Source organism: Ensifer sp. Root558, from assembly GCF_001427045.1.
Lineage (GTDB): Bacteria > Pseudomonadota > Alphaproteobacteria > Rhizobiales > Rhizobiaceae > Ensifer > Ensifer adhaerens.
Window position 1 is genome coordinate 172,784 of sequence record NZ_LMGC01000038.1, and the last position, 40,999, is coordinate 213,782.

The following is a 40,999-nucleotide window of genomic DNA, read 5'->3' on the forward strand; positions in this document are numbered from 1 at the left end:
CTTGCTGCCTGGCTTCAAAGCTCAGCGAAAGGCAAACAATTCGCTATCTGGGTCGCGGTAGCCCAAAATCTCTGACGACACGATCTCCGCAGCGATCTGGCTGTAGGTAATGCCATTGCCCCCATAACCCATCACAGCATAGACATTCTCCAGCCCCGGAACGTTTCCGATAAGCGGCAATCCGTCAGAGGTAATGCCAAAAGGCGCGGCCCAAAGATAATCCGGTTCGCCGATTGGTATTTCCAGGAGCGCCGACAGCTTTGCGCGCAAGATCTGGGATTTGGCTCTAAGCTTGATAGGGTCCGCAAATGCGGTGGCGCTTTCTTCGTCCTCCCCTCCAACAATCACGCGACCATCCTTGGTCGAGCGAAAATAGAGGTATGGATCGGATGCCTCCCAAAGAACATAGTTCTTAAGCCAGTCAGGCCGTGGATGGTGCGGCTTAGTCGCAAGAGCCCAGGTGGATACCATCCGATGGCCTTGGTGGGCCACGACGTCGAGAAACTCGTAGCCCGTGCAAAACACAACGTGCTTGGCCAGTATGATTTCGCCTGTCGAGGTCGCAGCGGCGTTCCATCCTTCAACGCTGCGTACGTCGGTAATCTCCGTGTCGCCTATGAGCGAAACACCGTCCCTCTGGGCTTTGCGCCACAAGCCGGCTGTCAATTGCGCCGGATTTGCGGCTGCAGAAATATCGGACTCGATTGCCGCAGTCCGATTGAGACCGAACTCTTCGCGCAAGCAAGCAGACTTGAGAAACCTTGCTGAAATGCCAGCGGCCTGCCGCGCGTCGATTTCCAAGCGAAGCGCGCGGGCACCATAGGCATTGCCGGACAGATAAAGAGACTTCTTTTGTTCAAAGCCACAGTCGATTCCAAGACTGTCGATGAGCGTGATCAGTGCTTCCACTGCTCTTGCGGAGCGTTGCCATGCGCGCCGCGCCTTGTCCTGCCCAATCATCGTGGTGAGCTGGTGGAGCGGCACATCGATCTCGTGCTGGATCATCGCAGTGCTCGCCAAAGTGCTGCCTTGTACCGGCCAGCGTCGGTCGACGACGAGAATTTTCATGTCTCGCTTGGCAAGGGACAACGCCATCAGCGCCCCTCCGATGCCGGCGCCGACGATCAACACATCGACTTTGTCAACGGAGATGCGACTTTGCGCGACAACCTTGATATGACGCGTGTTGGACCACAGTGGCCGATTGGACCGCAATTTGCGCTTTCGCGTGATTTTCTCCAACTCTTTGCATCTCCATGTTCCGGTAGAGGTTGGATAGCCGGACGAACGCTCATTCTTCCGCTTTACTCTCGCTATCCATCGGGATCGCGATCCCTTGAATGCCTCAGCCGTCGCAACGCACGCCCGGGAGAGGCCGGTGCCGCCGAAGAATGTTCGTGCCGCAGTTGACTTGCGGGCTGCTCATCGCCCCGACACGGGCCGCACGCTGTTGCTCGCTTCGAGGCGCGCATCTTGGGATGGATAAAGGCAGTGCCTTCGAGGGCCGTTGTAGGGCTGGTAGGTGTTGTCATCGGCTCGATACGACTGATAGCGGACGGTACACGAGACGGTACCCGGTTCGGCCGTCGCGTAGCCCACGAACCGCCGATCGATTTGCGCCGTCCGGTCTTTGTGGATCGGGTACATGACCGCGTAAGGCGACTGGCACGTTCGTATTTGTCCACCGTATGAACGGTACGCGTTGGTTTCGGGGTTATAGGACCGGTAGCGGCTTGAGCACCAATCGCGGTGGGCTGTCGAGAGGCCGGTATGGGAGGTCACCAAGGTTGGAGCGGTGAGTGCCAGACGCCCCGATGTTCGCTTCGCCGAAACCGGGTTCGTGACGTAAGTGGAATAGACGGGCGGCAAACGCTGGTAGTTCTGCTGGCTCCGGTCGATCCGGACCGGTGTTGCGGTCCAAAGATCTGGAGCCGAAGCCGACTTCAGCAGAGGAGGTTCGGTGGGCTTGGCCAGCACGAGTGAGGCGACGGACGCAGCCGCGGCGCTGGCGCAAACGGACAATGCGATGCCAAATGCCAGCGATCCGATCGCTTTCATGGTTTTGCTCCTCTGCCCGTCACTGGGAATGCCTTTTGGTATCAGCGCGAAATCGAAAGCGATTGAATTTCCAACGAAAACGCCTTGCCGCGACGACCCTCGTCGCCGACAGTTAAATGCCGAGGTTGATTTTTTGTTCCCCTTACGGGCTTTGGTCGGGCGGAAATTCAGACCAAGGGCGTAGCTTGACCAGAACGAGGGTTATCGAGCACTTCGAAACTCCTGAAAAGAGCGCGGACTTGCAGATTGCCCGGTGGTCCCGTCAGCTGAGCGCAGTTGGCTGTCCATCGGCGAAATGCAGCAAGCCTGGCGCGCCAGACCCAGTTGTCATTGGCGGATCAAGCTTTCGACCCGCCGCGCCAGCACGTCAGCTGTGAAGGGTTTGGTGACCACTTCCATGCCATGGTCGAGGTGCCCGTGGTTGAGTACTGCGTTCTCCGCATACCCTGTGACGAAGAGTACGTTAAGACCGGGACGCTGGACGCGCACCGCATCCGCAAGCTGCCGTCCGTTCATGCCGTTCGGCAGCCCGACGTCGGTAACCAGAAGATCGATTGTGGGGCGTGCATCAAGCATTTTAAGGGCGGAAGGGCCGTCGCTCGCCTCCAGCACTTCGTAGCCCAGCTCTTCGAGAATTTCGACCGCGACCATCCTGACCAGGGGTTCGTCGTCCACGACTAGGATGGTGTGAACTCCGGTCGCTGCAGGCGCGGGCCCCGCGTCGGCTGGTATGTCGGAGCTATGATCTTCGGCCGCGTGGCGGGGCAAATAAATGCAGATCATCGTGCCCTTGCCCACTTCGGAGTATATGCGCACGGCACCACCGGATTGGCCGGCAAAACCGTAGACCATGGAAAGGCCAAGCCCCGTCCCCTGTCCGATCGGCTTCGTCGTGAAAAACGGATCAAAGGCGCGGGCGACCACATCCGGCGACATGCCCGTACCGGTGTCGCTGACGCACAAGGAGACATATTGCCCCGGCGGCAATCCACGTTGGGCCGCAGCGCGTTCGTCGAGCCACCGATTGCCGGTCTCGATCGTCAAGCGTCCACCATCCGGCATCGCGTCGCGAGCGTTGATGCAAAGATTGAGCAGAGCGTTCTCGAGCTGGCCAACATCGACGAAGGCCGTCCACAGCCCTCCTGCTCCGACAGTCTCGACCGCCACCCCAGGACCGACGCTTCGGCTGATCAGATCTTGCATACCCGCGACGATGCGATTGATGTCCGACGGCTTCGGATCGAGCGTCTGCCTGCGGGAAAAGGCAAGGAGGCGCTGAGTTAGGCCCGCGGCCCGCTTCACCGCCCCTTGTGCTCCCGTCATATAACGGTCGATCTCACCCACACGGCCCTGGGCGAGCCGAGTTTTCATCAGATCAAGGCTGCCGCTGATGCCGGCGAGGATGTTGTTGAAGTCGTGCGCCAGGCCCCCGGTTAGTTGCCCGACAGCCTCCATCTTCTGCGCCTGCCGCAGGGCGTCTTCCGCCTGGACAAGGGCTGCGGTGCGTTCCTCTACCCGTTGCTCTAGCGTTTCGTTGAGCGTGCGGAGGGCCGCAAGGGCATGGTCACGTTCGGCTTCGACCGCGCGCCGCTCCTCGATATCGATCAGGACACCCGGAAATTTAAGCGCAACACCGTCACTGCTGCATTCCACGCGACCGTTCGCCTCGAGCCAGCGATACCTCCCGTCCTCGCGACGCGTCCTGTATTGGTGGGCATAGGCTCCGCCTTTTGCCAGGGCCTCTCTGACCGAGGCCGTCACTCGTTCCTGATCGTCGGGATGAACGGCGCCGACGATATCGGCAAGGCTGAGGCCTGAGCGCCCTTGCTGCGGATCGAACCCAAACGCGGCCGCAAAAGCTTCGTCGACCGTAAAGCGATCGGTAGGCACGTCCCACAGCCACGTGCCGATGATCGCCCCTGCGGCCATCGCCATTTGCACACGCTGTATGTTATCGCGCGCGTGGCTTTCGCTCTCGCGTAGCGCCGCTTCGGCCTTCTTCCTCTCGGTTACGTCGCGAAATAGGACCGCCACCTGGCGCAGGCCTGCCGGCTCGATGCGGGTGGCCGAAACTTCGATATGCCTGGCGACTGATTTGAACTCCTGCTCGAAGCGCACTGGTTTGCCGGTGCGCAACACGCTGCCATAGACGTCCAACCAGACATCCGCGTTGCCGGGTTCAATCTCCCGAAGCCGTTTGCCGACGATGTCCGAGATGCCTGTATGCCGGCCATAGCCGGAATTTGCTTCAAGGTGTACGTAATCGCTGAGCGGACCATGTGGTCCGTCGATGAAGCCAATAATGCAGAAACCATCGTCGATCGCCTCGAAAAGGGCTCGATAGCGTGCCTCTCGCGCGTCGTCGTCGCTGGCGTTATGGACCTTCAGCGCGGCGCCTCCCTGCGACAGGGCCCTCAGCCTCAGGATCTCGTCCTCGAGTTGCTCGCGAGACAGCGACTTGATGTCAGACATCGATTTCGGTCTTTCCCTTCGTCGTTCCTGTCACTGCCCTTTGCGCGTCTCTGGACAGGGTCTCGTCCCACAGCAGTGAAAGCGCTCCGACGATGGCATTTCTGCTGTAGGGTTTGCGCACGATCGGCACGCCGATAAGGTCCGGCGGCAGTTCTGCTCCCTCGCCATAGCCTGTAGCAAAAACGAATGGAGTGCCTCTGCGCATGAGTTCGCCGGCGATCCCGAACGAATTGGTCTGCCCGAGATTGATATCGAGAATCGCCAGTTCCGGAGCAGTCCTCTCGATATGTGCCATGGCCTGCTGCACGGAGCTCGCCGTCGAAACCTCCGAGAACCCTTCGTCCGACAGCATCGCTTCGAGATCAAGCGCTATGAGCATCTGATCCTCAACGATCAGAACCCTGGGGTTTGCACGGCCAAGGCCGCTTTGTTCGGGAGCGGCGGTACCGACCGTATATGTTTCCATTGTCGGACCTAACGCGGTGAGTTTGACGTGTGGGGAGGGGATGCTGAACTCTGCCTCAAGCCCCGATGGTTCGAAGCGGACGGAGCTGCGCCCATGAAGATCGTAGGGGACGCTGCGCTCGATGAGGGCACTACCGAATCCCCTGCGTAACGGCAGAGTGACGAGTGGACCGTTTCGCTCGCGCCAGGAGACGTCGCAATCGGAGCCGGTCATCGTCCAGCGCACCTCTACTTCGCCAGCCGTCACCGAAAGCGCGCCGTATTTGGCGGCGTTGGTCGCGAGCTCGTGAAACACCAGCGCCATTACCGAAAAAGCACGGCTGTCGAGCCAGACGGCAGGACCTTCGAGCGTTATTGTCGACAGATTTGTCCGGTAAGGCTGGAGTTCGGCCTCCAGGAGATCCGCCAGGATCCCGCCCCCATCGCCGCGCACGACCTGGTCATGCGCGATTGCGAGCGCCTCGATGCGACCCTGCAGCGTCGAAACATATTCTTCGAGCGAATTCTTGTGCCGTTGAGGGCTCGTCACCAGAGATTTGATGACGGCGAGGATGTTCTTGACGCGGTGGCTAAGCTCCTGGTTCAGCATCCGCTGCCGAACCTCGGACTTGCGCCGCTCGCCCGCCATCAGCTCGTTGTGTCGCAGCACCACCTCGACGATCGCGACCCGGACGATCTCGGCGATTTCCCGCTCGGCCTCCGACCAGGGCTGCGCCTGCGCCTGGACTGTCTCCTTCCAGATCGCAAAGCTCTTGCGTGGTGTCAGGCGGTCGCCGAGTGGACCTGCCTCATAGGTCTTTTCAGGATTGCCGGCCCAGTTGAGGGTCTGGACCAGTTCTTTGCGAAAAAACACCAGGCAATCCGAGCCGGTTTGCGAAAGGGGAATGGCGAGAACGCCCGAAAGCCGCTCGCTGTAGGCCGATGCCTCCGGGAACTTCTGTGACAGGGCATGTGTCGCCCAGACGCGCCCTTCGCTGACAGTGCGGATGAAGTCCAGAAGAGCGGCTCTTTCTTCGTCCGGCGGAGCGGTGCCGATCCCCGCCCATTTGCCATCGACCATGACGCCGATGCCGTCGTTTGCCAGCAACTGCGAGAATTCACGCAGGCTTTGGCGCAACAGCTCACCCACATCCTCGTGATGGGAGGACAAAATGAGAAAACGGTCGAGCGCTTCGCGTGTGCCGGCGACGGCCGCAACCCGGCGACGTTCCTTCAGAGATTTCAGGTGCAGCGAGAAAAATTCGCCGAACACTTCAAGCGCAACGCGTTGAGCCATCGGCAGGGCGCGCGGCGAATAATGGTGGCAGGCGATCAACCCCCAGAGCTGGCCGTCCAGAACAACCGAAATCGACATCGACGCGGCGACGCCCATGTTGCGCAAGTATTCGCAATGGATGGGCGAAACGCTGCGCAAGTGCGCGAAACTGAGGTCCAATGGTTCGCCGGATCCGTCCAGAACCGGCTCGACCGGGACGCGCGCACCGCTCGCGTCCGAAATGACGCGAATGGTGTTCTTGAGATAAAGTGCGCGGGCCTGCTGGGGGATATCGCTTGCTGGAAAATACTGGCCCAGAAAACTCTCAAGATCGGCGCGTTTCGCTTCGCTGACGACCTTGCCTGATCCGTCCTGCTCAAAGCGGTAGATCATCACGCGGTCATAGCCGATGGTACCGGCAACGATCCGGCACGCGCGCTGCACGAGACGGTCGACGTCGGTGATGTCCTTGATACGGCCAATCATCTCGCGCGCGATATGCAAGGGCTGACCGATCGACGGCGCCGGCTCGAACTCAATGATGACGGCCGACTTGTGAAGGTGGACGGCAATGTCGAACACGCGGTCGCCAAAAGCGACATCGAGCAAAAGGGCCGGTCGTGAGGCCGCTCCCGCGGCCGCAAGCGCATTGCGCAGATCATGCAACAACTTTGGGCCGAGCACGTCGACAAGAGGCCGCCCAAGGAGGCTGCCCTCCCAGGCGAGCATCTTCGCAGCGTTTGCCGATATGCGTTCGATCGTCGTGAACCCGACATTGCACGCCAGAAGACAACCGTGCGGTTGGATGCTCCCGGGGATATGAATGGGCTCCCTGTCGCAAGTCTCGAGGGTGACGGGTTCAACTGGCGACAAGATATGTACTTTCAAAGCAAGTTTGGGCGAGAGCAAACACGGCGTTCGCCGTGACGGCAGACCGAACGACGTCAAAATCGCGGGTTCGTTCGAGGAGCGACAGGAAGGACGGCCATCGGGTCGTGTCGTTCGCCATCGAAGCAAGGTGCTTCGCGCCGAAGGTTTCATCGAAACCAAGCTTCAACGCCCTCTGACGCAAGACCCGCGCACCGAGAGACGACCCTTCCACCACGTAGAGGGCACCGAGCAGCGCGCTTGGGTCGGAAAGATCGAAATCAGGCCGAATGCGGCGCGCCGGTGCCAAGCCGAGATCGCACGCGTCCTGAGCAAGCAGCTCTGCAACCCCTGATGGTCGCCAATTCCAGCCTTCAGGCCAAGAGACGTTCCTCAGCGCTTCGTCCATTATCGCACGAAACGGCAACACGCGCGCTACGTACCGGCGATAGTCCTCGATAGTGCTGAGCTCGCCGACCGCGGCGTCTACCCGCTGATGTGCATCCCGCGTCCTATTCCTCAATTCAACGCGTTCACTTCCGCGCATGCATTTTCCGCCTAATCATAAAATACGACCCGTTCTGTGGCACGTGGCCGAGGCAGGCCCCAGACTAAAATCGCTTCAAGAACTAGGGCATGGCCACGATTGCGACAAGGCAATCGCGTTCTGTTTTTGGAGATGAGAGTGAAGGGCACGGCGCTCGAACATCCAAGGCTGAAAAACGGCTTTCAGCGAAACGGCCGCGCAGGCATGGGAAAATTCCTATGATCGAGCGGTTCTATTGATGCACCCCGCAAGCGATCCAGGATCTCTCCGGATCGTGTGTAAGATGGCTCCCTCCTTGAGGACCGTCTTTTTTCAGCCACGTCTTTTCGAGTGCGCTGCACCGTCGCAGAGAGCAGGTGGGCACAGTTATCGTCGCCTCAAGAACGCGCTCCAGATATAACCTGCAACACCCGCGGTGATCAGAACCGGCGTGAGATGACGTCTGATACCGCTTTCTACCGTTTCTAAAACAACGGTCGCCTCGAGCGCCGCCAGTCTGGAAGTCCCGTCCGCTATGGCGATGAGGCGCTCGCGAAGCCGGGCCACGTCGGCCCGCAACACATCAAGCTGCTCTCTTTGCGTCGCCAGGCGTGGTGTCTTGAGAACCTTTGGCAGCGGGTCGTCACTCAACGACAAAATATCGCGTTCGCGCGGCTCGTCACTCATTGTTTGGTCCTCCTACGCCCGGTTTTTCTCAACGAGGAAAGGCCGCCCGTTGTTCCCTCGTTTTACCTTCCTCAGCGTTGACAATGTGCTTTTGAAAGCGGCGCCGGGTCCACGATGGCTTGCTGGCTGCGGAATTTTCACTATCCTTGAGGAATGAGGATACTAGGAATTTCAGGAAGTACGCGTCGGCTTTCCACCAATTCGGCCTTGTTGAGGGCTTTCCAATCCCTCGCTCCAGCCGATATCACCATTGAAGTCTTTGATAACATTGGTGAGCTGCCGATCTTTTCTCCCGATCTGGAGGGCGCAAACGCCCCAGAAAGCGTCATCCGCTTCGTCGAGAAAATTTCGGCAAGTGATGGGCTAATCATCTCCAGCCCCGAGTATGTTCGCACCATTCCCGGAGGCCTCAAGAACGCCATCGACTGGCTTGTCTCGGGGGAGGCCGTAATCGCAAAACCGATAGCCCTCATCCACGCTTCGCACCGAGGCGACGACATGCTCGCAGCGCTGCGCACCGTCCTTTTGACATTAAGCTCAAATTTCTCCGAGACGATTTTCTTCCGGCTTCCCGTTATGAAGGAGACGCCAGACGCAATCATGGAAAAGCTCATGGACCCCGCTCATCGTCCGGCGGGGGAGAAATTCCTCAAGGATTTTGCATCGTTTTGCCGAAGCCAGAACGGGGACGTCCCTGACGTGATCGCTATTTGACCAGCGGCGAGACGGACCACAACCCAGAGCGCTGTGGCTCCGTATTTCGAAAGTCGCATAAAGGCTATTGTTCCTGCGAAATATCCTGCCCCAAACACTTCCCCGGCGCAGCTGAACGTGGCAAAACGCGCCCTTCCCGCCTCCCATACCAGTAGCGGCCACTTCCCGATCAAGCACCAATTCAGATGAGCCGATTTCTCAGCCCACAGGTTAATGCCTGTCAAGCTACTCATCTGCACTCAAGGGATTTCATCGCGATATCCTCATTAGCCACAGGGTTTAGCCCGGATGGGCAAATAGAGTTCCGGCAAGCGGTGTGATAGCGAGCACCAGTCGTCTTCGGACGGGGAGGAGACGGCCAGAGGCCTGGCGCTCCAATCATAGCGACAGGCCTCGCCTGGGGATCCTTTGGCTAGTTTCCACGAGGACGCAAACGTTTTACGTCCTCGACAGGAAAAGAGACGACCATTCCCAAGCGGCATGATCCCGACAGGGGAGCAAAATGGGCTATGATTGGAACGGCACGCGGGTACGTTGGATGAAGGCTTTGCGACTTGGGACCGTGGTCGCGTTGGCGGCTGTGTTGATATCGGTAGCAACTCAGGTTGTATCCAACGCGCTCTAACCTGCAGACCGAGGCCTTCCGTGCATATGCGTTGTATCGCGGTGACTGTAATGTGGGCGCGTGAAGATCGTTGACCCTGCTCAGCGCTTAGACAACCCAGAGTACCGCTTTGCGCCTTCTAGTTCGGATCCCGCATGAAATGGAGTGTGTGGACGGCTCTCGAGGGGCGGTTTCTGTCGAAGTGGGCATCATCAACGCCCCGCTTTGCAAGCGAGCGGCCCCTTCGAACAGGGGGAATAGTTGTAAACAATCGTGCTCCTCTCCAATCCCTTCAGAGGCCTTCTCCTCATCGAGTGGGATATTGCTGGAACTCCGTCCCGCTCTACCTCTTTCTCCATCTCGGGCGGAGGAACAATAATGCACCCAGCGTCGCGACATCGAGCGGCAGAACCGACAGAGGCCAAGGGGGCGGCAACTGGAAAGCAATGGATAAGGAAGGCCGACGCCGACCAGACCAGAGCAAGCTTTCCCGAACTGTTCTTCGATCTCGTTTTTGTGTTCGCTTTGGTCCAGCTCGCAAAGACACTTGCTAGCGACTTCGGCCCCACAGCCCTTGTCGAGGCGGCGCTGCTCATTCTTGCGATCTGGTGGATCTGGATTCACTCGACCTGGGTTACAAACCTTCTCGATACCGAGCAAGATCCAGTACGGCTGATGCTCTTTCTCCTGATGTTTGGGGGTATCCTGCTGGCTATCGCCTTGCCGGACGCGTTTGGAGACCATGGATTTGCATTTGCGGTGATCTACTGCGCCATTCAGATAGGGCGTTCCTTTTTCATGCTCTACGCCTATCATCGCGTCGATGCGGCCTCTTTCCTGACGTTCCTGCGGATTACCCTCTGGCTAGTCCTTGCAAGCGCCTTCTGGCTTGTGGGTTCTCAAATGGAGACGACTCCGCGAATTGCATTTTGGAGTACCGCTCTTCTCGTCGAATATCTGGCTCCGGCCCTGCGGTACTATCTTCCTGGCCTGGGGAAATCAGCGCCCGAGACGTTGGACGTTTCTGGCAAGCATATGGCAGAACGTTGTGCGCTGTTCGTAATCATCTGCCTCGGTGAAACGATCCTGACGACCGGCCGCAACGCCGCAGAGCACATGGCGGACGACATGACCTTCGCTGTCTTCTGCAGCGCGTTTTTAAGCACCGGTTTCATGTGGTGGATCTACTTCCATCACGGCCAGGAAAAAGCCGCCAACAAAGCGGAGGCTACGTCGAAACCCGAGACATTGGCGCTCAATCTCTTCACATACGGCCACCTGCCAATTGTTTCTGGCGTCATCCTGACGGCAGTAGGAGAGGACTTCAGCCTGTCCCATGCCAAAGATGAAACCACGATGCAAACCGCTCTGGCGATACTCGGAGGCCCGGCGCTTTTTTTGGCTGGCAACATCTGGATAAAGTTGGCCGCGGCGCACCAGTTCCCGATTTCGCACATTGTCGGGTTCGCGATCCTTGCCCTTGCTGGAGTGCTTTCTGCGCTTGCCGCCAATTATCATCTCCAGTTTCTGGCGACAGCGACCCTCTTTGGCGTTGCCATTTGGGAGTATCTGGCATTGCGTCGTGCTTCGGCTTCGACGGCATAACCGTAGCGCGAAGACGGCCGGCATAGCCGATAATCGAGACTAGGAAGGCGCGCCGGCGTCAGCAACATTAGGGCGCGGATCATCTGTCGCTTCAAGATATATGTGCACGATATTGAAATTAAATGCGCTTTCGCCCTTGCGGCAACCTTCGGGTATCCAGCATATTCGCTCGCCGGTTCCCCGAAAGGGAACAACCGGCGATGGTACCAGTTATCTCCCGGTCACGAGCGGCTGCGCTTGTTGGTGATCGGTCGATGCCCTTCGAAAGCAGTCAGCTCATCCTGCGGAGGATTTGCTATGGACACGCTGGTACGGCATCGGCGGATCATGGTTGCCGGCATTGAGGTCTTCTATCGGGAAGCTGGACGACAAGATGCTCCGGTTATCTTGCTCCCGCACGGATATCCGTGTTCATCCTACGAGTTTCGCAATCTAATGCCACGGCTTTCCGACCGCTGGCACCTGATCGCTCCGGATTTCCCCGGTGCGGGCTACAGCGGGACGCCGGAGGATTTCGACTACAGCTTCGACGGCTACGCAGCCTTTCTGAGCAGCTTCATCGACGCGCTTAAGATCGATCGCTTCGTTCTTTATCTGCACGATTTCGGATCGCCGATCGGAATTCGCATGGCCATTCTACGGCCGGCATCCGTCGTCGGGCTCATCATTCAGAACGGCGACATCCCCTATGAAGATGCCTTGGGCCCCAAATATGCAGACATTGAAAAGGCCTGGGCGCTTCCGTTGCCGGAAATGAAACGCACGTTGGCCGAGGCGGTGACCGAGGAGATTTTCCGGGAAGAGTTCCTGAACGACTTGAAGCCTGATCTCGCAGAGGCCATTCCTCCCGACCTATGGAAACTGCATTGGTCGCTCATGACACCAAAGCGGAAGGAAATCGCCGTCAACCTGATCGCAGGTTTGAAGGAGAACCGGTCATGGTTTCCGCAACACCGCAGATATCTGGCGGACCATAAGCCCCCTGCCCTCATCGTCTGGGGACCCAACGACCACTACATGCCGGAGAAATCTGCCCGAGCATATCTCCGCGACTTGCCGGACGCCGAACTTCATTTCATCGATGGCGGGCATTGGCTCCTGGAGACCCACCTGGATCAGGTAGCGCTGCTTATCCGTGATTTTCTCGCGCGGATTCACAATCGGCGGTAACCTGCCGGCCAGCTTCGACAATCGCGCTTTTACGGCGCCGTGCGTTCCAACAAACGCTCAAAGGATGAGAGGCTGCGCGACTGCCCAGACGTCGGCTGGAACAAGCTGTCCACCTGGCAGTTAAACGGCTTGGAGCCACATCGACCTACAATGGACGTTTAAGGTTAGTGATGCAGCTGCATCGACGTATGCCCGACGCGCTGCGTCCGGCATCCTGGACACCCTCGCGATCCAGTATCACCGGCTTGTTCCAAAGCCGGTCAACCTCCAAATCCATCATCCCGAATGCCTCCTTGGTGGTCACCGGCGCATCAGACTGCTCTGGGACCGACGACCGCGAACAGGTTGAAGAAATGAAGCTTGGCTATTCCGATCTAGTCCGATCGCCGGCGCGTAGTTCGGCACGGCTGACAATGGTCCTCAGCTCCTCGCTAAGAGCATTTTGGGAGGCGAACGCCATTCCCGGCACGACACCTGGATCTTCCTCGTGGCCTTGGATGACAAGGTCATCGCGAAGGTGTTCCATCAATTTGTGCCAGTAATCCGGATCGCCTGCCGCGATCGTCATAAGCGCGGTCAGGATCTTGCGGTGGGCCATCAGTTGCATTTCAAGCGCTTCCATCGGGAACCTCGCTTTCCGTTCGAGCAGCCTTCAAGATCTTCGTGCAGGCACATCCACGACACGAAACAAAAACAAGCGCAGGGGGCGTTGGTTCCCGGCCGGCGCTGCCTTAAAGCCCAAGGGAACTTAATTGTCGGCCACGCATTGACTAACATTGAAATCCGGCAACCCCGAAAGGCAGCTACAATGCCTTCTATTCCAGTTCTCGACGATCAGACGCGGCCGCTTGAGACGCAGGTGGTCGATTTGATCCCGGCCTTGCGCGCATTTGCGCGAACCTTTGTCAGTTCAAGCTTCGAGGCTGACGATCTCCTGCAGGAAACGCTGTTTCGCGCGTTGCGCGGTATCGATGGTTTTCAACCTGGAACAAATCTCAAATCCTGGCTTTTCACAATCATGCACAACGCGTTTCGCACGCAGTACAAGCTGCGTAAGCGCGAGGCGCCGGGTGCCGTCAACTGCGCCGACCTTCCAATTCCCATTCCGGCCCCGCAGGATTGGTGCGTGTTGAATGGCGAGTTGCGTACCGCCCTCGAGGGGCTAGCACCCGACCACAGGGAAGTACTGGTACTCGTTGCCGGATACGGCCTCAGCTACAAGGAGGCAGCTGATATGTGCGATTGTGCGATCGGCACCATCAAGAGCAGGCTCAGCCGTGCGCGCGACGAACTTGCCTATCGCATGAATGGTGTTCCCCTCGAGTGATCGAGCCTTGCGCCCCGCTGACGACCATCTTTCAGAACCGGAGAACAAGATAGATCAAAGCGGCCGCTGCCATTCCCAAAAGCAAAGCGAGTCGTTTTGCAACGCGATCGGCGGCTTCGCGGCGGATCTCGCCAGCCTCACCCCGAGCTGATGACGCGGCGATCTTTCGGTCGGCGGACTCACTTTCCGCCCGATGACCGTCGTACGCTGCCGCAGCGTCGAGCAGAACCAGTCTTCGCCTATACTGCGTCCCATCCTTGCCTTGCCTTTCCACTTGGGAGAGATTGTCCAAAAGGTCGGCGCGTTTTACGACAGCTGCAAGCGCGTTTGACGCAGCGCGGATCGTTAAGGCATCCTTAGTTTCCCCGGTGCGGTGCGTCAGGCTTTCAACGGCGGCCACCACCTCCGGGGAAAAGCCAGAATCAAGCAGTCGCTCCGATGTCCAGCCAGGCGCCTTTTCGACAACGTCATGAAGAAACGCAACACTCTTGGCTTTGTCGCCGTCAACGGCCTCGGCCACCCGTTGGCAGTGGCGGATATAGGGTTCTCCAGCCTTGTCTAATTGGCCCGCGTGCGCGTGAAGGGCGACTTCTCTCGCCCACACACGCTCCTCGGATGCAGAGAGAACGGGAGGGCGCCACGAGGGGCGCTGTTCGCGGACGCCGGCCATCGCTACTGAGTCCGGTTATGTAGCCCATCGGGGCTCGTCACGCTCCGCAAGCCTATCCCGGCAAGGGAAGGGTCCCGTCGCGCTGCGTCAGCCAGCGAAACGATGCCGACAAGCCGCTTGTTGCGGTCAACGAACGGCAGGTGCCGGTTCTGCGCGTCGCCCATGTTGGGCGCAACATGGGACACCTCCTGGTCATCGAAGCAGTATTTGACGCCGGCCGTCATGATCTCGGCCACGCGCGCACGATCGTCACGCCCGTCACCCACACAACGCTCTGCGAAAGCCCGATAGGTTATCATCCCAACCAACCGATCGTTGTCGCCAACGGGAAGAAGGCCGATACCGCTCTCGGCCCCTTCCAGTGCGATGGTGGTATCCTCGGGGCTCGCAACGCACACATCCTTGGTCATAATGTCAGCTACTCGCATGGGTCTACTCCGCTCGATGACGGTCATTGATAGGCCGTCCGGCCCTCTGGTTCCGTCTGTTCCGCCGCTCGGTCGTGCGAGCGCTCTCTCGTCGGTACATCACCCTCCGGCCGTCCCTCGTTCGCCCAGATTTCATAGGCACGCCGGCGAATGAGTTCTTCAGGCTTTGACCCACGGCCAACCGGTCAACCGCGTATTTGTTCCAGGTGGGGACTATCGGACCGTTACCGGAACAATCAGAGCCGCGACGTTTCGCTGTGCAACCCGTTGGGCAGTTAAGAAAGAGAGCGGAGGTTTTGATGACTGTTGCTATTGCTAGTCATAAGATTGGAATTGCATCCGGACGCTGCGAGGTCAATCTGCGCCAGCGGCAGGTCGATCTACGCGACAATTACAAATATTCGCTCCCGGAAACGCCATCGCCAAGGTAAGCGGGGGGCCGGAGTCGAGGAAACGGGCCGCGAGACTTCGTTCGCCGAGGCATCCAGATCCAGGACGCTGTCAGCGACCGCCTCACCGATGCCACCTAGATCGACGCCTCTGAGATCGGCAGCGTGTCCGGCGTAACTTTGGTTCAGAACGATCGGCGCATCACCCGGCACGTCCGCGAGGTGTCGGGACGGCCGGGAGGCGCTCATTGCTATGTAGAACGCAATGCTCAGCAGGTACTGCGGTATATCTGCCCATAGATCAGCCCCTGATGGATTGCCCCCATTCTTCTTTCAGCGTCCTCGAGCGAATAGGCCTCGAGCGTCAACGCCCAAAGTCGGTCGTCCATCCAGTACTCCACTCCGTAAAGATACATCGGCCGGCCAAGGCTATCATGTGAGGCACAGTCCGGGTCAGGAGCATCTCGTGTGGCACGTGCGGATTGGAGATCGATAATCACTGGTAAAATCCTCTTTCGACCCGCCTAAAACGATCTGCCGGGGCGACCTGCGCGGCGTTTATCAAGATCAAACCGGCCGGGGGTCTGATGGTTCCGACATTTCCCACGTGCCGGCTCTCATATCGCCTAATTGACCGAGCCACTCCTAAGGGTCGCAAGCTCAAGTTGGACCCAGAAGCGTTGCCAAGCAGCTGAAGAGAGGCGTCGTTTGTTTGGTCGAGCTTTAAACGCCGTCCTTCGAGACGGTCACCTAGTATCCAAGATCGATTGCGCCGAGCATCGTCGCCATTACGAAAACGTCCGGCTCGCCTCCTGTAACAACAACCGTTCCGACACTTCCAAGCCCGAGTGTTCTTTCCAACCTCCCCGTGATCCCGGGCGAATAGGTGCACTTGTCGAGAATGCGAGCGGGCGGAATCAGGATTTGCAGGTTGGGGCGCATATCAAATCGCTTCAGTCGTTCTCGAGGATCATCGGGATGGCTAAATCTGGAAAGGAGACATCGAACAAATCTTCCAGCATTTATGACGAGAAGCTCTACGCCCCCGCAAAATCCCGGCCAGTTCTAAACTGGAACGGGATCGGGAAACGGGTGGCTCAAAAAGGCAGAGCCTTGCGCTCCGAACCGCCACCGCACGTCGGCAGCCCTCGTGACCCCAATACGAGGGCCTCGGCAGACATCCGTTTCGCCCTCCCCAACAGTGAGATAAAAAGGGGCCGCAAAGAGCGATCGTCCGTCAAGATGGCGGGTCACTCCGAGAGCTTGGCAAAGGCGTCCCGGCCCCGCGCACAAGACGGTTTCCCTGGCTGTCCCGCGCCTGATCCGCATCGTTCCAAGGCCCGTTTGCGGCTCGATCGCTCGGAGCAATACCGCGCTTGCGTCCTCGCAGACGAAGTTGAGGCACCAATGCAAACCGTAAGACCGGTAGACGTAAGCGGTGCCGGCGGGGCCGAACATCGCGTTGTTCCGGGCAGTTTTTCCAACGTAACTATGAGAGGCGGGATCCTCCCGCCCGTAAGCTTCCGTTTCCACGATCTTGCCGCCGATCCCATTTACTTCCAGAATGACGCCAATCAAAGCCTCCGCGACGGAAACGGCATCGCGCCCAAAAAATGCTGGAGTGATCCTTTCCAGTTGGTTGGGGTCGTGTCGCATGTTTACTCGCTAATCTTTTGGACTGCTTCAAGGCGTGGCATTGTCGAAGGCGGCGTTCGGCTGGTGCCAGAACCGTCTCGATACTCGAATACGTAGGCCGTGGGGCCCTCATTGCCGGCCACAGCGGCAGGAGCGACTGCACCCATTGCTTCGGGCATCGGATTCATTCAGCGCCGTAGCGAAAGAGGCGGTTTGGACAGCAGCGCCTTGGCATGGGCGATAAGCGGCTTCGTCATCCAGGCCCATTCGATTTGGCCACGTCGGGTGATGGAATCACCGCCTCTTTTCCCGTGTGTACCTCACGCACAGGAAACTTCGATGCTAATGATCTGCACGAAGATCAACCTGCATTGCCTAGGAGTCCTAGGAAACAAGCGCCTGCTCTTTCGATCGCTCTTCCCAATGCGCCGACACCGCTTCGATACTCAGGTCCTTTCCCAGTCAGGTCGTAGGAAGAACACTACTCCGCGTCCTCCGACGGCCGCCCGGCTTCCCCGCGCGGCGCGGTGGATGGAGCAACAATGGTGCCAGTTTGATCATCCCCGGTTTGACTGTTGGGAGGCAGACGCTCATGTTCCGCAATCTCCCTACTTGCTTGCTCCCAATGCCGGCGCTCCTGGCCCTCGGGGCGCCCCTCACGCTCCCAAATCTCGTAAGCGCGTCGCCGGATGAGTTCGTCTTTATCGTTCATGTTCAAGTACCTCCCTGCAGCCGTTGATCACTGAACCGAATACCGTCGCGTTTGTTCCAGCGCAGGCACAAGGTTGCTAGGAATTCATCGGGCACCGCCTCAGACGAGGCGCCCGGGCATCCTTATCCAATATGTAATCGGGGGGCTGAAGGGGGTTTCGATGACCTTGACAGAGCCAGAGTTCCTAGGCCGTAATTTTTCGAGAATGCGGTATACTGGCTGAGCGAGTTCGGCTTCGATGGCTGCGGCTCGATGCCGTCCAGGCTTGGGGCGTGGACGTAGCCGGGGAGATCATACTCGATGGCGACTGGACGAAGCGCGCGCCCGTATCCTCCCACCACGGCGCAGTGCCCCCAACGTCAGTAACATCCCCGGGTGAGGCAATAGGCGGGGTCAAATCTTCATTTCGCTTGACACCTCTCGTCGTTGGAGACGAGGAGCGCAGGCGTGATGTGATCCCTTATCGACTGCCGCACAGGCCGACCAGGTTTTCATTCAGTTGGAACGACGATTTTCCTTACGCCATCCATAAGATCGCAACCGGCGAAACCGGCGGTCACTACCGGCCCGATGCTGAGGCGCCGTCGCGCAAACTGACCGCCCTATGGCATTTTTCGCGCATTTCCGGGTCCTGGTTACGATACACCCGTCTCTTCTGAGGATCCGCGGTCGGAGATGGCGGAGCACGAACGTGCCCGCCTCATCGACGATCTCGTGCTTATGCCGAGGGCGGTTAAGGACAGCCGGCTGGAAAACCAGCATCCATATCCCGCGCTAAAGAAGGGAATCTGGTGGCTCGAAATGCACTTCTTGGAGGCAATATTTTTCTGCTCATCTTGTTTTTCGTCGCAGGCACTCTCGTGCAGCGGGCGATGGGACAGGACACGATTACCCGAATGAAGCTCTGCTCGCTCAAACCTCCGCAGCACCATATCGCTCCCAGCATACAGCGGACCGGCCGCTCGTTTCTGCCGCCATTGGGAACCTTTGGCGACGGCAGCGATTGGATATTCGTTGTCCCGGCCTGGCGGGTCGAAGGGATGATGACCTTCGAGCCGAGGACGGCATTGACGGAAATGGCAATGGAGAAACGCGATGGCCGAGCAGCTTGATGAACGAGGCGAACCCGAGAGAACGACCCACGGCGCTAACCGGACGAGGTTCTCGGCGCGGGAAACCCGTCAGGCGGGAATGGGTGTCCGTGTTTTCCTGGTGCTTGCCGCAAGTCTTTTCCTGGCGCTGCTCGCATGGGGATTTGTAGAATGGAGCCAGCCCGACGCCAGTCAAACAGGATCGGTAGAGCCCTCACACCAGGCTCCGATGGAAAAGCCGCGGAGCACTGAACAACTTCCGAGCACCGAGAGCCCGCAAGGCACGGTTCCGACAGACCGCACCCCCACCCGGCAGTCAGGCTCGGGCGCGCCAAGGGAGAATTAACCCCAAACGATGCCAACAGGTAAATGGGACGAGGCCGCGCGGTTCCGCTCATAGTTGGATAGCCTTGAAGTGTCTGCGCCCCGGCCCGGGAGGGGGCCGGGCGAATCTTGCGGTTGCGGCGGAGGACGCGGACGTTGTGCCGGATAAGGTCATCGCGTCGTTGGATGCGGTCAAAGTCCTTCGAAGCTATGACGCGGTATTCGCCGTCAAGCTCGATCGAACGCGCAACTTCTCGGAACCAAGCACAGTGCACCTTGTTCTCCTCATGAAACGAGGAGCAAGGACATGAATCCTCACCGCCGCGGTCCGGGCGAGCGATTGCCGCCTGTACCACCGCCGAACGAGGGGCCGCGCCCGATCAGGGAGCCCGACTCCGAAGATATGCCGGATGAGAAGAGAACGCCAAATCCGGACGAGGTCCGGGAACCGCCCATTCACACCCATCACGGCTTTCGCACCGCGTCAAATGTCTTAATTCAGTCCATACGGGCTCTCGTCATGGATGGCCGCCAATAAATCGTGCAACCAGGCATCGAGGCCCTGAGACCTGCGCCTTGTCCCGGCTAGCGCGATAGCGCGCTCAAGCGTACGCTCAACGAGCAGGTCGGCGGCCTCGGGAGGCGCTCCGGCCATCAGGAGCCGCGCCCTGTAGCGCAGCCCCGGTATAAGTTCACAGATCGATTGATCGGTTAGTCCGACATATAGCGGCGCCAAGTTTGACAGATTTTGGAGGTGTTGCTCAAAGACAGCATTTACGAGATCCGACGCGCCTGCACACTTGCTTAACCGTGCGGCCGACCGGAACCGTTCGGGCACGCTCATGTCGTCGTAACCACTAAAAAAGACCACGGGTACCGATCTGAGCGCGAGTTCGTCCGCCACGGGAAAGATCAGCTCGCCATTGAGGTTGATATCCAGAACAGCAACTTGAACGTCGAAAGCCTGAGCAAGGCTCTTCAACGTTTCTTTTACTGTGGGCGTCGGGCCAATTATTGTCGCACCGGCCTTTTCGAGCCAAAGTGCGATATCATTTGCGACAAAAAATTCGTCCTCAGCAACTAACACCCGCAATTGCTGCAGGTCCGGCATCACAAGCCATCCTTTTGCATTCTGACCACCTCAGTGTTTCCGGCGCGAGGGCGTGCTGATCGATTTCGTCGCCTGCCGCTTGTCCAGGGCTCGTTGCAGCCTAATGGCAAGGATCAGCAATCGATCCGGTACGTCATCAACTGGCACCTCATCGCTCTCGACCGGTCGGGACGCCACACCGCCTACCAGCAACTCCTCGTTTTCATCCTCGGCTTTTTTTCCCGGTGCCATCGTCTCAAACCTTGGTTATCCGAATGCCGCTCTTTCGGTCGTCCTCGCCGCCTATGGCGGCGCTTAAGAAGGATACGCTGTCGACAGCGAGAAGCCAAGCTTCCAAGCCCCAGGACATCCTGCCCTGGCAAATGAGTCACGAAAAGTCAGCGAGCGTACCGGGCATCCGATGAATCCGAACGCCGCTCGCCGCTGTGGTCAGGGGCGCTCGAACGAATGCGGCTGTGCGACCTTATCAGGTGGGTTGCCGAGGGGCACGGTCACCGTCTTTGTCGTTGAGCGGACCCGTAAGTTGTTCTGAACGTGGGGAACTCCGGAGAACAATTCGGCACAATCTTCAGCCCGGTGTTTGGCCTGCCTGCTCGTTACTTCCCACGCAAGCGTCACCTCGCCGCTAGCAACCGCTACGTCGGAAGACATCGAGTCCCGACGGTCGCCGTAGCGGCATCCAATTGCTTCCTCGCGTTCATCCTCCTTGTCTAGCAGCTCTTCCGAGAGCTCCCACCTTCAAGACGCTGAAGCAGGTGCTCATGACGCCAGGACTTTAAAGCCGCTGCTGTGACCTCTCGCGTCGAAGAGACATCGTCACCGACCTTTGGCGTCAGGCGGTATGCAGCCGCTCCGGGAGCGCATTGGAACCAAATGCTCTAAAACGGGTTTGAGGGAACAACTAGGAGAGCTGATCATGAAGAGAACCGTCATGGCGAGCTTGCTGGCGAGCCTGTCTTTCGGCGGCGGCGCAGTTGCGCAAACTGCAACAGTCATCGTACCGGGCGAAGCTCAAACCTACCTACTTGAGCAGAGCAGCCCTTCGGACGTGTATCAAGGCGACATCGCTGTAGCCACCCGTCTGCCTGATACCGTCGAAATCCAAACGTTTCCTGATCAGCCGGACAATGGATATGTCGTTCAAACGACCAAGGGGTGATGATCAATCAGCCCCCGCTCGGCAGGTACGGGAGCAAACCGACGAAAACGACTTTATCGCTGTGTAAGGAGACCGCAAAATGCTTGGAACCGTACTTCTAGTCATTCTCATCCTGCTGCTCATCGGCGCTTTTCCGGCCTGGCCCCATTCATCCGGCTGGGGTTACGGTCCGTCTGGCGTTCTGGGTGTGGTGGTGGTCGTTCTTGTGATCCTCCTTCTGATGGGACGGATCTGATTGAGCCGGCGGGAAAGTCCGCAGGTAGGCGATGGCGCCGACCTCATCTACGTCTCCGACACTGAACCGGGTTACACCCGGTTTCGTTCCTCAAGCGGCTTTGTCTATCGGCGTCCGAACGGTGAACAGCTAAAAGATTCCCGCGTTCTTGCCCGTATCCAAGCGCTTGGCTTGCCCCCAGCGTACGAGAACGTCTGGATCTGCATGCAGGCAAACGGTCATCTGCAGGCGACAGGTTATGATGCGCGTGGTCGAAAGCAATATCGATATCACCAAGCATGGCAGGAGATGCGAAGCAACGCCAAATACAGCCAGCTTCCAGCTTTTGCTAAAACGCTCCCCCGCCTGCGACGCCGGATCCGCAAGCATATGGAGGGGCCTGTGGACGACCCTTTCACCGTACTTGCTGCTCTTGCGGCGCTGCTCGACCACGCGCCCCTTCGCATCGGAAACTCGACATACGTGAAGGAGAACGGGAGCTATGGCGCCGCAACGCTTCTCAAGCGCCACCTCAAGATTACCGACGATAGCATCGAGCTCAACTTCAAGGGCAAGGGCGGGAAACGTATCCGAAGACGGCTGAGAAATCCGCGACTGCAACGCTTACTTGAGGGAATCGCCGAACTCCCGGGCCGCCAGCTCTTCGTATCCGTGGGGCAAGATGGAAAACCCGAGCCAATCGAGTCGGGGCGCTTTAACCGCTATCTCGCAGAGATCAGCGGGGCGCCAATTTCGGCCAAAACGTTCAGAACTTGGGCTGGGAGCGTTGCCGCATATTCTGCCGCTCGCCAAGCATTCGCTCAGGGTCGACGCCCGACGATCAAAGAAATGTGCAACGCGGCGGCAGAGGCGCTGCACAACACGCCGGCCGTTTGCCGTAAGAGCTACGTGCATCCGGCAGTCCTCGCTCTTGCGCAAGCCGAGCAGAAAATCCCGCGGGTAAGGCCAAACGCAAAAGCCGTACCCGGACTTCGCGCCGACGAAATGCAGTTCCTGCGCTTTCTTAATTGGCTCGCCCGGCACGCACAGGGTTAGGGCTGTCCATTGTGCCTAAGTCTGCGGATAATAGCAGCATCCTCAGATTTCCAAAGCTCGCCGCAGAGTGTGGTCGATCAGCTTCTGCACCAGAAAGCCCATTTTGCGGTACCCTCTGTTCGCGATACCGGTGAGTGCATCTTCTTGGCTCGCAATATCGCAAGCCGCGGCAGTACCTCCCCCTCTTCTGCTGCACCTTCGGACCGCCGTCAGCCAACGCCGGTTTGTCGGCTAGGCTACCCCAGTCGCGACCTTCGAGGCCAGTGAGGATGCTCTCGATCAATTTCGCTCAACGACGACAATATCCGGACTGCGTGCGTGCTAACGTCGACGACGACGAGGCGACGAAACTTCGCTGCCAACCGCCCTTTCGGTAGATGGTTCCTAATTCGGGGAAGCCGCGGCGCAAATCGCTGGAACGAAACTGTGGTTTGTATGTTCGGCTGGCCGAGGAGTGCACGGAGATGCGCATGGACACGTCGGCGCGAGATGTCAGCCGCACAACACACCGGATTCCGATGCAGACGGCGTCGTCTGGCCGGAGAAACCGTTTGGCTCGGTCAAAGCTGATGACTGAGTGAGCTCGGCTTTAGATCGACGGCATCACAGTCGGCCAACGAATGCTCAGCGCTTGTAACCGGAAAACGCAAGAAGCGTGTCCGCCTACAATCTCATCGGGCAAGGTTCACCCAATGCACGGACCGCGCCGACGGAAGGTAGATGGGATCTCGGCTCGCCGGCACCTCTTCGATAAAGGAGGTTGAAAAATGCCCATGCTATTACGTTTTCTCATCTGGCATTTGTCGTCTGGATTTGCACTGGGAGCCCTCACCGCACTGGTAATCGCCGTTAGCTTCCCGCACGCGCTCGGTCATGATCGTGCGATCGAGCCCGTTGCTCTTTTCCTTCAGATATATGCCTTCGGGGCGTCGTTTGCTCTCGGCAGCCTCGGCACCGCGCTCATGGGAAAGATCGATTGATTTCGTGGCGCCGAGCCGAGTATCGTCGCGTTTAGCGACGCCCAGTCCTGGTTCGAGTATTTTCCGAACCGGCGATTGTAGTTTCGACGCTGATGCTTGTGTTGCAGTGGATATTCTTGCGCCATCGCGGCTCGCCCAAAACAAAGAAGGTCGACGCGGCAAACCATCAGATCACAAAAGACTAGCTGTTACGCGGGTGGGGGCGAAGGGCGCATCGGCCCTCCGCCTAGTATATCGTAAGTTAAGCTGCAGCCTTAATATTTGCAGCGGACAAAGCCAACTTGCTCAAAGCCTTGTCAGTCGCACCCTCTTCCTGAAGGGTCTGATCGAGCAAGGCGACGGCGGCGTCCAACCCAAGCTGCTTGGCCCAGGTCTTCAGGGTACCATATCTCGCAATCTCATAGTGTTCGACCGCCTGGGCCGCAGATATCAGCCCGGCGTCAAGGGCCGGACTTCCTTTGAACTCCTCGATGATTTCTTCGCCTTCGGCAATCAGGCCTTGAATAGCTTCACAGGTTTTACCCTGTGCGCGCTTGCCGATGATCTCGAAGACCTGTTGCAAACGCTCCACGTGGCCTTCCGTTTCATCGCGATGCTTTTCGAAAGCGGCCTTGCTATCAGGGGATTGCGCAGCCCGCGCCATTTTAGGCAGTGCCTTTAGTATCTGCCGTTCGGCGTAGTAAATGTCCTTCAACGTTTCGTGAAACAGCATGTCTAAAGTCTTCTCCGGCATGGCAACCTCCTTCGCCTTGGTGGGGAGCGGTTCTAACACCGTCCGGCTTCAAAGGTTCCGCAGTGGAACAAAATGCACGAGTCGCTCTTTGAGGGGTTTACGCAAACCTCAAAGCCGGGTGATCCGCCAAACAAAGGATACGTCGGCGATCACGGGGACCAAGTCGAAGGAGAAGTCGTCGCGGCAGTTCGCATGGCTCTTCGCGCGATAGAGGAGCGCATAACACTCTGCGAAAAATGGCTGACGATGCGCGCGGCAGTGACCGTACTGCCGCCGCGAGAGCCAGTAAATCGGCGGGCGGAAGAGAGAGCAGGGATGCCGCGGCTTTGCGGCATGGATTGGACCAGGAGTTTGCACCGATCCGGCGTGATCACAACTTAAAGGCGCCTGGAACAATACTCACGGCTGCGGGTTCAATGCCCAGATGATTCGTTTCGGCCGTCGGGGAGAAACATATGCTAAAGTGGGCTATTATATTTTTTGTAATCTCGGTCGTAGCAGGCTTGCTTGGCTTCTCGGGTGTTTCTGCAGCAAGTGCTGGTATAGCGAAGATCCTCTTTTACGTCGCTCTGGCGATATTCGTGCTGTTTCTCGTCCTTGCCTTCATGGCAGGAAGCATTGCCTTCTAGCGCGAAGGTTCTGCGCCGAGGACGGCGCAGACCTTGCCCTGAGACCTGAAGATTGCGAATTTGGCTGTTACTCGGCGCGATCCGGCTATTTTTCGTCAAAGCCCACGGAGTATCATGGCCCGGCGCCTGACGATGGCCTATCCTTGGACCCGTCACGCAGTTGTTTTGCGCTTGCAACGCCGCTGCTTTTCCGTCCGCCTGCGAAGGAGCGCATTTGCCCTTCGCTTCATTTTTTTGTCTTCAACGCATCGGACGGACGCTCCGGTTCTCGGTTGTTTTCGCCCACAGCGTCGCGATCGGAATCTGGTCCGTCTTTCGCTGGGAGATACCCCCGAGGTCTGCTCTCGTCAGGGCCTTCCCGACGAGGAGACTGGTCGGTGGTGCCCGGCGCACCGTTTTTCGGTTTGTCAATGCTCATATGCAACTCCTCTCCTCCCACCCAACCAGAAAGCGGCGCACAGGTTCCGTGCCACGGCCTCCCGTGGGACAAATCAGGTTTCACGACGAGAAGCGCGGTCTCCCCGCCTCAACAGAAACTGCGCCCGCTTGCCGGACACTTTCGAAAAAACCGCTGCGCTGAAGTGAAGGACCGATTCCCGCAGGGAAGCCTCTGTAACTCGTCCAGCATCCTCAGTTGATAATCTGAACGACACTACGAGTGCCAGTGTCCAGCACCGCGCGGTTGCCGACTACGACGTAGCGATACTTGATGTCTGGCCTCCGATGTTGAACTCACGTTCCGGCGTCGCCGCTTAGCTATTGGCCCTACGGCGAGTAGGCTGCCGGCCTTAAGATCCTCCTGATCACCAGTCGCGACCAAATCGCTTGCAAGGACCCTGCTTTTCGTCGGCCATCAGATCATCAGCATTTGACAAGTCCCATCCTTACTCCAATTCAGGAAGATGAGCTTGAGTGAAGTCGTGCGCGGCAAGGCGCATCGGGCAACAGCACGGGTTAAACGGTTCTTCGGCGAGAAACGGCGGCGCCCAAGCAGCCCCGTATCCTCGATGCGTAGCTTCTGGGGGCTGTTGCTCGCTTACTGGCTCTCTAATCGCTGGAGAGACGCTTGGGGCCTGACCATTCTCATCCTGCTGCTTACCGGATTGTCGGCTCAGGCAAGCGTATGGTTCGCGCTGACCTCAGGCGAATTGGTCAATCGGATCGCGAATTTCCACCACCCTACGGTACCGACAACGCCTGCGTCGCTTCTAAAGACCGCAGCGACGCTTGCTGCGATCGCGATCACAAGGGACGCGGGGTTTACTGCGGTCCGTCACTTCCTTTCGACCAGCCTACACCGAAAATGGCGCCAGTGGTTGGATGAACGCTTCAATCAGGCACTTCTCGATTCCAGTCACACCCACTTCCACTTGCAACAAAATGGCTTTGGTGGAGCGGGTGAAGGGAACACGTCATCGCCGGACAACATCGATCAGCGGGTGCAGGAAGCAATAAAGGGCATGACCGGCGGTGCAATCGGTCTGGGCATCGGCATCGCCGGGGTGGTGCTATCGCTCGCGTTCGTTGGCGGTAAGCTGATCGAAACGTCGAGCCCGATCCGAGGGCTTGACGTTCTTGGGGGCTACGGCAGCGCCTTCCTGACGCTGCTGGCGATTGCGATCTACGTGCCCCTCAACACATTCATTGCGGCCAAGCTGGGAGGTATCCTTCAGGGGCTGTCTATCCGCATTCAATCGGCGGAAGGCAGTTATCGCAGCGAACTCAACCAGTTCTTGCGCCGCAGTTTTCACGTTGCGGTTATCAGAGGGGAGCCCGCGCAAAAGGCGCTCAATGTGCGCCGGTATCAAGATATTGACCACACATGGGCGAGGCTCAATCGGATTACTGCCGGCTATATGGGCTTTGAGCTGGTGCATAGTTTCATCGGCTCACGCATCGTGGCCTACGCGCCGGGCCTGCTTCCCTATGTCGACAAGACCATCAGCCTACAAGACTATGTCACCGGTGCCGAACTAGCGACGGCCCTCATCAACGATTGCTCATGGTTTATTCATGCGATGCCTGACATCGCGACACTGCGGGCGGACGCGCGGCGCATAACAGAGCTTGCGGAAGCGATAGAAACGGTGCAGCGACCACAAGACTACTATGCTCAAAGTGGACCCGCCGCGTTTGAATATACCATAGCGGAAGCCGTAGAAGGCGGCTTGACCATCCATTCGGTCGAGCTCCTCCATACTGGTGAGGACGAGCCCTTTTTGACCGCCATCGAACTCAATTTCGCTCCGGGCGAGTGGACTTTGGTGATGGGTGAATCGGGGAGTGGAAAGACCTCACTTCTCAAGGCGATAAACGGTCTTTGGCCGCACGGTCGGGGCAAGATCACGTTGCCGGACGGTTTGCGAACTCTCTTTGCGGCCCAGGAGGTCAAACTACAGGGCGTTTGCCTGAAGGATCTCGTCTGTCTTCCGGATGACGCCCGTGAGCATAAGGACGCTGCGGTTTCCACGGCGCTTGAAGAAGCGGGGCTCCATGAAATTTCTGGGGAGCTCTTTGATGAAGGACGCGAGGGGCAGCAGTGGGACAAGCTGTTGTCCGGGGGTGAAAAGCAGAAGCTTGTTCTTGCGAAAGTCCTGTTGCTGAAGCCGGGTTTGCTCTTCCTTGACGAGGCAACAAGCGCTCTTGATGGGCAGGCGGTGCAAGCGTTTTATCAAGCGATCAAAGAGATTTGCCCGGAGGCGACGGTTATTGCCATTATGCACGATACCTCCTCGATCCAATCGGAGGGCGGAATTGATTTCTTCGATAGCGTGCTGGTGATTGAAGGAGGCATTGCTGAAAAGATGTCTATTTCGGCGTGGCGTTCTGCGCAGACGAACGCCCCACTTCGGTGATGCGGCAAGGCGTCGGCGGCACGTGACCATCGTGGCGAACCCGTGTCTCTCAACTACCAAAGCGATGGTTGGAACAATGCTTCCCGCTAGACGTTCTGTGCCGAACCGGAGTCAACGCAAATGCAAACCATCATTTGGGATAATCCTGTCAGGATTGGCGTGAATGGCGAGCGGTGTATCCACGGACCACACGATGCCCTGCAATATCTGAATGAGTTGCCCCAGGGCGGATGGTTCTATGAACGCGCAAGGAATCGCTGCCATGGCGCATTAGAGCGCGGCGAAGCGCTGGATCTGTCACGGAAAGCCTTCATTGGCGCAGCGATTGAAGGTTCATTCCCGATCCTCGAGGACGACGTTCCTGCTATTCGAGAACCCTAATCACGGGTGACGGCGATTTTGCCCCTCGCCATCGACGCTAGCTCTTCCCATCCCTCGCGCGCAATTGACCTGAGGTCATTGACCACCTGAACATCGCGAACTGACCGATGAGTGCTTTGCCTGGCGGCAAACAACGGTCGCGCGAAGATGCCGAGCCAGTATACGGTTGGTGGCAGTTGACGATTTCCGGAGGTTTTCCCGTCAATAATTGACGGTTCCCTCCTCACCCCGGCTGCAACGCGCTCGTGCGGAATGTAACCGTTACGTTCTTCAGTAGTACGATATATTCGACATAATGCTGACGAAGAGCGAACCTGGGGAAATACTGTGTGGTTTAAGCGGCTCTTGAAATGGGCCAATCGAGAATGTGACGAAAGGAGTCAAACATGAGCAAGCGGCAGCCCAAACAAAGCGGCTGGCAAACTACGCGGGACCTGGAGTGTTGAGGAATCCAGGTTGGAACAAGCAAAGGAGTGGCTGGAGTCGCTGGGCTCTGGTTGTTCTGACTGTTCCGCCGGCGATTCTGCTAGCCGTGGCAGCCGCATGGGCCTCGCTTGCATTGTGGTATCGTCTTCCCGTTTCCGAATTCACAAGAGGTTTTATCGCCGGGCTCTTTGCACTTGTCGGGCTTTTGACGGTCGCCGCGCTGTTTGGCCGCTGGCGTCTCAAAGCTCTCCTGGTATTTGCAGTTGCGTTCGCAGTTGTCTTGATTTGGTGGAGGACGATCAAACCCGTCGAAGACGGTTCGTGGGCACCTGATGTTGCACGACAGGTTACAGGCGAATTTCACGGCGACCTGCTAACACTAACCAATGTTCGCAACTTCGAATGGCACAGCAGCACGGAATTCGTCGAACGGTGGACCACGCGGACCTACGATATGAGGAAGCTCCGAACAGTCGACCTGTTCATGTCCTATTGGGCGGGGCCAGAGATTGCCCATGTAATATTCAGCTTTGGATTTGAAGGCGGCGAGCAGCTCCCGTGGTCGGTCGAAGTCCGTCGGCGGGTTGGCGGCGCGTTCTCGCCGCTCGCAGATTTGTTCAAGAGCAATCCTTTGGTGATCATCGCAGCCGACGAACGGGACGTGGTGGGCGTCCGGTCAAATTTCCGCAGCGAGGATGTTCAAATCTATCGCCTGAAGGCGTCACCTGACCAGGCGCGTGCGCTTCTGCGCGAGTATGTTACAGACGCCAACGCTCTTGCCACAACGCCGCTCTTCTACAACTCGCTTACGACCAACTGCACGACGACGGTTGTCAAGATGATGCGCGTTGTAGGAGACTCGATCCCGTTCGACTGGCGTCTCATCGTCAACGGGTATCTTCCCGACTACGCTTATGATCGGGGGGCGGTCGATACGTCAGTGTCGCTCGCAGAACTCAGAAATGCCAGTCATATCGGCCAACGTGCTCGGGACGACGGGTTGTCGCCAAATTTCTCAAAGGCAATAAGACTCGGCGTGCCTTCGCCAGTGCCGCAGGGCTCGCCTTGAAGACGGCGAACGGTCATCAGGGAGCTCATCAGCAATCCGCAACAGCCTGTTTCATTCTTCGCTACGTGCGCATGTCAGTCTTCTGATGGAGTTTCTTCCCCGAGCCAACTGGGCGTGAGCCTTGCCCCGCCTTCCCCGGCGGGGTTTTCTTTTGGACGATTTTGCGGGGCGCGCCAGCCTGGAACATATGGTGTTCCCTACGCCCCAACAAACTCCATGACCTCAAAAGCAAAAGCGCCCGCAGGAGATGCAGGCGCTTGGCAATTCTTCAGTCTTTAAGATCGCCTTAGCGGGCGAAGGCCGTACGTGCGACGCGGTCGATGTCGGCGCGTTCGATGCCGAGGTCGCGAAGTTCGCGGTTCGACAATGGGCTTTCGAAGCCTGGCTGCCAGTCCGTGGCGCCTCGTTTCGCTTCGATGAACACCTTATAGCTCAGGCTTTCCGTAAGTTGCAGCGCTGAAAACTCAGCGCTCCCATGTGGGAAATGCATAGGCGGTCGCCAGCCGACGGTTCAGCTGCGATGGCCATGAACCATCATGAGAGCTGTGCGTTACATGTCAGATCGTGAGGTAAAGAACATGGCGCGAACTTTTAGAAGCCAAAGCCACCGGGCGAACCTACTCCATCTTGCACTCGCGGTGCTCGCAATGCTGTTCATCGCAGCGATAGTGGCACTGCTTTAGGCTCGTGCAGGACGCCATTTGCCGCCACGTATCGGCGCCACACATTGGCCCGGCATGTGTCGCTGAGGCCGATTACGACAATACCAGTTTAAAACCTATGAAAAATTTTGCATAAGGGGTCATCCGGAAAGGTGATCCCCATGAACGATCAGACAACGCTCGAGTTTCTTGCCAGCCAAATGTCGGGCGACAGCGGCGAGCCGCTCTATCGCCGCCTTGAAGAGGCGATCAAACAGGCCATCAGCGCCTCGACGCTCCGCCGCGGTTCGGTCATCCCCAGCGAGCGGGACTTGAGCGAGGGCCTTTCGATTTCGCGCGTGACGGTGCGCAAGGCGATCGAAGGGCTCGTCGCTGATGGCCTGCTTGACCGCCGCCAGGGGGCAAAGACCGTTGTTTCATCACGTGTCGAGAAATCCCTGGCCACGATGACGAGCTTCTCCGAAGATATGCGCTCGCGCGGGCTGGAACCCGGTTGCACCTGGATCTCACGTGAAATCAGCCGCCCGTCACCCGCTGAAATGATGGCGCTTGGCATTCCGGCGGGAGAAAAAATCGTACGCCTTAGACGATTGAGGACGGCCAACGACACGCCGATCGCGATCGAAACGGCATCGCTTCCCGCCCGCTTTGTGCCGGATCCGGACGCCATCGGCGCGTCCTTGTACGAATATCTCGCAGCCCACGGCGCTTTGCCTGTCCGGGCACTGCAGCGCATGCAGGCAAAGCCTGCAAGCGATGAAGAGCGACGCCTGCTCGCAACGCCCGAAGACACGAGCCTGCTCGTCATGGAGCGGCGCTGTTTCCTGGCCGATGGGCAAATTGTCGAATTCACCCAGACCAAGTACCGGGGTGACGTCTACGACTTCGTTATCGAGCTGATGAGGTAATACCAGTATAATTCCTGTTGCAATCTGGTCTTACACTGTTACCGTGAGGCCTCCATTGGGAGAGCCTGCGTGACCTTCGACATCCATAGCCTCAAGCACGGTCTGATCGTTTCTTGCCAACCGGTGAAAGGCGGCGTCATGGACAATGCCGCCATGGTTGTCGGTTTCGCCTTGGCCGCGCTCGACGGCGGCGCAACCGCCCTTCGCATCGAATCTGCAGACTATGTTCGCGCCGTGCGCCAGGCGACCGATCGGCCAATTATCGGCCTCGTCAAACGCGACCTGGAGACATCGCCGATCCGCATCACCCCCTTTGTCGAGGACGTCGATGCTCTGGCGGCAGCCGGCGCCGATATCATCGCCTATGATGCCACTGCTCGCGAACGGCCGGTTGCGACCAGGACGCTGATCGAGCGCATTCACGCCGGCGGCAAGATCGCCATGGCGGATTGCTCTGTTTTCGCCGACGCCGAGCGCGCGCTTGCCGAAGGTGCCGAGATCGTCGGCTCAACCCTTGCTGGCTACACCGGACCGGTCGAGCCGAGCGAGCCGGACTTCGCGCTCATCGCCGCCATGCGCGGCCTCACCCCTCACGTGGTTGCCGAAGGCTGTGTGCGCACGCCCGAACAGGCCGCTCAGGCGCTGCAGGCGGGGGCCTTCACTGTCGTCGTCGGTTCCGCGATCACGCGTCCCGAACATGTGACGGCGTGGTTCCGGCAGGCGCTCGATCAAACGCTTGCCGGAAGCGAGGCTTGATCATGACTGAGCCCCGGACCGTTCTTTCGATCGATGTCGGCGGCACGAAGATGCTGGCTGCCCTTATCCGGGGAACAGAGATCGTTGACACGCACCGGATGCCGACGCCCCGCCAAGGCGACCCGACCCAGTGGCTCGCCGCACTCTTCGGTGCGATCGCGTCCTGGCGCGGTGCGTACGGCTCGGTCGGCGCCGCGGTCACTGGCATTGTCGATAACGGCCAATGGTCAGCGCTCAACCGCAACACACTCGCCATACCTGATCGGTTTCCGCTGACAGCGACGATCGAACGACTGGCTGACGTGCCGGTACTGGCTGCAAACGACGCCCATGCGGCCGCCTGGGGTGAATACGCCTTTGGCGCAGGCAACCGCGAAGACATGGTCTTCCTGACGATCTCCACCGGCATCGGCGGCGGCATCGTCCTGAACGGGCGTCTGCTCGAGGGCCTCGCCGGACACTTCGGCCAATCGCGTAGTGCCGAATGGGCTGATGATGTGCTCGAAGATCGCGTGTCCGGCCACTGGATCGCCAGGGAGGCATCCCCCCACCAATCCGGCGCCACCGCGCGCGACGTCTTTGCCGCGGCCCGAAATGCCGATGACTGGGCCAGGCGCATCATCGAAACATCCGCGGGGCGAACCGCGCTGCTCTGCCGCAACATCCAGCTCACGTTGGACCCGAAACGCATCGTCATCGGCGGCAGCATCGGCCTGGCCGAAGGCTATCTCGCCGCCGTCGAACGCGCACTGGAACCGGTGCCGCCACGCCTTCGACCAGCGCTACACGCCGCCGCCCTTGGGGAGAATGCAGGGGTGATCGGCGTTGCTAATCTTGCAGAGTGTCAACAAAACTTGAGGGAGAACCAAAAATGACATTTGCGACAACGAAAAGACGTGCGCTGCTCGCCGCAGCGGGTATTGCGAGCCTGCTGGCGGCCACGCCGGCCCTTGCGGAAGTAACGGTGCTCGGCTGGCCGGGCGGCCCGGAAGAAACGGCACTGCGGGCTGCCGCCGACGCCTACAACGCCAAGTCAGACGTTGCCGAGAACGACAAGGTCGAACTTCTGTTCTTCAACCGAGACGGCTTCTGGGACAAGCTGCAGGCCGATCTCGCCGCTGGCTCGAAGGCCTTCGACCTCAACCTGCTCGCTACCTATTCGATCGGCCGTTACGCGCCGTTCATGGAGCCGGTCGAACTTTCGGGCGAAGCCAAGGCGGTCTATGGCGATTCCGTACTGTCGACCATGCAGTACCAGGGCAAGCAATATGGCGTGCCAACCGATCTCTCGCTTCACTTCATGTATTTCCGCAAGGACCTGATCGAGGCCCTGCTGAAAGATGACGCCGGCAAGGCGAAATATGCCGAGATCTCGGAGAAGTATCTCGGCAAGAAGCTGGAGCCCAAGATCCCGGACGAGTGGACCTGGGACGATTACGCCGCCACCGCGCTCTACTTCACTCAGGCGGTCAACCCGGACAGCCCGACCCGCTACGGCACGGTGCTGCAGCTCAAGAACCTTCTCTTCAACATCATGGTCTGGCAGTCGGTACCACGCGCCTATGGTGCGAACTGGATGGACGACAGCGGCAAGATCACCGTGAACTCCGATGCCTATCGAAAGGGCCTCGAGATCTACAAGCTGCTCTACGACAATGGCGCATCACCGAAGGACTCACTGTCTTACGAATTTGCCGAGGCGAATGCCGCCTTTGCGTCTGGCCAAGTGGCCGCAATGCTGCAATGGAATGCGGCAGCCGGCGACCTGACGAGCAAGGAGAAATCCCCTGCTGTGGCAGACGTGACCGAAACGGTCGCACCACCTGCAGGTCCTCAAGGGCGCTTCACCCATATCCACGGCCTCGGTTTCGGCCTCAACAAGAATGCCGAAAACAAGGAGGGTGCGGCCAAGTTCGTGAAGTGGCTGTCTTCCAAGGAAGCCGCGCTGATCTACGCCAAAAACAACGGCGCACCAGCCCTGACGCCGGAAGTGGTCGTCGAGGTCGCCGATTCCCGGCCTGATCTCGTCAAGCTCGGCGAATTCGCCGGCAAGTACGGTTACGTCATGAACGGTGCTACGTCAGCCAAGGCGCTGTCGGTCTACGAACTGCAGGCCAAGGAGTTCACCGGCTACTGGTCCGGCCAGCAATCGATCGAGGATGCGCTCGCTAACACCGAAAAGGGCATGGCAGACCTGCTGAAGTAAGTGAAAGGGTTGCGGCGTCCTCCAGGAGGCCGCAGCCCTCAACGACAAGCGGGTACCGGGGAATCTTTCTCCACCCCACTTGCCAGTGCTCCGCACGGGATCCAGGTGCGCCGCGTCCGCGGTGCCAAAGAGCCATCCAGCTCAAGGATTTGGGCTGGCTAGATCTCCTGTAACAGGCACTGGGAAGTGGACCGAGGAAACACCTTGCGTCCCCTTGCCCGACCGACAACAGACACAGATCGGTGCCATGACGATAGCCAGACCGCAATCCAATGCCCCTGAGTTCCGGCTGCTCGCCACGCCGCTCGTCCTCTTCCTGCTCGTTTTCCTGGGCTTCCCGGCCCTCGTCAATCTGATCTATTCGGTCTCCGAGGTCTCCTTCGAGACGCTACGCCAGCCGACGTTTACCGGGCTCAAGAACTTTCTCTCGGTCTGGAGCGATGCGGCTTTCTGGCAGGCGAGCTGGTTCTCGCTGCGCTTCGGCCTCTTGACCGCTATTCTCGAATGCCTGCTCGGGCTGTCGCTGGCGATCTTCCTGTCGCCGCTCATCGAAAAACGGAGCTGGCTGATGGCGATCCTGATGCTGCCGCTCATGGTCGCGCCGGCACTGGTCGGCCTGATGTACCGCCTTGTCTTGCACGAATTCGTCGGGCCGGTACCTTATTATCTCTGGACCTATTTCGGCGCCAGCATCTCGTTCCTTGGGCCCGGCTCCGCCTTCTGGACCCTGGTCGTCGTTGAGACGTTGCAGTGGACACCATTCACGCTGCTGCTTTTCTACATGGCTTATCAGGCGATCCCTTCCGAGATTGCCGAAGCATCCGCAATGGACGGGGCGCGAAGCCTGCAGCGCCTGTGGTTCATCGAACTGCCGATGATGGGCCCTACGATCGCGGCCGCGTTGCTTATCCGCTTCATCGACGGCTTCCGGGTCTTTGACAACGTCTATGTGTTGACCGGGAGCGGTCCCGGCGGATCGACGGCATCGCTGTCGATCTACATCTATGAGGCCTTCTTCAAGCAGGGCGCCATCGGCAAGGCGGTTGCCGCCTCAGTCGTCCTGTTCGTCGCCTCCTTCGCCGTGCTTTATGGCCTCAATGCTCTCGCCAGCCGGCGGAAAGGAGCCAAGCGATGATGTCAGCACTCCGTTGGTTCGTTTTCGCTGTTGCCGCCATCGGCTTGAACTTTCCGGTGCTGGTGACGCTTTCCACCTCGTTCAAGAGTGCGCGCGAGCTTTCCGGCAACCCCGGTCTCTGGGTCCAGGCCCCGACATTTGAGAACTACCGCGCCGTGTTCGAGGTCTCCGATCGGCTGAACATCTTCCTCTATCTGTTCAACAGCCTTGCTGTGGCGCTGATGGGAACGGTACTTGCCGTGGCGCTGGCGCTCCCCGCAGCCTACGCGATTGCCCGCGGCAAGATTGGCGAACGCACACTCCTGCCCTTTATTGTCAACCTGCGCGCCGTGCCGCTGATCATCTTCGCCATCCCGCTCTACATGATGTTCCAGTGGCTTGCGCTGCTTGATACGCGCCTGGGGCTGGGGCTGATCCTGACGATCGTCAACCTGCCGCTTGCGCTCGTCATCCTCGTCAACGCCATCCGTGACCTGCCCGCGGAACTCGACGAGGCTGCCCTCATGGATGGTGCAAACCGCACGCAGATCCTCATCAAGGTCGTGATGCCGCTCTGCCGGCCGGCGATCGTCACCAGCCTGATCTTCGGCTTCATCACCGCGTGGAACGAATTCCTCTTCGGCCTGATGCTGACGACCTCCAAGGCAGTTCCGGTCACGGTCGGCGCATCCTTCTTTTTTGCCGCAAGCGGCGGCGGTGTGCAGTGGGGCGTAGCATCGGCAGTGATGGTCGTCGGCGCTTTGCCGCCAATGCTGCTCGGCCTCGTGATGTACCGCCAGATCAGTGGATCGATGACCGCCGGCGCGGTCAAGGGTTGATATTCCAGGAGACACGCATGGGAACGATTTCGCTCAGGAAAGCCGGAAAGCGCTACGGCGCAGTTGAGATCATCCGGGAGCTCGACCTTGAGATCGCCGACGGTGAATTCGTCGTCATCGTCGGGCCCTCCGGCTGCGGCAAGTCAACGCTGTTGCGCATGATCGCGGGTCTCGAGGCAACGACCGACGGCCAGATTTTGATCAATGGGCGGGATGCGACGTCCGCTTCGCCGGTCGATCGTCAGCTCGCCATGGTCTTCCAGTCCTATGCGCTCTATCCGCACATGACGGTGCGGCAGAACATGGGCTTCGGCCTGAGGCTCGCCAAGGTGCCGTCGGCGACCGCAAGGGCCAAGATCGAGGCAGCGGCGGAAACGCTGAAGCTCACGCCCCTTCTGGACCGCTATCCGAAGGAGCTCTCGGGCGGCCAGCGCCAGCGAGTCGCAATCGGGCGGGCAATTGTGCGCGAGCCGGTCGGCTTTCTCTTTGACGAGCCGCTTTCAAACCTCGATGCGGCGCTGCGCGTCGATATGCGACTTGAGATCGCCAAGCTGCATCGCACGCTTGGCGCCACCATGATCTATGTGACCCATGACCAGGTGGAGGCGATGACGCTGGCCGACCGGATCGTCGTGATGAAGGACGGGCGGATCATGCAGCAGGGTAGCCCGAGAGACCTCTACGAAAAGCCGGCGAACCTTTTCGTCGCGCAGTTCATCGGCAGCCCAAAGATGAACCTCCTGCCATGCCGGCGCGACCAGGGCGGCCGCCTCGACCTGAGCGGCGAAGGCGATCTAGCGCTTCCCATGCCAGGGACGGTCGAACCCGAGAAACTGGGCGCAAGGCCCGAGCACTTGGCGCTGGTTGCTCCGGAAACTGGGCATTGCCGCGGCGTCATCGAGGCGAGCGAGTATCTCGGCGGCAATATGAGCGTCTTCGTTCGCGCCGGCCGGCTCGGCCTGATCAATGTCAGCGCACCGGCCGACACACCTTTCCGCGTTGGCGAAGCCGTCGGGATCCGGATCGACGAGAGCCGGTCCTCGCTGTTCGATGGTACGGGCGCAGCAATTGGTGCCTGACACTGGGGGATCCCTCGAAGGCCTTTGAGCTAGGCAGGCGCTCAAGCGATCGGCGGCGTTCAGATGGCAAAAATCGGTTCATTGGCCGATTTCACATCAAACGCTGTGGACCCTGGCAGGCGAAAGAAAAGCCTTCGATTGACCCAACAGCAAGCATGCACATTGGGGAACAGTTAAAACTTGTCGGTCGGACAGCCGACCGTGCGATTTCACATAGATACCCAGCAATCATGAGCGATAATGGTACCGAATGCCGACGAGCAACAGGGTCGTCCTGGCCGGGATGGCCCAGCGAAGTGCTCGTCGCTGTAGCGCTGAATGAAAGCCGATGAAATGTCGCGAAAGTATCTAGCACTCCAGGCCGACGGCGCCGTTGGAAAGATGGAGTTGAACCAAGAGATCGCGGCCGCGCTCGAAAGGTTGCCGGATGATCCTTCGCTCTACTTCGATCTTGGAGAAGCACATCTGCTTATTCCGCTCGAGCAGCTTGTTAACGCGCGAATGCGCGAACGAGGCATCATCAGCGCGAACCGCTATATGCTTGCGTCGGCGCGCGGCAAGCAGGAGAAGCGAAAACCCCTCACTGTACACGCCCTTGGCAACGGGCTGTGGCTCGTGGTGGACGGGAATTCAACGCTGCTCAATGCTCGTCATTCCAATTGGCGGGCTGTACCTTGCACCACGGTTGACAAACCGACGTGGGATCCGAGCTCAGCCTGACGATCACAAGTGCAGACGTAGATCCGGGTCGCGGGGTTGGCGCCTACGGAGCCAGCGCAGGTGCCTGGTGCGCCACCCCATCCTGAATAGCGCGTTCTTCCGCTGGCAGCGCCAGCAGATGAATGAACATTGGACACTCCGTGAGCGTCCGGCGAAGGCATTTTAGCTTGGTTGAGAGGCCGAGATTATAGGTCGCGTTTCATCTCGTCTGCCATAACGCGTTCGACCACATCCGGATCGCATTGTTCATCGACGAGAAACTTGGAAATCTCTTCGCCGAGGATCTGGTCGAGNCGTGAGCGTCCGGCGAAGGCATTTTAGCTTGGTTGAGAGGCCGAGATTATAGGTCGCGTTTCATCTCGTCTGCCATAACGCGTTCGACCACATCCGGATCGCATTGTTCATCGACGAGAAACTGGCGGATTCCACCATCCCATGTCCGTATGTCGGCGAGGAGATTTTGGAGCTCGTCCACGCCGTTCTCGGTCAGGCCCTTTGTGCCGTGTTCGCTGCCGTCGCGGACATAAAGCAATTCGCCTTCGCTGATATTATCCGAGTTGGCGGTCACCTCTTCGATCAACTCGAGGTTCTCGCCGATCATCTCAGCGACCTCTTTGAGGGTATAGATGATCCTTGAGCGCGCCATCACGCAGCCTCGTACCGGTCGTTTGCCGGAGTCCACTGCCACGGGAGCAGTTCCTCAAGTCGATCCTTCGGATGGCTCTGGATCCTGGTCAGGACGTCTGCCAGATAGGTCTCTGGATTGTGGCCATGGAGTTTAGCTGTTTCGATGATGGTCAGGATATTGGCGATGCGCTCGCCGCCCTTGTCTGACCCAGCAAAGAGCCAATTTTTTCTTCCAATTCCGAGTGGCCTCATAGCGCGCTCAGCTATGTTGTTATCGATTTCGACACGGCCATCGTCAATGTAGACGCTCAAAGCTGCCCATCGCGAGAGAGCGTATCGCATCGCTTCGGCAAGCTTTTGTTTCTGCGGCAGCGTCGAAAGCGTCGTTTCAATCCAAGCCTTGAGGTCCGCCAGAATGGGTCTGGCGTGTTGCTGGCGCAGTGTTCGCCTCTCGTCGGAAGACATGCCGCGGATACGATCCTCGATATCGTAGAGTGCACCGATGCGCGACAGAGCCTCGTCGGCGATCGGAGATGGCTTGAGCTTGATCACATCATGGAACTTGCGGCGCACATGCGCCATGCAGGCGGCTTCGATGATCTGGTTGCCGTAAAGCTTGCTATAGCCAGCATAGCCATCCGCATGCATTACGCCGCTGAAGTGAGCGAGGTGTTCAGCCGGATGCACGCCCTTTCGGTCGGGGCTATAGTAATAGGCGATCGCTCCGGGCGTGGGATCCTGGTAGCCGCTGCCGTCGAAGACATAGACCCAGACCCTGCCGGTCTTCGTCTTTCCTCGTCCTGGGTCGAGAACATCGACCGGCGTATCGTCCGTGTGTATTCGGTCGACCGCGGCGATATGGGCTCTGATCAGCAAGATGAGGGGCGAGAGCAGAACGGACACACGGCCAACCCAGTCCGCCATGACAGACCGGGAGATGTCGATCCCCAGCCGGTCGTACATCTCGGACAAACGGTAGAGTGGGATATGATCGTCAAACTTGGCGACCATGATGTGTGCGAGCAGTCCTGGTCCAGGTTTGCCTCGCTCGATCGGCAAGCTCGGCATCTCACCCGATACCGTTGTATCGCAGTCCTTACAGACCATGCGCTTCTCGATATGCCGGACGATCTTCACAGAAGCCGGCACATGCTCCATCACCTGCACCACCTTGTCGGCCGCCTTCAGGAAGGACTTGCCACCACACGTCGGGCAACTGCAGGGCGCTGTGTACACCCGCTCTTCGGTTGGAAGACCATCCGGCAGAGGCCTGCGTTTCGGCTTGTCGGGGGTATCATCCAGATCTGGCAGCAGGCCTTTTCCGGAACGAGCATCAGCCTCGGCGCGAGAGGCTTCGATCTCCTCGAGCATCAGTTCGAATTGCTCAATCTTCCGATCGATCTTTTCCGAGGATGCGCCGTGCTGCCGATGTCGGAGCAGTTCCAGCTGCGCGCGCAGAAGACCGATGATCGAGTCGCGTTTGATGACTTCGGCTTCTTGTGCGCTGAGTTTCGCCGCCTGTTCAGCGACGAGCGCGCGCAATGCCAATAGCTCGTCCTGACTGTCCAGCGGCGGTGCTTTCATGCCCAAAAACATAGCCGATTTGCAGCGAAAGCACTAGCGTTTTGCCCCGGATGTGCCTGTAAAATATAGCTTTTAACCCGTGCGGCCAGGGGCGGAAGTCCACGCTGGTCGGCGCCAGTCAATCCCTTCGACAAGCATCGACAACTGGGCCTGCGTAAGATGCGCAACACCATCTTTCGCCGTGGGCCAGGGAAAGTATCCGCGCTCGAGAATCTTGTAGAATAGGCAGAACCCTTGGCCATCCCACCATAGAAGCTTGATCCGGTCGGCGCGCTTTCCACGGAAGCCGAAGATTGCGCCGGATCCTGGCGCCTCCTTGAGGACCGTCTCAACGAGCGTGGAGAGTCCATCAATGCCACGCCGCATGTCGGTCACTCCGCAGGCCAGATAAACCCGCACATTTCCCGAAGGCCCGATCATGCTGCCTCCACACAAGCGACAAGCGACGATAGCACTTCGAGATCCATATCCGCTGCAATTCTCAGTAGACGGCCATTCCTCAAGACGATTTCAACGTCCTTGCATCTCGACCGAGCACCGATCCTCTTGGAACCGTCACTCACGCTCTCCGACGCTCCGATAAGCGAAACCGGGATGAACGATGGGGTCTGTGGAGGTTTCAATTCGGATGGCGAGAACTTCTTTCGCCAGGCGTATATTTGTTGCGGAAGAACGTCGTGCCGGCGCGCTACATCCGAAACGCTGCCATCCGCGCTGAACGCTTCTTGCAAGATCGAAAGCTTCAGTTCCGTGGACCATCGACGTTGTCGCTCGGCACCCGTCAGGATCTCAACCTTGGCCATTCATACCCTGTTACGTCACAAATGAATCATCTGTGACGTAACTTGCGCCAATTCCCCGCCGGACCAAAATCCGCTCACCGGACGCTCAC

General features: G+C 58.8%; 36 protein-coding genes and 4 pseudogenes. 20 read left to right on the plus strand and 20 right to left on the minus strand.

Going from position 1 to position 40,999, the window contains the following annotated elements:
• Positions 1-21: 21 nt before the first annotated feature.
• From ASD63_RS32775 to ASD63_RS32795, 6 genes are all read right to left on the minus strand, one after another.
• Positions 22-1,242 (minus strand): FAD-binding oxidoreductase, encoded by a 1,221-nt coding sequence (locus ASD63_RS32775; protein WP_034803408.1) that lies wholly within the window; start codon positions 1,240-1,242, stop codon positions 22-24.
• Positions 1,243-1,422: 180 nt separating this feature from the next.
• Positions 1,423-2,058 carry a BA14K family protein gene (locus ASD63_RS34705; RefSeq protein ID WP_082573055.1) on the minus strand — a complete coding sequence of 212 codons (636 nt, stop codon included), beginning with the start codon at positions 2,056-2,058 and terminating at the stop codon, positions 1,423-1,425.
• Between the two features lie 327 nt (positions 2,059-2,385).
• Positions 2,386-4,530: a response regulator gene (locus ASD63_RS32780; RefSeq protein ID WP_034803406.1), complete on the minus strand. Its 2,145-nt coding sequence runs from the start codon at positions 4,528-4,530 to the stop codon at positions 2,386-2,388.
• Entirely contained in the window at positions 4,523-7,123 is a 2,601-nt protein-coding gene (locus tag ASD63_RS32785) for an HWE histidine kinase domain-containing protein (RefSeq protein WP_051659653.1), read from the minus strand. Before ASD63_RS32785 ends, ASD63_RS32780 begins: the two co-directional genes overlap by 8 nt.
• Positions 7,110-7,664 carry a biliverdin-producing heme oxygenase gene (locus ASD63_RS36470; RefSeq protein ID WP_051659652.1) on the minus strand — a complete coding sequence of 185 codons (555 nt, stop codon included), beginning with the start codon at positions 7,662-7,664 and terminating at the stop codon, positions 7,110-7,112. Before ASD63_RS36470 ends, ASD63_RS32785 begins: the two co-directional genes overlap by 14 nt.
• Positions 7,665-8,030: 366 nt before the next feature.
• Positions 8,031-8,330: a hypothetical protein gene (locus ASD63_RS32795; protein WP_034803404.1), complete on the minus strand. Its 300-nt coding sequence runs from the start codon at positions 8,328-8,330 to the stop codon at positions 8,031-8,033.
• A gap of 153 nt (positions 8,331-8,483) precedes the next feature.
• Here ASD63_RS32795 and ASD63_RS32800 point away from each other — a divergent pair, with 153 nt between their 5' ends.
• The 4 genes from ASD63_RS32800 to ASD63_RS36475 all read left to right on the plus strand — a co-directional run bounded on the left by ASD63_RS32800 (position 8,484) and on the right by ASD63_RS36475 (position 13,750).
• On the plus strand, positions 8,484-9,044 hold the full coding sequence (locus ASD63_RS32800; RefSeq protein ID WP_034803402.1) for an NADPH-dependent FMN reductase: 561 nt from the start codon (positions 8,484-8,486) through the stop codon (positions 9,042-9,044).
• Positions 9,045-10,026: 982 nt separating this feature from the next.
• A complete protein-coding gene (locus ASD63_RS32805; protein WP_082573057.1) occupies positions 10,027-11,253 on the plus strand; it encodes a low temperature requirement protein A in 1,227 nt (408 codons plus the stop codon).
• A gap of 297 nt (positions 11,254-11,550) precedes the next feature.
• Entirely contained in the window at positions 11,551-12,423 is an 873-nt protein-coding gene (locus ASD63_RS32810; protein WP_060530548.1) for an alpha/beta hydrolase, read from the plus strand.
• 487 nt (positions 12,424-12,910) lie between these two features.
• Complete coding sequence (locus ASD63_RS36475; RefSeq protein WP_244495199.1) at positions 12,911-13,750, plus strand: sigma-70 family RNA polymerase sigma factor; 840 nt, start codon at positions 12,911-12,913, stop codon at positions 13,748-13,750.
• Positions 13,751-13,781: 31 nt separating this feature from the next.
• Here ASD63_RS36475 and ASD63_RS36835 read toward each other — a convergent pair whose 3' ends face one another.
• From ASD63_RS36835 to ASD63_RS36485, 5 genes and pseudogenes are all read right to left on the minus strand, one after another.
• Entirely contained in the window at positions 13,782-14,420 is a 639-nt protein-coding gene (locus ASD63_RS36835) for an HD domain-containing protein (protein ID WP_063894978.1), read from the minus strand.
• 2 nt (positions 14,421-14,422) lie between these two features.
• A complete protein-coding gene (locus ASD63_RS32830; protein ID WP_060530569.1) occupies positions 14,423-14,848 on the minus strand; it encodes a CBS domain-containing protein in 426 nt (141 codons plus the stop codon).
• Positions 14,849-14,871: 23 nt separating this feature from the next.
• Positions 14,872-15,004: pseudogene (locus ASD63_RS36840) on the minus strand (DUF2934 domain-containing protein); the annotation flags it as partial.
• 1,298 nt (positions 15,005-16,302) lie between these two features.
• Positions 16,303-16,893: a DNA-3-methyladenine glycosylase gene (locus tag ASD63_RS32840; protein WP_051659463.1), complete on the minus strand. Its 591-nt coding sequence runs from the start codon at positions 16,891-16,893 to the stop codon at positions 16,303-16,305.
• Positions 16,894-17,473: 580 nt separating this feature from the next.
• Positions 17,474-17,584, minus strand: a pseudogene (locus tag ASD63_RS36485) (DUF2934 domain-containing protein); the annotation flags it as partial.
• A 791-nt stretch (positions 17,585-18,375) separates the two neighbouring features.
• On the opposite strand from ASD63_RS36485, the gene ASD63_RS32850 reads away from it, so the two are divergent.
• Entirely contained in the window at positions 18,376-18,696 is a 321-nt protein-coding gene (locus ASD63_RS32850; RefSeq protein ID WP_060530549.1) for a hypothetical protein, read from the plus strand.
• A gap of 796 nt (positions 18,697-19,492) precedes the next feature.
• On the opposite strand, the gene ASD63_RS32860 is transcribed toward ASD63_RS32850, so the two are convergent.
• From ASD63_RS32860 to ASD63_RS34725, 3 genes are all read right to left on the minus strand, one after another.
• Complete coding sequence (locus ASD63_RS32860; protein ID WP_060530551.1) at positions 19,493-20,110, minus strand: response regulator; 618 nt, start codon at positions 20,108-20,110, stop codon at positions 19,493-19,495.
• Positions 20,111-20,140: 30 nt separating this feature from the next.
• The gene (locus tag ASD63_RS32865) at positions 20,141-20,341 is read right to left on the minus strand and encodes a hypothetical protein (protein ID WP_060530552.1); all 201 of its coding nucleotides are present in this window, start codon (positions 20,339-20,341) and stop codon (positions 20,141-20,143) included.
• 198 nt (positions 20,342-20,539) lie between these two features.
• Complete coding sequence (locus ASD63_RS34725) at positions 20,540-20,761, minus strand: BON domain-containing protein (RefSeq protein ID WP_082573059.1); 222 nt, start codon at positions 20,759-20,761, stop codon at positions 20,540-20,542.
• A gap of 265 nt (positions 20,762-21,026) precedes the next feature.
• Here ASD63_RS34725 and ASD63_RS32870 point away from each other — a divergent pair, with 265 nt between their 5' ends.
• The 4 genes from ASD63_RS32870 to ASD63_RS32880 all read left to right on the plus strand — a co-directional run bounded on the left by ASD63_RS32870 (position 21,027) and on the right by ASD63_RS32880 (position 23,519).
• The gene (locus ASD63_RS32870) at positions 21,027-21,269 is read left to right on the plus strand and encodes a hypothetical protein (RefSeq protein WP_060530570.1); all 243 of its coding nucleotides are present in this window, start codon (positions 21,027-21,029) and stop codon (positions 21,267-21,269) included.
• A gap of 79 nt (positions 21,270-21,348) precedes the next feature.
• Positions 21,349-21,504: a DUF3309 family protein gene (locus ASD63_RS34730; RefSeq protein ID WP_034798754.1), complete on the plus strand. Its 156-nt coding sequence runs from the start codon at positions 21,349-21,351 to the stop codon at positions 21,502-21,504.
• Positions 21,505-22,539, plus strand: coding sequence for a DNA topoisomerase IB (locus ASD63_RS32875; RefSeq protein ID WP_060530553.1), 1,035 nt, complete (start codon positions 21,505-21,507; stop codon positions 22,537-22,539).
• A 767-nt stretch (positions 22,540-23,306) separates the two neighbouring features.
• On the plus strand, positions 23,307-23,519 hold the full coding sequence (locus ASD63_RS32880) for a hypothetical protein (RefSeq protein WP_060516716.1): 213 nt from the start codon (positions 23,307-23,309) through the stop codon (positions 23,517-23,519).
• A 241-nt stretch (positions 23,520-23,760) separates the two neighbouring features.
• Here ASD63_RS32880 and ASD63_RS32885 read toward each other — a convergent pair whose 3' ends face one another.
• Entirely contained in the window at positions 23,761-24,252 is a 492-nt protein-coding gene (locus ASD63_RS32885; protein ID WP_034798750.1) for a ferritin-like domain-containing protein, read from the minus strand.
• A 455-nt stretch (positions 24,253-24,707) separates the two neighbouring features.
• Between ASD63_RS32885 and ASD63_RS34735 the strand changes: the two genes are divergently transcribed.
• Positions 24,708-24,881 carry a DUF1328 domain-containing protein gene (locus tag ASD63_RS34735; RefSeq protein WP_034798746.1) on the plus strand — a complete coding sequence of 58 codons (174 nt, stop codon included), beginning with the start codon at positions 24,708-24,710 and terminating at the stop codon, positions 24,879-24,881.
• 226 nt (positions 24,882-25,107) lie between these two features.
• Here ASD63_RS34735 and ASD63_RS36490 read toward each other — a convergent pair whose 3' ends face one another.
• Positions 25,108-25,299 carry a hypothetical protein gene (locus ASD63_RS36490; RefSeq protein WP_082573060.1) on the minus strand — a complete coding sequence of 64 codons (192 nt, stop codon included), beginning with the start codon at positions 25,297-25,299 and terminating at the stop codon, positions 25,108-25,110.
• 490 nt (positions 25,300-25,789) lie between these two features.
• On the opposite strand from ASD63_RS36490, the gene ASD63_RS32890 reads away from it, so the two are divergent.
• The 3 genes from ASD63_RS32890 (at position 25,790) to ASD63_RS32895 (ending at position 29,612) form a co-directional block, all read left to right on the plus strand.
• Positions 25,790-27,736, plus strand: coding sequence for an ATP-binding cassette domain-containing protein (locus ASD63_RS32890; protein WP_244495303.1), 1,947 nt, complete (start codon positions 25,790-25,792; stop codon positions 27,734-27,736).
• A 120-nt stretch (positions 27,737-27,856) separates the two neighbouring features.
• Positions 27,857-28,117: a DUF982 domain-containing protein gene (locus ASD63_RS34745; RefSeq protein WP_082573061.1), complete on the plus strand. Its 261-nt coding sequence runs from the start codon at positions 27,857-27,859 to the stop codon at positions 28,115-28,117.
• 493 nt (positions 28,118-28,610) lie between these two features.
• Positions 28,611-29,612, plus strand: coding sequence for a DUF4105 domain-containing protein (locus ASD63_RS32895; protein ID WP_034798802.1), 1,002 nt, complete (start codon positions 28,611-28,613; stop codon positions 29,610-29,612).
• A gap of 286 nt (positions 29,613-29,898) precedes the next feature.
• Here the strand turns inward: ASD63_RS32895 and ASD63_RS36495 are convergent.
• Positions 29,899-29,979 (minus strand): annotated as a pseudogene (locus ASD63_RS36495) (DUF1127 domain-containing protein); the annotation flags it as partial.
• 456 nt (positions 29,980-30,435) lie between these two features.
• Here ASD63_RS36495 and ASD63_RS32900 point away from each other — a divergent pair.
• From ASD63_RS32900 to ASD63_RS32935, 7 genes and pseudogenes are all read left to right on the plus strand, one after another.
• Positions 30,436-31,182, plus strand: coding sequence for a GntR family transcriptional regulator (locus tag ASD63_RS32900; RefSeq protein ID WP_034798725.1), 747 nt, complete (start codon positions 30,436-30,438; stop codon positions 31,180-31,182).
• Positions 31,183-31,251: 69 nt separating this feature from the next.
• Positions 31,252-32,813 (plus strand): annotated as a pseudogene (locus ASD63_RS36845) (putative N-acetylmannosamine-6-phosphate 2-epimerase).
• A complete protein-coding gene (locus ASD63_RS32915) occupies positions 32,810-34,144 on the plus strand; it encodes an extracellular solute-binding protein (protein WP_060530556.1) in 1,335 nt (444 codons plus the stop codon). The pseudogene ASD63_RS36845 and the gene ASD63_RS32915 overlap by 4 nt, the downstream one beginning before the upstream one ends.
• Before the next feature lie 247 nt (positions 34,145-34,391).
• Positions 34,392-35,279 carry a sugar ABC transporter permease gene (locus tag ASD63_RS32920; RefSeq protein WP_051659465.1) on the plus strand — a complete coding sequence of 296 codons (888 nt, stop codon included), beginning with the start codon at positions 34,392-34,394 and terminating at the stop codon, positions 35,277-35,279.
• Positions 35,276-36,097, plus strand: a complete 822-nt coding sequence (locus ASD63_RS32925; RefSeq protein WP_060516729.1) for a carbohydrate ABC transporter permease — start codon at positions 35,276-35,278, stop codon at positions 36,095-36,097. Before ASD63_RS32920 ends, ASD63_RS32925 begins: the two co-directional genes overlap by 4 nt.
• Before the next feature lie 17 nt (positions 36,098-36,114).
• The gene (locus tag ASD63_RS32930; RefSeq protein WP_034798716.1) at positions 36,115-37,176 is read left to right on the plus strand and encodes an ABC transporter ATP-binding protein; all 1,062 of its coding nucleotides are present in this window, start codon (positions 36,115-36,117) and stop codon (positions 37,174-37,176) included.
• Positions 37,177-37,494: 318 nt separating this feature from the next.
• Positions 37,495-37,896 carry a hypothetical protein gene (locus ASD63_RS32935; RefSeq protein ID WP_060516733.1) on the plus strand — a complete coding sequence of 134 codons (402 nt, stop codon included), beginning with the start codon at positions 37,495-37,497 and terminating at the stop codon, positions 37,894-37,896.
• Between the two features lie 340 nt (positions 37,897-38,236).
• On the opposite strand, the gene ASD63_RS36510 is transcribed toward ASD63_RS32935, so the two are convergent.
• The 3 genes from ASD63_RS36510 to tnpB form a co-directional block, all read right to left on the minus strand.
• Positions 38,237-38,542, minus strand: a complete 306-nt coding sequence (locus ASD63_RS36510) for a hypothetical protein (RefSeq protein WP_060530557.1) — start codon at positions 38,540-38,542, stop codon at positions 38,237-38,239.
• Positions 38,542-40,107, minus strand: a complete 1,566-nt coding sequence (locus ASD63_RS32945) for an IS66 family transposase (protein WP_060530572.1) — start codon at positions 40,105-40,107, stop codon at positions 38,542-38,544. The genes ASD63_RS36510 and ASD63_RS32945 overlap by 1 nt, the downstream gene beginning before the upstream one ends.
• Positions 40,108-40,179: 72 nt before the next feature.
• The gene (tnpB, locus tag ASD63_RS32950; RefSeq protein ID WP_060530558.1) at positions 40,180-40,527 is read right to left on the minus strand and encodes an IS66 family insertion sequence element accessory protein TnpB; all 348 of its coding nucleotides are present in this window, start codon (positions 40,525-40,527) and stop codon (positions 40,180-40,182) included.
• Between the last annotated feature and the right edge of the window lie 472 nt (positions 40,528-40,999).

What these genes read in the sequence shown, in the direction of transcription:
- ASD63_RS34705 (WP_082573055.1), bottom strand. Translation starts at nt 2,058, where the DNA reads ATGAAAGCGATCGGATCGCTGGCATTTGGCATCGCATTGTCCGTTTGC.
- ASD63_RS32780 (WP_034803406.1), bottom strand. Translation starts at nt 4,530, where the DNA reads ATGTCTGACATCAAGTCGCTGTCTCGCGAGCAACTCGAGGACGAGATC.
- ASD63_RS36470 (WP_051659652.1), bottom strand. Translation starts at nt 7,664, where the DNA reads ATGCGCGGAAGTGAACGCGTTGAATTGAGGAATAGGACGCGGGATGCA.
- ASD63_RS32795 (WP_034803404.1), bottom strand. Translation starts at nt 8,330, where the DNA reads ATGAGTGACGAGCCGCGCGAACGCGATATTTTGTCGTTGAGTGACGAC.
- ASD63_RS32800 (WP_034803402.1), top strand. Translation starts at nt 8,484, where the DNA reads ATGAGGATACTAGGAATTTCAGGAAGTACGCGTCGGCTTTCCACCAAT.
- ASD63_RS32805 (WP_082573057.1), top strand. Translation starts at nt 10,027, where the DNA reads ATGCACCCAGCGTCGCGACATCGAGCGGCAGAACCGACAGAGGCCAAG.
- ASD63_RS32810 (WP_060530548.1), top strand. Translation starts at nt 11,551, where the DNA reads ATGGACACGCTGGTACGGCATCGGCGGATCATGGTTGCCGGCATTGAG.
- ASD63_RS36835 (WP_063894978.1), bottom strand. Translation starts at nt 14,420, where the DNA reads ATGGCCGGCGTCCGCGAACAGCGCCCCTCGTGGCGCCCTCCCGTTCTC.
- ASD63_RS32830 (WP_060530569.1), bottom strand. Translation starts at nt 14,848, where the DNA reads ATGCGAGTAGCTGACATTATGACCAAGGATGTGTGCGTTGCGAGCCCC.
- ASD63_RS32840 (WP_051659463.1), bottom strand. Translation starts at nt 16,893, where the DNA reads ATGCGACACGACCCCAACCAACTGGAAAGGATCACTCCAGCATTTTTT.
- ASD63_RS32860 (WP_060530551.1), bottom strand. Translation starts at nt 20,110, where the DNA reads ATGCCGGACCTGCAGCAATTGCGGGTGTTAGTTGCTGAGGACGAATTT.
- ASD63_RS32865 (WP_060530552.1), bottom strand. Translation starts at nt 20,341, where the DNA reads ATGGCACCGGGAAAAAAAGCCGAGGATGAAAACGAGGAGTTGCTGGTA.
- ASD63_RS34725 (WP_082573059.1), bottom strand. Translation starts at nt 20,761, where the DNA reads ATGTCTTCCGACGTAGCGGTTGCTAGCGGCGAGGTGACGCTTGCGTGG.
- ASD63_RS32870 (WP_060530570.1), top strand. Translation starts at nt 21,027, where the DNA reads ATGAAGAGAACCGTCATGGCGAGCTTGCTGGCGAGCCTGTCTTTCGGC.
- ASD63_RS34730 (WP_034798754.1), top strand. Translation starts at nt 21,349, where the DNA reads ATGCTTGGAACCGTACTTCTAGTCATTCTCATCCTGCTGCTCATCGGC.
- ASD63_RS32880 (WP_060516716.1), top strand. Translation starts at nt 23,307, where the DNA reads ATGCCCATGCTATTACGTTTTCTCATCTGGCATTTGTCGTCTGGATTT.
- ASD63_RS32885 (WP_034798750.1), bottom strand. Translation starts at nt 24,252, where the DNA reads ATGCCGGAGAAGACTTTAGACATGCTGTTTCACGAAACGTTGAAGGAC.
- ASD63_RS34735 (WP_034798746.1), top strand. Translation starts at nt 24,708, where the DNA reads ATGCTAAAGTGGGCTATTATATTTTTTGTAATCTCGGTCGTAGCAGGC.
- ASD63_RS36490 (WP_082573060.1), bottom strand. Translation starts at nt 25,299, where the DNA reads ATGAGCATTGACAAACCGAAAAACGGTGCGCCGGGCACCACCGACCAG.
- ASD63_RS34745 (WP_082573061.1), top strand. Translation starts at nt 27,857, where the DNA reads ATGCAAACCATCATTTGGGATAATCCTGTCAGGATTGGCGTGAATGGC.
- ASD63_RS32900 (WP_034798725.1), top strand. Translation starts at nt 30,436, where the DNA reads ATGAACGATCAGACAACGCTCGAGTTTCTTGCCAGCCAAATGTCGGGC.
- ASD63_RS32915 (WP_060530556.1), top strand. Translation starts at nt 32,810, where the DNA reads ATGACATTTGCGACAACGAAAAGACGTGCGCTGCTCGCCGCAGCGGGT.
- ASD63_RS32920 (WP_051659465.1), top strand. Translation starts at nt 34,392, where the DNA reads ATGACGATAGCCAGACCGCAATCCAATGCCCCTGAGTTCCGGCTGCTC.
- ASD63_RS32925 (WP_060516729.1), top strand. Translation starts at nt 35,276, where the DNA reads ATGATGTCAGCACTCCGTTGGTTCGTTTTCGCTGTTGCCGCCATCGGC.
- ASD63_RS32930 (WP_034798716.1), top strand. Translation starts at nt 36,115, where the DNA reads ATGGGAACGATTTCGCTCAGGAAAGCCGGAAAGCGCTACGGCGCAGTT.
- ASD63_RS32935 (WP_060516733.1), top strand. Translation starts at nt 37,495, where the DNA reads ATGAAAGCCGATGAAATGTCGCGAAAGTATCTAGCACTCCAGGCCGAC.
- ASD63_RS36510 (WP_060530557.1), bottom strand. Translation starts at nt 38,542, where the DNA reads ATGGCGCGCTCAAGGATCATCTATACCCTCAAAGAGGTCGCTGAGATG.
- ASD63_RS32945 (WP_060530572.1), bottom strand. Translation starts at nt 40,107, where the DNA reads ATGAAAGCACCGCCGCTGGACAGTCAGGACGAGCTATTGGCATTGCGC.
- tnpB (WP_060530558.1), bottom strand. Translation starts at nt 40,527, where the DNA reads ATGATCGGGCCTTCGGGAAATGTGCGGGTTTATCTGGCCTGCGGAGTG.